Raw genomic sequence first — 56,444 nt, 5'->3', positions numbered from 1 at the left:
GACTCGGGCGGGTGACTGCTGCTGAGCCGAAGGAGGCGGAGGCGGGGGAGGAGAAGGAAGAGGAGACCGCTTCCCAGGACGAGGGAGAGGCCGAGGGCGAGGGCGAGGCCGAAGCCGCTTCCGAGGACGAGCCCGAGGCCGAGGTTGAGGCCGAAGCTGATGACGCTTCCGAGGGCGAGGAGTCCGTTCCGGTCGGGCCCGAGCCGACGATGACCTTGCGTATGGCGAAGGTTGAGGAGCCGGAGGTTCCCGAGGAGGAGTCGGCTCCGGTCGGCTCCGAGCTCACCATGACGCTGCGCATGGAGAAGGCGGCGGAGCCGGAGGCCGAGGGCGAGGAGTCCGTTCCGGTCGGGCCCGAGCCGACGATGACGCTGCGTATGGCGAAGGTGGAGGAGCCGGAGGCCGAGGAGGAGGATTCCGAGGAGGAGTCCGCTCCCGCCGGGCCCGAGCTCACGATGACGCTGCGCATCGGGAAGGCCGAGGAGCCGGAGGGCGACACTCCGGCGAAGCCCGACCCGACCATGAACCTGCGGGCGGAGAAGGACAGTCCCGAGCGGACCGTCATGCTGCGGCTGCCCAAGGACGAGACCGCCGCCCCCAAGCCGGCCCCGACCCCGAAGCCCGCGCCCGCGCCGAAGCCCGCGCCCGCCCCGAAGGTCGCGCCCGTTGCCGCCCCCGCGCCGGTGCCGGTCGCGCCTGCGCCCGTCGCGCCCGTCGCGGTCGCCGAGCCCGTTCCGGCCGGGCCGGAGAGCACCGTCGAGGCGCTGGAGGTGCTGAAGGCACTGAGCGCCCGGCCGGTGAGCCCGTTGCGGCGGGCGATGAAGCGGGTGCTGATCTGGGGCGTCTTCCTGGCCGTGGTGCTGGGTGTGCTGTCGGCCGCGCAGCTGTTGCGTCCGCTGCCCGCGCCGAAGGCGAAGCTCGGGCTGGCGGACTCGTTCACGTTCCAGGGCGAGCAGCTGAACATCCCGTGGCCGACCACGGGGCAGGCCGCCGCCGAGGTGATCGGGGTGGGCGATCTCGGCGCGTCCGGCGAGGAGAAGGCGGTGCCGATCGCGTCCGTCACCAAGGTGATGAACGCGTACCTGATCCTGCAGGCGCACCCGTTGAAGAAGGGCCAGACCGGCCCGATGCTCACGGTCGACAAGCAGGCCGCGGCGGAGTCGACGAACGGCGACGAGTCGCGGGTGACCCTGACGGAGGGGCAGCAGCTCAGCCAGTACGAGGCGCTGGAGATGCTGATGCTGCCGTCCGCGAACAACGTGGCGCGGCTGCTGGCGCGTTGGGACTCCGGCAGCGAGGAGGCGTTCGTCAAGAAGATGAACGACACCGCCAAACAGCTCGGCATGACCAACACCACGTACGCCGACCCGGCCGGGTACAACAACGACACCAAGTCGACCGCCAAGGACCAGCTGAAGCTGGCCGAGGTGGTGATCAAGGACGAGGTCTTCCGGCAGGTCATCGCCGAGCCCGACACCAAGTTCAACAACCAGCGGATCTACAACACCAACAAGCTGCTCGGGAAGAACGGCATGATCGGCGGCAAGACCGGTTCGTCCTCCCCCGCGCAGTCCTGCTTCATGTGGGCGGCGGTCAAGGAGGTCGGCGGCGTCAAGCGGACCCTGGTCGGCGTCACCCTCGGCCAGCCGGTGACCCCCGGGTACGACATCGTGACCGCGGCCCAGCCGGTCAGCCAGAAGATCAACGTGGCCGCGCAGTCCGTGCTGACCGGGCAGGCCCTGGCCAAGCAGGGTGACGTGGTCGGTTACGTCGACGACGGCATCGGCGGCAAGGTCCCGGTGGTCGCCGCCAAGGACCTGACGGTGGCGGGCTGGTCCGGCATCACCGCGCACCTGACGCTCACCCCGATCGGCAAGATCGCCCACACCCTGTCGGCCGGCACCCAGGTCGGCACGCTGTCGGCGGGCGACGGCGCCGACCGGACCGAGATCCCGGTCACCCTCCAGAAGGACCTGGCCCCGCCGTCCATCACCTCCCGGCTGACGCGCCTCGGCTGAGTCGCGCGGCCACCGACGGTTCCTCGGCGATCACCCTGCCCAGCACCAGGGCCAGGGTGATCGCCGTGAACACCACGATCAGCCAGGACAGCAGCGTGAACACCACGCCGAACGGGCCGAACCTGGCGATCGACGCCGACACCGCGTGCGGCAGGTACACCTGCGAGGCGACCCCGAGGACGACCTGCGCGAAGCCGCACAGCACCGCGCCCGGCAGCAGCGGGGCCCAGCGGATGCGGGCGCCGAGCAGCAGGCGCTGGGTCCACCACCAGACGCAGGTGGAGACCACGAAGGTCAGCGGCAGGCCCAGCCACAGGCCCGCACCGAACCCCTTGCGCAACGGCACCTGGATCATCAGGAACACCAGCCAGCCCAGCAGCCACACCACCCAGCGCCACAGCGCCAGCCGGGTGCTGTGGCGCGGCAGCTCCCAGGCCCGTTCGCAGACCCGCTGGAACGCCCGGCTCATCGCTGTCGCGGAGGCCAGCGTGACCAGCACGCCGACGGCCCCGAACGCCTGCGCGGCGCCGTCCGGATGAGTGTTCATCAGCTGCTCGACCTGCTGCTGGGCGGCTCCCTGCAGGCCGAGCTGGGTGCGCAGCGAGCTGGTGAGGCCACGCTTGACGGCGGCCGGCGCGAACACCGCCACCACCAGCAGCGCGGGCAGGCCGGACAGGAACGCCTGGGCCGCCAGTCGGGTCGCGTTGTCCAGCAGGTTGACCCGGAGCAGTTCACCAGCCGTCCGGCCGAGCAGCGGAATCCGCTCGGGGGCACCCTTCGCCGAGGCGGCCACCCGAGCCGCCCGGGCCCTGGCGGACGTCCACCGGCCGGGGTGTCGGTCTGCTGGACGTGGTGGCTCTGTCACACCCAAACCTCCGTCGGGCCGGCCTGGTGGGTCGGAACGCTCAGCGCTTCCCGGTGAGCCGGGCCACCCGGTCGGAGACGCCCCAGGCGGTGACCCGCCAGAGGGCCTCCGCCACGATGCTGCGGCTCATCTTCGACGCGCCGTGCTCGCGCTCCACGAAGGTGATCGGCACCTCGGCGACCTTGAACCCGGCCTTGACGGCCCGCCAGGCCAGGTCGACCTGGAAGCAGTAGCCCTGCGAGGCGACCTGGTCCATCCCGAGACCCAGCAGGGTTTCCTTGCGGAACGCCCGGTAGCCGCCGGTGACGTCGCGGATCGGCACGTTCAGCATCAGCCGGGAGTACGTCGAGCCGCCCTTCGACAGCAGCAGCCGCGACTTCGGCCAGTTCACCACCGCACCGCCCGGCACCCAGCGCGAGCCCAGCACCAGGTCCGCGCTGTGCAGCGCGGTGAGCAGCCGCGGCAGCTCCTCCGGCTGGTGCGAGCCGTCCGCGTCCATCTCGACCAGGACGTCGTACCCGTTCTCGATCCCCCACCGGAACCCGGCCAGGTAGGCCGCACCGAGGCCCTCCTTGCCCTGCCGGTGCAGCACCTGCACCTGCTCGTCGCCCGCCGCCAGCCCGTCCCCGAGCTTGCCCGTCCCGTCCGGGCTGTTGTCGTCGGCGACGAGCACGTGGGCCTCCGGCACGGCGGTCCGGACCCGGGAGACGATCCGTTCGACGTTCTCCGCCTCGTTGTAGGTCGGAATGATCACCAGGATCCGGCCGAGGCCACCGAACGGAGTCTGAGGCTCAGAAGAGGAGGTCACGGGTCGGCGCCTTCCGGGGGAGGTCGAATCTGACACAAGAACGAACAAATCCACCGTAAGCCCACATCGCGCACCCGTCCCCCGCCATCGGCAGCGGCGGCAAACGGCGGGCCATGGGGTGGGGGCGATCCGCTACGCTGTGGGGGACGCATGGCCCGCCTCAGTAGCTCAGGGGATAGAGCACGGCTCTCCTAAAGCCGGTGTCGCAGGTTCGATTCCTGTCTGGGGCACGAGCGTGACCGCAGGCCACAGGCCCTCCACCCCTCGGGGCGGGGGGCCTGCGACGTCCCGGTACACATTCAGTACACATGCCAGGGTGAGACTGTCCGCGACGGCGAGAGGGACTTGGCGGCGGCGTTGGTGATGACGGCGGCGGCCAGGGCGAGGGCAGCGGTGATCCGGTCGTCGTGGTCGGTCGTCAGGGTGTCCGGGCCGCCGACGCCGGAGTCGGCGGCGATGGCTGCCAGTTGGCGGCGCTGTTCGGCAGGGAGGCCGTCTGCGAGGCGGTGGCGTTCGAGGTCGCGGGCGCTGTAGCCCTCGGGTTCGGCGAGCGTCTGGGCGACGGCGGTGATGTAGACGCGGGCGGCGTGCGGGAGTTGGCCGGCGGCGGTGGCGAGGTCGGCGACCGTCAGGGCGAGCCGGGTGTCGAACACCGCGCTGCCATCCCGCGGGGTGACGGCGGCGTGGGTGCGGAGCAGGGCCTCGGTCTGCTCGGCGGCCGGGTCGCCGTCGAGCAGCGTGCACGCGGTGGTCAGAGCGGCGGCGACGGCGTGTTCCCATGGCTCTTCGGCGGCGGTGTCGCGGGCCAGAGCGCGGGCCAGGGCGGTGCGGCCTTCGAGGGCCATGGCGACGGCGGCGACTTGGCGGGCCTCGAAGAGGCGGTCGCCGGGGGCGGTGGACTGCTTGAGGTGGAGGTGGGCGTCGGCCCAGCGCCCGGCGCGCACCAGGGCGCGGGCCCCGTCGAAGACCCAGATGCCGTTCAGCCACTCGTGGACGTCGCCGCGGTCGGCGCTGTTCGCGGTCAGTCCGGCGAGGGGGACGACCAGGCCGCCGACGAGGGTGGCGTCGTCGTTGTCGGCGACCGCCCGTAGCAGCTCGTCCAGGATCGCGAGCGCGGCGATGCCGTTGCCCGCCCGGATGTCGAGGTGGGCGAGGTTGACGAGGGGTTCGAGGGCCCGCCGGGCGTGGTCGGCTGCGAGCGGCCGGTGGGCGAGGTAGAGGCGGGCGTGGTTGAGGCACAGCACGCGGGCCAGGTCTGGCAGTCCGCGGTCGGAGGCGAGCAGCGCGGCGAGGTTGTGGACGCTGGTGGCGGTGGTCGGGTTCTCGGTGTCGGTGGCCTGCTGGGCGAGTTCGGTGAGCCGCTGGACCCGCTTGTCCAGCGGGGCGGCGAGGGCGTGCTTGCGGGGGACGAGAGGCAGGCGGGCAAGGGCGTCGCCGAGCGGGCCGGTGGGCTGGGCGGTCATCGCAGCACCGCCTCCTGCACGTCGACCAGGTCCAGGACAGCACCGGCGGCGGCCGAGGCGAGGGCGGCCTGCTGCTGGTGCGGCAGGCCGAGGCGGTTGGCGGTGAACAGCTGGTGGTGGGCGAGGACGGCGCGCTGCCCCCGCCACAGCTGGCCCTCGTCGGCTAGGGCCCGCAGGGTCAGGCCGTAGACGGCGAACGCGGCGAACCATGGCGCCGCGTGCGCGAGTCGGCCTTCCAGGAGCGAGGAGCCGGGGGCGGTGTCGGCTTGGAGCAGGGTGCGGGCGGCGTCGACCAGGCGCCGGTCCGCGACGGACAGCCGGGGCCGGTTCTCGGCGACCTGCGCCCAGGTGTCGCCGATCTCGTACCGGTCGAGTCCGGCGCCGCGCATCGCGGCGGTACCGAGCAGGAGCCACAGCTCGGCTCGTTGGTCGGGGAGTTCGCCCCGGTGTACGGCACCGAGGTAGGCGAGGGCGTGGCGGCTGTCCTGGTGGAAGAGGCGGTGGGCGGAGGGCAGCGCGGCGTGGCCGCCGAAGGCGTAGGTCTCCGGCTCGTAGATGGCCGGGGTCCAGTCGCTGATCATGCCCGCCTCGCGGCACATGTCCAGGGCCTCGTTGACCGCGGCCGCGGTGGTGGCGGCCTCCAGGGTGCCGGAGGCGCTCTCGCGGTAGCGCAGCCGCCAGCGGTCGCCCTTGCGCAGGAAGTGCCAGGCGTCCAGCAGCCCTTGGTCTTCCAGGGCTATCAGGGCGGGGCCGAGGAGCCGGACGGCGTGCTCCTCGGGGGTGTCGGTGGCCAGGTGCAGGTGGACCTGCGTCCAGGCGCGGTCGCCGGTGGCGAGCAAGGGGTCTCCTTACTTCGGGTCAGACGAGCAGCAGCAGGGCGTCCCAACCGGTGCCGGAGCTGTCGGCCGCCAGGGAGCAGCGGGCGAGGGCGATGCCGGTGGGGCCTTCGAGCAGGCCGTGGCCGGTGGCGTCGGTGCTGGGGTCGGGCAGGTTGCTGGCGGCGGCGAGGATGCGCAGCGCGGTGGCGTGGTCGGTGCGCTCCGCGAAGCGCCGGGCGGCCAGGCGGACCCCGGCGGTGCCGTGGCAGACGGTTCCGTCAGTAAGGCTGTGGGCCTGGTCGGGGTCCTCGATCGCGTCGAGGAAGGCGAGTTCGGCGGCGCGGGCACGGTCGGTGTCGCCGGTGGCGCGGGCGGCGTGGTGCAGCGCGGTGGCGATGCCGGGAGTGCCGTAGCACCAGGACGGGCGCAGCGGCTTGGACTGGCGGGTGCGGCCCTGGTCGGCCTCGGCGGCGGTGAGCGCCTCGGGCCACCAGGCGCGGGCGGCGCCGTTCTGTTGCCAGGCGTCCAGCCAGTCGGTGATGCGCTCGATCGCCTCCAGCTGGCCCGGGACGCGGGTGCCGTCGAGGTAGGCGAGGGAGAGCAGGGCGAGCGGGCCGGGGACGCCGTGCGCGATGCCGAAGTTGCCGTGGCCGCCCGGGTACCGCTCGTCCGGTTCGCCACTGGGCGCGAGGTGCGTCCACCAGCCGGAGCGCCCGTGCACCGGCACGGTCAACCGCACCAGGTAGGACAGGACTTCGCGCAGCAGCTCCTGGCGGCCCTGGACCCGCAGGTGCGCGCCGAGGCCGGTGAGGCCGCCCAGGAGGTCGAACTCGTGGAACTCGGGGCGCTGCCCGGCATCGATGCGGTGGTGGGCGGCGGCCAGGCGCTGCTGGACGATGTCCTCCACCGCGGAGTTCAGGCCCATGCACGGCTGGTGGTAGGCGCGCGGTCCGTGGATCACGGCCAGGTGCAGGACGTGGGCGACGGCGGGAGCGCCGTAGAACACGCCGGCCTCGGCGAAGGAGTTCACGGGTTGGCTCACACACGCGGTGATCCATTCGTGTGCGGTCTCCCAGCTCCCCCGGCCGGTGGTGGCTCGCTCGATGTGGAGCAGCGCGGTGGCGAGGCCGCCCTTGGCCAGAGACTGGCCCCACTGGGCGGAGACATCGGTGGGCGGTTCGAGCAGTTCAGCAGTCATGCCGACTGTCCTTCCTGGGAGAGGGCGGTGCGGATGAGTGCGGCGGCGCGGGTCAGGCGGTGGCAGGTGCGCTCGCTGGTCAGGTCGAAGCCGACGACGCGGGCGTGGTGCAGGTGCAGCAGCGAGCCAAGGACGTCGGCGAGCTCCAGCTCGCCGTCCCGGTCAAGCTCCTCGCGGTAGCGGACCAGCCACCGGGCCCGCGGCTCCCAGGCCGAGGCGAGGGCGCGGCCCTCCTCGGTGAGCGCCAACCGGTCGGGGCGGTCAGCGAGTTCGGCGGCCAGCCGCGGTGCGGTGCGTGGCAGCGCGATCTCGCTGTGCCGGGGCACCCGCTCCAGTAGCCAGGTGTGGCCGGCCTGCTCGCCGAGCAGCGCGGTGGCCAGGTCGAGCATGCTCGCCGCTGTCACGGCGGCTGGGTCGGTCGAGGTGGCGCGCTGGTAGGCGAGTTGGGCCAGCACCGCCCGGGAGTCGGCGGCGAAGAACTCCTCCGCCGCCCTCATCGCGGCCCCGCGCCCGTACCGGCCGCTCTCCGGCAGGTACGTGTCGATCTCCATCCGCGTCAGCAGGCCCTCCTTCCGCATCTGCTGGGCCCACTGGCCGATGCGCTCGGCGGCCAGCGGCCACGCAGCGGCATCGGGAACCGGGATGCGCAGGCGCACGTGCGGTTCGGGGTCGGTGTGCCGCATGAACCACCATCGCGGCGGGACCACCCAGCCAGCAGCCAACTCGGGTACGCGGGCCAGGAGTTCGTCGGCACGGCGCGGGTTGCCGAACAGGCGGGCCGACAGCCACGTGGACGCGCCGGGCAGATGCCCGGTACGGACAGTGGCAGAGCGACCGGGGCGCGGACGGGCGGCGGGCAGCGGGGCGCGGGTGGAGTGCAACTGCACGGTGACCTCGTGCGCCCGGCCGCCGCACCACGAGTTCTCGCCCGGCCCCGGGGCCTCGATCAGGATCGCGGTCGACTCCCGCAGCAGGTGCTCGCGCAGCAGCACCAGGTGCTCCGGCAGCCGCAGGTCCAGCGGCAGCCGCAGGTCCTGCTGCGACAGGTACACCGCCGCCGGGACGTTGTAGCGGGCGATCCACTCGCCCGCCGCCACCCGCCAGTCCTCCCACGGTGCGTCCTTGCCGGGCAGGTCGGCGGCGGGCAGGTGCCAGCGCGCCGCCGACAGCACCACCTCCCCGTAGCGCACCCGCGGCAGGTAGGGCAGCCGCCCGGCGGCGCCCCAGTTGAACGCGGTGAGCCATGGGGTGTGGGCGCTGGTGATCTCGCACAGGAACCGCACCAGCGGGTCGACGTGGGAGCGGAAGTTCACCGCGTTGAGCACCCGTACCTCCACCGGGCGGTGGTCGGCGAGCCGCACCAGCCACATCCGCCGCCCGTCCGCGCACACCCCCAGGTCTTCCAGTCGCAGTGCCCCCGCACCGACCTGCGGGTACTCGCCCAGCGCCAGCACGGGCAGCAGCGCCGGGGCCCGGGAGACGTTCTCCGTGCGGGCGTACAGCGGCGGTGCCGACACCTGCACCACCAGCGCGTCCGCCCGCAGCGGCGGCGCGGCGGCAATAGCCGCCTCCAGCTCGCGCCGACGCTCGGGCTCCAGCAGGTACAGGAACCGGCCTGCGGTCGTGCCCGCCGCGCGCGGTACCGCCTGCACCGTCAGGGTGAACGGTACGGCCCCGTCCGCCGACAGCCGCACCGTCAGCTCGGCGTGCGGCTGCACCGCCTCCTCGGGCACCGGGCCCGGGGCGAGGCGCTCCAGCAGCGGGCCGTCGAGGTCGATCTCCGCCAGGCCCTCGACGGCGGCCTTCTGCGCCAGCGCCAGCAGGTGGCCGTCACGCCGCTTGAACTTCGGCAGCACGTCCGGCAGTAGCGAGTCCCGGTAACGGGCGGGGAAGCCCAGCCCGGTGTCCGGGTTCACCAGCTCGGTGACCGGCACAACCGCGCCCGGCCCGAACCGCTCCAGGAACCTGCCGCGGTAGTCCACCCACGCCGGATGGCCGTCCGGGAACGGCGACAGCCGGGTCAGCACCTCGGCCGCGCCGGCCACCAGCGACGCCACCCGCTGCGGCAGCACCACCGGACCCGCGTCCAGGCGCAGATCCACCATCAGCGACGGCACCTCGCCCGAGCGTCCGGCCTGCTGCCGGGCCAGCAGCGTGCGCAGCGTCCGCTGCTCCGTCGGGTCGGTGGACTCGTTGTGCCGGACCAACTGCTTGCGGACGGTTCGCAGTTCGTTCAAGGCCGCGGTGGCGGCGGGGACCTGGTCGAGGCCGGTGGTGCGTGTGATGGCCAGCAGGTGGCCGAGCGGATCGGTCGCGGTCATCGGCAGCCGCAGGATGCTGATCAGGAAGCCCTGCCGCACCAGTTCGCCAAGCATTTCGCGCACCTTGTCCGCCGGAGCGGCCGGGAACCGGTCGGCGAGCTCGCCGAGCGTCACCGGCACCGCGCTGTCGGCCGCTTCCAACACGTTCAGCACCGGCGGGGTGGCCCGGACGGACACCTCCGCCGGTTCTCCGTCCTGCGGGTTGCGGGTCACTGGCAGTACGACGCGCTCCCCGCGCCGCACCCGTAGCTGGTTGGCTGTCACCGGCAGCAGGTCCCCGACGGCCTCCTCCAACTCCCGCACCATGGTGGTCAGCCAGCGCGCGTCGGGGCGCGCCACTGCCCGAGCCGCACCCCAGCGGGGCGCGACGGCGAACTGGCCGAAGGGCACCGCGGTCACCCCGGCGAACAGCCCGAACGGCGTGGCCCGCTGCTGGCGCAGCGCGTACTGCATGACCGAGGCGGTCAGCCGGCGCAGCCGCCGCCGGGGGACGTGGTCGAAGTCGGAGACCGCCTCGTGCACCCGGGCGGCCAACTGCGGACCGGCGGCGACCTCGACCGACGCCGCGAACGGGGCGTCCGACCAGACGTGCTGGAGCCAGGCCCGCCAGTTCGCGGTGGCGTGGGTGCCGGTGTCGGCCAGGTCGGGCCACCAGGACGGTCCGGACCCGGCCGGACGAGCGGCGGCCCGCAGCAGGGCCGGTCCCACGGCTTCGTACACGGGTGTTCACCTCGATTCCGGGAGATTTCTGGAGGTTTCGGGAATGCCTGGGCCCGGCGTGCGGCGGCTTGACGGCCGCACGCCGGGCCCAGGTCACACGGGGAGAGGGGTGCGGTCAGACGTTGCCGCTGCCCGAGGCGCAGGCGCTGCCGCCGCAGGTGCTGCCGCAGTTGTCGTCGGTGTCGCGCAGCAGCGCGGCCACCGGGTCGGCGCCCTCGACGATGGTCACGTCGAGGTCGAAGTCGCCCGCGGCGACGGCGCCGGTGAGGGAAGTGGTCATGGTGCTTCCTCCGTGGAGTCGGTGGTGCAGGACCTGACCGCGGGTTACGGCCAGGAGATCGTGAGCCGGACGTGGGTCTTGTCGATGACCAGCCCGTCCGGGAGCCGGTCGTCGGGCGCGCCCGCCGGGTGGGCGGTGAAGACCGGGCCGTCGCCGGTGCGGTAGTCGCGGTCCCAGACCTGCACCTGGTCGGTGATCAGGGCGGCCAGGTTCTCGCCGTCGGGGCCGAAGCCGTGCGCGCCGAACTCGAACACCGCCGGGTCCTCGTCCACCTTTTTGAGCGAGAGGTAGGCGAGGCTGCCGCCGTCCACGGTCACCGGGCACGCCATCCGGTTCGCCGGGGCGACCGTCCCGGTGTCCAGCTTCGGGTCGACGGACATCAGCCCGAAGCCGGGCAGCGAGGACGCCAGCCACAGGTACAGCGAGTCGAAGGGCTCCCGGTTGCCGACCGTCACCCCGGAGGGCAGCTCCACCCGCGGCTGCCCCAGAGCCCCGGCCAGGCCGGAGGTGTCCGGCCGGGCCAGCTCGTCGAACCGCAGGCCGACCTCCTCGGTGCCGCGCGGCAGCACCAGGAACTCGTAGTGCGCATCGGCGCCCTGCATCTTGACGAAGCCGCAGACCTCGGCGGACACACTTACCAGCCGCGCGCCCTCCCGGCGGAAGGTGATGGAGCGGGTCAGCCCGCGCATCCGCAGCGGCACGGTGATCGTGCCGCCCTCGGCGAGAGCTCCGGTCCACGCCGGCGGCAGGTCCCACGCCCCCACCGTGACGACGATCCGGTCGAATGGGCCGCCCTCCACCGGCTCGGAGCCATCCGCCAGGACCACCCGCACCCGCTCGTACCCAGCCTCGGCGAGGTACTTCTCCGCGCGCTCGGTGACGAACGGGTCGATGTCGACCGTCACCACCTCGCCCTTCGGGCCGACGAGTTCGGCCAGCAGCGCCGCGTTGTAGCCGCCCGAGCCGATCTCCAGCGCCCGCATCCCCGGCTGCACGTCCGCCTGCTCCAGCATCTGCGCCTGGATCCGCGCGGCCGACACCGAACTGAGCGCGAGCCCGTACTCGTCCCGCTTGGTCACCAGCGCCCGCTCGGGCTCGTACGCCTCCGCGATCGGCACCTCGGGGGCGAACACGTGCCGGGGCACGGCCAACAGCGCTGCCGCCACCCGGTCCGTACGGATCGCACCGCCAGACCGCAGCGCCTTTACCATCGCCGTGCGGAGCTGGTCGGGATCGGGAGAGGACTGGCCGGTCGTTTCCGCCGTGGCGGTCATCGCAACTCCTATTCGTCGGCCGCGGCGAACGCGGCGCTTCTGTGCGGGGACGTCGGGGCGTCCCTGCACCGGGTCAGTCCGCCATCGGCGCGGCCCGGGAGATCATGTGCCGGGTCAGACGGCCATGGTGGGCCGCAGTTGGCTCGGCAGGCGGGGCTCCGTCATGGTGCTGGCTTCGGGCGTCAGCACGGTCACCGCGCACCAGTACGCCGCGGTTGCCTGCTCCGGCTCGACGAGGGGCGTCCTGCCGGGATCGATCGGAGGGCTCTTCCAGCGAGGCCGCGGTTCGGCGCTGAACGATGCCAGCGGGACCGCCGCGTCTTCGTTCGGCCGGCGAAGCCGCGGTTCGCGGAGCAGAACAGGCTTGACCGCCGGTGACCACTTCGACGTCACGCCGCCGCCTCCCGCCGCCCCTGGTGATGTACCTCGGCCCACACGATCTTGTCTCCTCCGGCTCTCTTCACGCCCATGTCCGCCGACAACTTCCGCACCAGCAGCAGGCCCCGGCCGCTCTCCTCGGAAGGCTGGAGGACCGTCGGCGGCAGCAGGTCCGGTCGACCGTCCACGACCTCGACTCGACAGCGGTCCTCGATCTGCCGCAGCCGCACCAGTACGTCTCTGCCGGGTACCGATGCGTGCAGCACTACGTTGGTGACCAGCTCGGACACGATCACCACAAGGTCGTCCACCCCCGAGCTGTCCGGCTCCCAGCCCCACCCTTGGACAACTCGGTCAACATCGCGTCGGGCGAGCCTGACCGAGTCCGGCGTCGCAGGGAACTTCCACACCTGCTCCCGGAGCTCCTGTTCTTCCACGTCCATGCCCGCTCCCTTCGCCACCGCAGGTGTTGAATCCCGGACCGCATCACTGGCCGGGAGAGTCGATGATCGGGCGGTGCCGCCCGCCCGATCTAGACAACCGCGATCGACGACTGGGAGTAAGGTGTTGGCCACCCCCAGCGGTTTAACCGGTTTAACGGCTAGTCAGGGGTCTTGATGGCAAAGCCAGTTCAAGTCAACGAGAACCTGCAGAAGATCATCAAAGAGTCTCGTATGACGTACGACCGTCTGGCCCTGGAGCTGGGCATCGTCGCAGGTCGCAACGGAGATCCGGCACGTCCCGGGAAGTCGCTGATCAGTCACTGGGTGCGCTACAGCGTCGTGCCGTCGGGCGACATGCCGCACTACCTTGCAGCGGTTCTGTCCGACCGGATCGGACGCACGGTCACCCTCGCCGATCTTGGTTTGGCTGAGGCAGCTGTCGATCTCCGTGATTGGAGCTTGGATACGCTGAGCGTCCTGGCCGATCTCCGACGAATCGACGTGGACGACGTGGAAGTGGATCGCAGCACCGCCCTGCAGCTGATGGCCTACTCCCTTGGCGCGCTCGCCCTTCCGGGAGAGAAGTGGTGGAGCGCGATGGCGCGCACCGGAGCAACGCGCGGTGGCGCCGGCAGTCGGCGGGTGGGCGAGGCCGACGTTGAAGCGGTACGGGACATGACCAGTCTGTTCTCCCAGGTCGACCAGCGGCGGGGCGGGGGCCATGCCCGCGCTGCGGTGGTCCAGTACCTGACCAGCGATGTCGCACGCTTCCTGCGCGGGACCTTCGCCTCTGATCGGACTCGCCACCAGATGTTCTCCGCAGCTTCCGAACTCGCCTACGTCGCAGGGTGGATGGCCTTCGACAGCACCGACCACGCGGCGGCCCAGACCTACTTCGGCCTGGCGGTCCGGCTCGCTGCCGAGGCGGACGACCCGGCGATGGCCAGCCACGTCCTGCGAGCGATGGCCCATCAGGCGCTCGACCTCGGACACCCCAAGCAAGCGCTCGACATCGCCACCGCGTCGATCAGCGGCGACCGGTACGCGCTCGCCTGCCCGCGTGAACGCGCCCTGCTCGGAGTGATCCACGCCCGCGGCCTGGCGGCTACCGGCCAGCACACGGCGGCGACCGGTGCCCTGCTCCAGGCCCAGCGTGACCTTGCCGCCGCAGGCCCGGGGGACGACGAGCCGGCCCGGGTCTTCTTCTTCGGCGAGGCCAGCCTCGCGCACGAGACTGCCTCCGCCCTGCGCGACATAGGCGACCTCCCGGGCGCGGTGAAGGAGTTCGAGCACAGCGTGGAGACCCGCAAGGCCAGCTCGTTCGCCCGGACGCACGCCGTCACCCTCGGGTACCTCGGGGCTGTCCACGTCCGGCTGAAGAACATCGAAGAGGGCTGTACGGTCTGGTCGGCGGCCCTCGATGCGATGGGGCCCGTCCGCTCGGGCCGCACCCGGCAGACCGCGATGCACATGCGGGCCACCCTGTCGCCGTTCCGGCACCGCGGCATCCGCAGCATCGACCGTGTCGACAGCAGGGCGGCCGCCTACCTCGAAGCGACCAGCTGAACCGATGGATTGCCACGTACCAACCCGCAGGAGGGGAACCGACCATGGCTGACCGCGAAGTCTTCGAAGTCGAGGCACTGGGCCACGTAGTGGGCGGCCGCACCCAACCCACCGACGACTTCTGGGGCGGCACCCGGTCGATCATCCGGCTCGACGGCACCCGCTTCACCGCCGACGCCACCAAGGGCCTTAAAGACTTCTCCCACCTGGAGGTCGTCTTCCGGTTCCACCTCACCGACCCCACCGACTTCAACCTCGGCGCCCGCCGGCCGCGCGACAACCCCGACTGGCCCGAGGTCGGCATCTTCGGTCACCGCAACATGCGCCGCCTCAACTGGCTCGGCGTCTCGCGCTGCCGCCTCCTCAAAGTCGACGGCCTGGACCTCCACGTCGAAGACCTCGACGCCGTCGACGGCACCCCGATCCTCGACGTGAAGCCCTGGTTCGTCGACTTCGGCCCGCGCGGCGACATCCACCAGGCCCAGTGGACTACCGACATGCTCGGGGACTACTTCGCTCCAGGACAGGAAGACTGACCGACCCGGGCACGGCGGCCGATTTTCACTGGCACTGATGGGATTAGCTTTTGTGTGACTTGATTGGCACAGCAGCAGCGCAGGTCGCAGGCCCTCCGCCCGTTTTGGGTGGGGGGCCTGCGGCGGTTTCCGGGGGTTGTGCGCGGATCGGTCCAACTGGGCCTCGAATACGGCCCGTTTGGGGCTCTTGTCGAGCGGAATGCGACCGTTTCAGGCGGGAGGGTGATCGGTTGCCGATCGCGTCGATCTCCGGTTGCACGCTGTGCTACGTTCCGTGCTCGAACCGAAAAATAGGTGACCCCGGCGGTGCTACCAACACCCCGGGGTACGGCACCAGGAGCAGACACTCCCAATGCGAGTCCATCGTAGCGCGCACGCGCGCAACTTCACCGTGCTGCCCAACGACATGTTGCAGTTCCGGATGCTGTCCTACACGGCCAAGGGCCTCCTCGTGGACCTGCTGTCCCGGCCCGACGGCTGGCGCGAGGACTGCCGGCAGATGGCCGACACCAGCCCGCAGGGGCGCGGCGCGATCCGCAAAGCCCTGAAGGAGCTGACCGCCGCCGGCTTCTACCGGGTCGAGAAGATCCAGCTGCCCAACGGCACGATCATCAGCGAGGCCCACGTCTACGACACCCCGCAGCTCCCGTGGCAGCCGAGTGTCACCCGTCCGGAACCCGGTGAGGCGGATACCGGCGGCGCTGACACCCTTCTAAAGAACCGGGACCAAGAACCCACCCTCCCGGCCGACGAGGCGGCGGCCGAGCCGCCCGGGGAAACCCCGCTGGTGCCGGACGAACAGATCCGCGCGGCGGTCGCCATGCTGTACCGGGTCATCCGGCCCGAACCACGCCTGCGCCTCGGCGAATCCGAAGCTCGCGCCCTCGCCCCGCTGGTTGCGCAGTGGCTGGACCGCGGCGCCACGTACGCCGACCTCGCCCACGCCCTGCTGCCCGGACTCCCCGTCCCGCTGCACTCCCCAATCGGCGTGCTCCGCAATCGACTTGAACGCAAACTCCCCCCGCTCCAGCCCGCAGCCCCCTCAGTCGCCCGCCGCCCCGAGTGCACCAAGTGCAACGACCCCGTCCCCGAACCGGGCATCTGCCGCCCCTGCGCGGGCCTCGCCACCCGCCGCGCCCCGGCCGTCGGCGGTGGCGCGGAAGTCACTCGCGCAGGCGCCGCGCGGGTGCGGGAGGCGGTGCGGGCGGCGAGGGACGCGTTGCAGCTCGGCCCGGGCGGGGCGACTGTCGGGTGAGACGGATGAGCGCGCACCCCACTGGCCCTCTGCCTCGTGCGGGGCGGAGGGCCAGTGGGGTGGGGGTTACTGGGGGGCGAGGCGCTGGGCCAGGGTGGTGATGGTGGTGGCGTTGTGTTGCTGGAGGGAGCCGCCGTAGGTGACGCGGGAGGCGCCGAGGGTGCCGAGGTGGGTGGGGGTGGTGGTGTCGAGGTGGCAGAGGGCGTTGAGGGGGGCGGGGATGGCGGCGGCGAGGGCGGGGAGGGCGGATTCGGGGGCGAGGATGGGGTAGATGACGTCAGCGCCCGCGTCGATGTAGAGGGCGGCGCGGGCGGCGGCGGATTCGACCTCGTGGTCGCCGAACAGGAAGGTGTCGACCCGGGCGTTCAGGACCAGGCGGTCGCCGGCGGCGGAGCGGACCTCGGCGAGCCAACTGGCGTGCTGGGAGGGGTCCTTGAGTTGGCGGGTGGCGGCGGTGGAGTCCTCCAGGTTGCAGCCGATCACCCCGGCCTCCAGCAGGCGTTCGACGATCTCGGCGGGGGCGAGGCCGTAGCCGGCCTCGATGTCGGCGGTGACGGGGACGGCGACCGAGCGGGTGATCCGCTTGAGCGCGGCGAACATCTCGTCGGCGGGGGTGTCCTCGCCGTCCCGGTAGCCGAGTGCGGCGGCGACGGCCGAGCTGGAGGTGGCCAGCGCGGTGAAGCCGGCGTCCGCGAACGCCCGTGCGCTGATGGCGTCCCAGACGTTGGGGAGGACCAGCGGGTCCGCGGGTTCGGTGCGGGTGTGCAGGGCCAGGAACTCCCCGGCGGTCATGGTGGCGGTCATCGGGCGGTCTCCTTCTGCTGGTGGGTACGAAAGGCGGGTCAGTCGAAGCTGAGCGATCCGGTGCGGGTGCGCTTCAGTTCGAAGAAGTCCGGGAAGTTGGCGAGGGCCCGGGCGCCGTCGAAGATGGCGGCGGCCTGCTCGCCGCGGGGGATCGAGTTCAGGACCGGCCCGAAGAAGGCCACCCCGTCGATGTGGATGGTGGGGGTGCCGACGTCCTCGCCGACCGGGTCCATGCCCTCGTGGTGGCTCTTGCGCAGGGCCTCGTCCCACCGGTCGGTTTCGGCGGCGGCGAGCAGTTCAATGGGCAGGCCGAGCTCGGCGAGGGCCTGGCCGGCGACGATCGCGAAGTCCTTGGTGCCCTCGTTGTGGATGCGGGTGCCCAGGGCCGTGTACAGGGGCGCGAGCACCTCCTCGCCGTGCTGTGCCGCGGCGGCGGTGCAGATCCGGGTGAGGGAGAGCGAGTTGTCCACCAACTCGCGGTACCAGTCCGGGAGTTCGCGGTTCTCGTTCAGCACGTACAGGCTCATCACGCGGAACCTGAGGTCCAGGTCGCGGAGCTGCTGGACCTCGAGGATCCAGCGGGAGGTGATCCAGGCGAAGGGGCAGGCCGGGTCGAAGTAGAAGTCGACCTTCGCGGTGGGGGTGGTGCTGGGCTTCAACGCGGTGCCTCCGGTCTCGGCTGCGGCGGAGGCTTGTCCTGCGCCGGCAGGCGGTGGGGTGCTCAACCAGCGAAGCGTATGCCGGGGGGAGTTGACTCATCATCACGTTTTGTGGGTGTCCTCGGTGGTGCGGGCACGGTCGGATGGTGCGGATGGTGCCCGGGCCACCGGGTGGGGAGTGCCGGAGGGGTGTTCGACCGGGTCGTGCGGCGGGTGGCGGTGGCCGGACCACCATCGGGTGCGGCAGGCCGGTGCGCCGGACACCTACGCGCAGGCGCTTCGGGTGCCTAGCGTTCGATGAGACACGTACCAGTCATCCGTCCGGTCGAGGGGGTTCCATGAGCGGTCTCGCCCTGCACGTGCGGGATGCCCTGAGCGGGGGCGACGCGCCGGTTGCCGGCACCGTCGACGCGCCGGCTGCCGGCATCGTCGGCCCGCCGGTTGCCGGCACCGTCGGCCGGGCCCTGCTCGACGAGTTGGGCCCGGTCCTGTTCGCGTCCCTGCGCCGCAGCGACCAGCGGGACAAGGGCGCGCAGTACGTGCGCGGCCTGATCGACGCCCGCGGCCGCAAGACGATCCGCAACATCGCCGCGGTGGTCGGCGGCGCCGGGGCCGAGCAGAGCCTGCACCACTTCGTCGCGGGCTCCACCTGGGACTGGGTGCCCGTCCGGCAGGCGCTCGCCCAGTACCTGGCCCGGGTCGCGCCGCCGCAGGCGTACGTGGTGCGCCCGATGGTGGTCCCCAGGGCCGGGCAGCACCTGGTCGGAGTGGACCGGCGCTTCGTGCCCGCCCTCGGCCAGGTGTGCAACGTCCAGCAGGCGGTGGGGGTTTGGGCCGCCTCCGGGGATCTGACCTGCCCGGTCAACTGGCGGCTGCACCTGCCGCAGGCCTGGCTGGACAACGAGCCCCGGCGCAGCCGGGCGCTGATCCCGGACGGGGTGGACGCCGAGACCCTCGGCGACTGCGCGCTGGAGGCGGTGCTCGGCCTGCCGGGCCGCTGGGGTCTGCCGGTGCGGCCGGTGGTGCTGGACGCCCGGGACGCGGACGGGCTGCGGACCGTCCGCCGGCTGCGGGCCGCCCGGATGCCGGTGCTGGCGAGGATCGACGGGGGCCTCCCGCTCGTCCCGGCCGAGGCCGCGGCGTTCGTTCCGGGGGCCGGGCGGGTGTCCGCGGATCGGCTGGTTACCGCCGTGCGGGAGAACTGGCGTCCGGTGGTGTGGTCGGGCCACAACGGCGGGACGCGGGCCGTCCCGGTCTGGTCGCTGCGGGTCCGGGTGCCCGCCTGGGCCGGGCGGCTGGTGCTCGGGCCGCCCGGCGAGGACCTGCTGCTGCTGGCCTTCGGCGGGCCGGCGCGGGGCCGGCCGGTCGAGCTGTGGCTCACCGACCTGGTGGACCTGCCGCCGGCCGCGCTGTTCCGGCTGACCCGGCTGACGCACCGGGTGGAGCGGGACTTCGAGCGGATCTCCGACCGGGTCGGCATCCGCGACTTCGCGGGCCGCTCGTTCGACGGCTGGCACCGGCACATCACGCTGGCCTCGGCCGCGCACGCGGTCACCGCGCTGGCGGCAGGGGCCGTGGTGGGGCCCTGCCCGCGGCAACGGGCGGGGTGACGCGGTGTCAGGAGCCGTTGTCCGGGGCCTCGTCGGCGGCGCGGTCGAGCAGCAGCCGGCGGATCCGGGAGAGCTTCAGGGCGAGCTGGATCTCGAACGCGCGGTCGGGCTTCTGCCAGTTCGGGCCGAGCAATTCGGAGATCCGCTCCAGCCGCCGGGCCACCGTGTTGGTGTGCACGTGCAGCCGTTGCGCGGCGTAGGTCGGGCTGTTGCCGGTCTCGAAGTAGGCGTACAGCGTGCGGGCGAGCTCGGTGAAGCGCTGCTGGTCGTAGTCGAGGACCGGGCCGATGGTCGAGTCGATGAAGCCCTCGACGTCGTGGTTGTCGGCCAACAGGACGCCGAGGAAGCCGAGTTCGCGGGCCGAGGCGGCCTTGCCGACCGCGCCGAGCGAGGTCATCGCGTCCAGGCAGCGCAGGGCCTCCTGGTAGCCGTGGAACACCGAGGTCGGGTCGGTCACCGGGCCGGCCGCGCTGACCGTCACCGGATTGCCGAGCAGTGGGGCGAGTTCCTCCAGGACGGAGCGGGCGGCCGCCCCCGGGTCGGTGCCGGGCAGCAGCAGTACCGCGCGGCCGTTGTGCACCCGTTTCAGGCCGCTCATCCGGTGCGCGTACAGGTTGGCCCAGGTCGCGGCCTTGCCCTGGGCCTCGCACTCCGGCCGGGCGATCACCAGGACGTGCGGGGTGGACAGGTCGATGCCCAACCGCCGGGCTCGCAGGGCGAGTTGCTGCGGCGGCCGCTGCGGGCTGGCGAGCAGTTCGTCCAGCAGTTCGTCGCGGACGTGGCCGACGGCGGTCGCGGCCCGGCTGCTGTCCAGCAGCAGCGGCACGGCCACCGCCTGGGCGACCAGTCGGCAGATCTGCTCGGCGTACTCGCCGCGGTCGGACGACGGCCGGACCACCAGGGTGCCCAGGTTGGAGGCACCGGCGGTCACCGGTGCGGCCCACAGCCCGTCCGGCAGCCGGACCGGGCGGCGGGCCGCGTGGGTGTCCATCGCGGTGGCGGTCGCCGTGGTCTCGGACAGCTCCGGCAGCTCGCCGGTGAAGCTCAGCACGGTGCCGTCGGTCGCGTACAGCCGCAGTTCCAGGCCGAGTTGGCGGCCGGCCTCGCGGATCAGGGCGTGCACGTCGCCACCGGAGAGGGCCAGTTCCAGCAGCTCCTGGTGCACCTCGGTGATCCTGCGGGTCTGCTGGAGGCCGGCCTCGGTGCGCAGACTCTGCAGCTCCAGGGCGGAGACCGCGGCGGTGGACTGGCCGAGCAGCCGGGCCTTCTCGATCGCGACGCCGCCCAGGTCGCCGAGCGAGGTCATCAGCGCGATCTCGTCGATGGTGAAGTAGCGGACGTTGCGGTCCGCCACGTACAGCACGCCGAACGGGGTGGTGCGGTGGCTCAGCGGCACGCCCATGATGGCGTGCAGGCCCTCGGCGCGGACCACCTCGTCCAGCTCCGGGTGGTGCTCGATCCGCTCGTCGGCGAGGTAGTCGGGCGTCCAGAACGGCCCGGGGTTGGCGAGCACGTTGCTGCCCAGGCCGGAGTCGTCCGGCAGCCGCAGGCCGACGCTGAGCATCGAGGTGTGGCCGTCGGACGTCCGGACGTAGATGTAGCCCTCCTCGTCGTCCGGGAAGCTGATGTACGACATGTCGACGTTGAGCAGCAGCCGGGCCCGACGGGTGATCACCTTCAGCAGGCCGTCCAGGTCGTACGGCATCGCCAGGTCGCGGGCGGTGTCCACCAGGGCGGCCAGGCCGGCCTCGCGCTGCTGGCGGCGTCTCGACTGCGCGTGGATGCTCAGCCCGAGCTGTCTGAGACGGCGGATCGACTCCAGGTCCTGCGCCGACTCGCAGCCGCGGAACGCCTCTTCGACCAGGGTGTCGAGTTGGGCGATCGGCGCCTCGGCGGCGAGCAGTTCGAGAACGCTTAGGGCCACGGATTCCGCCGGCCGATGCGCCATGACAGTCCCTCCCCCGGACCCCCTGAAGCCGACCAGACTACGGTAAGGCCTCGGCCACGGACCGTATGCGGAACCGAACAACCCGTCAAGATTTGGTCAAGTCCTGTGGTCCGGCCACCGGTGCCCGGACCACCGTTCCCCGAGGCGCGGTGTGTTGCCTCCTCACCTTCCGGCGGAGCGCTGGCGTGCGTTTGGGTTGCCCCAACGGAACGCAGGTGGCGACAGCCAGTGAGCCAGGGGGGCTTTGATGCAGGACGTCATGGACTACAGACGGTCGCTGGAGCGCAGCAGTCTTTCCCGCAAGCGCCGGGAGGGCGCGTCGACCTTCACGATGCAGGGCCGCGAATGGGACTTACTGCCAGGGGTGTTCGCGCCGGCCGACTCCCCGTCCACCGCGACCGCCCTCGGCCTGCTCGGGCTGGCAGGGTCCGCGGCCGCCGCCCGCGGCTCGCTGCTGGAGATCGGCTGCGGGACCGGCCTGATCGCGGTGAGCGGCGCGGTGGCCGGCTGCGAGCGGGTGGTCGCCTCCGACATCAACCCGGCCGCGGTGGAGAACGCGCAGCTGAACGCGGGCCGGCACGGCGTCGCGCACAAGGTCCGCACCGTGCACAGCGACCTGTTCGACGGGCTGGACCCGGACGAGCGCTTCGACACCGTGTTCTGGAGCTCCAACTACGTGATGGCGCCCGAGAGTTACCGCTACCAGCACATGCACGAACGGGCCTACGTGGACGCCGGCTACGCCGCGCACCGCCGCTTCCTGGCCGAGGCGTGGCGGCGGACCACCCCGAACGGCTCGGTGCTGCTGCACTTCTCCACCCGCGGCGATCTGATGGCGCTGATGGGGATCGCGTACGAGTGCGGCCGGGCGCTGCGGATCCTGAGGACCGTCCCGGTGCAGGAGGGCGAGCACCTGGTGCAGCACATGCTGCTGGAAGTGGTCGAGCGGCGGCGGCCCGGCGGGCGGGCCGACGCGGTGCCCGCGCAGGCCGGCCGGCGCGGCTGAACGGGGGAGGGCATCCGATGCGAACGCTGCTGGTCGACAATCACGATTCCTTCACCTACAACCTCTTCCACTACCTCGCCGAGGTCAACGGCGAGGAGCCCGAGGTGGTCCTCAACGACGACCCCGGCTGGCGCCCCGGCCACCTGACGGGCTTCGACCAGGTGGTTCTCTCGCCCGGGCCCGGCGACCCTCGCCGCGCCGCCGACTTCGGCATCTGCCGGGAGATCCTGCTCGGCGGCGACCTGCCCACGCTCGGGGTGTGCCTCGGTCACCAGGGCATGGCGGCGCTGCACGGCGGCCGGGTCTCCCGGGTCGAACCGGTCCACGGGCGGGTGTCCGCGGTGGAGCACGACGGCTCGGAGCTGTTCGCCGGACTGCCCTCGCCGTTCGACGTGGTGCGCTACCACTCGCTGGCGGTGGACCGGCTGGCACCCGGACTGGAGGCCACCGCGTGGACCGCGGACGGCGTGCTGATGGGCCTGCGGCACCGCGAACGGCCCTACTGGGGGCTCCAGTTCCACCCCGAGTCGATCGGCGGCCGGTACGGGCACCGGCTGCTGGAGAACTTCCGCGACCTCACCGAACGGCACCACCGGCAGGCCGGCCGGACGCTCCGGCCGGCGCGCCGCACACAGCCCGCCGAAGCCCCGGCCCCGGGAACGGCAGTGCGCCGGTACACGGTGCTCAGCCGGGCCCTGCCCACCGGCTGGGACGACGAGGTCGCCTACGACCGGCTGTTCCGCGCCGGGGTGAACCCGTTCTGGCTGGACAGCAGCCGGCCCGACGCGGAACTCGGACGGTTCTCGATCATGGGCGACTCCGCCGGGCCGCTCGGCCGGACCGTCACCGCCGACGCCTGGCGGCACACCGTCCGCGTCACCGGCCCGGCCGGTGAGCGGACCACCGACGGCGCCCTGCTCGACTGGCTGGACCGCGACCTGCGCGGAACGAGCACCCAACTGCCCGACCTGCCCTGCGACTTCGCGCTCGGCTGGGTCGGCTGGCTCGGGTACGAACTGAAGGCCGAGTGCGGCGGCGACCGCGCCCACCGATCCGAACTCCCGGACGCCGCACTGGTGTTCGCCACCCGCGCGGCGGTGCTCGACCACGCCACCGGCACCACCCACCTGCTCGCACTCGCCGAAGAAGGCCAACAGGCCGACGCCGCAGCCTGGTTGGACACCGCGGCCGGACAGCTGGCCGACGCGGCGGGAGCCCGGCCGCGCCCGGCCGAACGGCCCGCGGCGCTCGGCCGGATCCGGGCCCGGCACGGCCACCGCCGCTACCTCGACCTGATCGGCGAGTGCCACCGCCAGATCGCCGCCGGCGAGACCTACGAGGTCTGCCTGACCAACATGCTGGAGACCGGCGGCACCCTGGACCCCTGGGAGGGCTACCGCCACCTGCGGCGGGTCAGCCCGGCGCCGTTCGCGGCGCTGCTCCGCTTCGACGGGGTGTCCGTGCTCAGCAGCTCACCCGAACGCTTCCTGCGGATCGACCGGGAGCGGCGCGCCGAGTCCCGGCCGATCAAGGGCACCCGGCCGCGCGGCGCCACCCCGGAGGAGGACCGGACGCTCGTCGAGGACCTGCGGACCAGCGAGAAGGACCGGGCCGAGAACCTGATGATCGTCGACCTGGTCCGCAACGACCTCGGCCGCTGCGCCGAGGTGGGCAGCGTCGAGGCGGACGAGGTGTTCCGGGTGGAGACCTACGCCCGGGCGCACCAGCTGGTCTCCACCGTCCGGGCCACCCTGCGCGCCGACCGCAGCGCGGTGGACTGCGTGCGCGCGGCCTTCCCGCCCGGCTCGATGACCGGCGCGCCCAAGCAGCGCACCATGCAGATCATCGACCGGCTGGAGGCCGGCCCGCGCGGGGTGTACTCCGGCGCGATCGGCTACTTCTCGCTGAACGGCGCGGCCGACCTGAGCGTGGTCATCCGCACCGCCGTGGTCACCGGGGGACGGGTCCGGTACGGCGTCGGCGGGGCGGTCATCGCCCTGTCGGACGCCGAGGCGGAGTGGCAGGAGACGGCGGTCAAGGCCGCGCCGCTGGTCGCGCTGACCGGCGCGGAGTTCCCGCTCACCGACCGTCCCGAGGTGCGCCGGCCTTCCCGCCCAGCCGGGCCTCCATCGCGGCATGCAGCCGCATCCAGGAGTCGACCAGTCCGGTGATGTTCTCCGACTCCAGCCGCCGCACCACCGCCCGGTACGGGATGCCGAGCCGGCCCAGCCGGTCGTGCACGGTCAGGGCCGCCTCGTGCTGGCCCATCAGGGTGTCGCCGCGCAGGCGCAGCGCCCGGGCCGCCTCGTCCAGCAGCGGCCGGGTCATCGCGTGCACGGTGCCCCAGGAGACCAGCCCCTCGACGTACCAGGAGCGGGCGGCGGCGGTGTCGGCGAGTTCGGCGGTGGACCAGAGCAGCCGCTGCGGGCGGGCGCCGTGGGCGCGCAGGGCCCGCCAGCGGGCGCTGCCCAGCTGCTCCTCGTACACCTGGTAGAGCAGCCGGGCGGTGGCGACGGCGCCGGTGCCGCGCAGTTCCAGTGCGGGGCCGGTGCCGATCGCGGTGAGCCGGCGGTCGATCTCCCGGTCCACCGGGCCGACCGGCAGCGACGCCACCGAGGCGATCCGGGACACCGTCCGGCCGGCGCGCAGCGCCCGCTCCAGGCCGCCGAACCAGGCGTCCACCACCTCCCGGTAGCGCTGGACCGAGAACACCCCGGTCGCGTGCACGCCGATGCCGAGGGCCACGCAGTCGCGCAGGGCGGTCAGGCCCTCCGGGGTGGCCGGGATCTTCACCAGCAGGTTGGGCCGGTCCACCGCGCGGACCAGTTCGATCGCCTCGGCGGTGGTGGCGGCGGGATTGTGGGCCATCCGCGGGTCCATGTCGGCGGAGACCAGGCCGTCGTAGCCCTGGGTGGCGCGGAACACCGGCAGCAGTTCGTCGGCGGCCATCCGCAGGTCCTGCACGGAGATCGCCCAGACCGCGCCCTCCACCGACACGCCGTGCTCGGCGAGCCGGGCCAACTGCTGGGCGTAGGACGGTTCGTCGGCCAGCCGGGCGGCCAGCAGGGCGGGATTGGAGGTGGCGCCGCGCAGTCCGGCGGGTTCGGTCAGCCGGGCCGGCCGGTCCGGTCCGAACAGGCCCCGGTGGAATCCGTCCAGCCAGGGTGAGACGCCTTCGGCGACCAGGGGGCGCAGGTCTCCGCGGTGCGTCGGGGCGACCGGGGCTTCCTTCACCTGGATCACTGCTCCTCGGTTCTGCGTCGATCCGAAACCGGCGCCGGGGCACGAGGATAGGCAGTCGATTCGTGCCCGGAAAACTCGTGGTCCGCGTCAATGTCAGGTCGAAGGGTCGTATGGGATCGGTCAATTGGGGCCGGGTCGCCGGAACCCCGCCGTCCGGTCGTGCGGGCTCCATGACGGCGGAGCCCGTACGACCGGTCGGTCACCGCCAGCTGACGGGGTTGCGGTAGGAGACCAGCCGCTCCGGGCGCAGCCAGCGCGCCCGGGGGCGGTGGCTGCCGTGGGCGAAGCGCGGGGCGGCCGGGGGACGGGCGGCCAGGGCGGCCAGGACGGCGGTCAGGACGGCGAGTTCCTCCGGCCCGGGGTTGCCGCGGACGATCCGGAAGGCCGGGTGGTCCGCCGCGGGCGTCACCGCTCAGCCTTTCCGCGGCGTCTCGGCGCCGAGCTGGGCGTACATGTCCAGCAGGTCGTCGGAGAGCCAGTACTCGGCGATCCGGCCCTGCGCGTCGAGGCGCACGATGTCCGCGCCGCGCAGCGTTATCCCGGTGCCGGCGGGTGCGGTGGCGGTGGCCGGGCGGCCGCCGGTCCAGACGCCGCGGTACTCCCAGCGGGCCATCAGGTAATCGCCGCAGGAGAACGGGCCGAGGGTGGTGCGGATCCGGGCGTCCTCCCGGAACGAACCGCGGAACAGCGCGATCCAGTTCACGAAGTCCTCCGGGGTGCGGATGCTCGCGGCGGGCGGCATGCCGACCTCGGGCAGGTGGAGCGTCAGCTCCGGCGCGAGGATCCGCCGGCCGATCTCCCGGTCGCCGTTCCACAGGTCCATCCAGCGCGACCAGAGGACGGCGCGGCTCGCCTCCGCCGGCTCGGAACGCGGGTCGAGTGCCAGGTCAGTCATCAGGGCCTCCCGTTCGGCGTCCGCCGGCCGGGCGGTCGGCGGTCGGTGAGGACAGAGCGGATCCGGGCGGCGGCGGATACAGCGGCGGGCCGTACCCGGCGCGGCCGGGCGGGGCTCTGTCAGGACGAGCCCACGCCGTCCGAGCCGAGGAGACCCGATGCGTTTCACCGAGCTGACCGTCCGCGCCGCGCGGACCTGGCTGCCGCCCCGCCGGAGCGCCGCCGACGCGGTGCTGGCCGGCGAGGTGGACGCCGCCGTCGCCGAGGCCTCCGGGGCGGTCGAAGTACCGGTGTCCGCGGACGCGTCCGGCCCCGAACTCGCCGTTCGGGCCGGTCGATCGGCCCTGGCGGCGGCCGGGCTGCCGGCCGGACGGCTGGACCTGCTGGTGCACGGCTGGATCTACCACCAGGGCCACGACTTCTGGTCCCCCGCGCACTACGTCGCCGACCGGCTGGGCGCCGGGCAGGCCGTCCCGTTCGGCGTCCAGCAGATGTGCCACGCCGGGGCGATGGCCCTGCACACCGCCGCCGGACTGCTGGAGGCCGACCCGGCGCTGAACACCGCACTGGTCACCACCGGGGACCGCTTCACCCGGCCCGGCTTCGACCGCTGGCGCAGCGACTACGACGCGGTCTTCGGGGACGCCGGCACCGCCGTCGTGCTCGGCCGCGGCGGCCCCGGACTGCGGCTGGTCGCCAGCCGGGTGGTCGCCGCCCCCGAACTCGAGTTGATGTACCGCGGCGAGGACGCGTTCTCGCCCGCCCCGCTCACCCACCGCGCCCCGATCGACGCCCGCCGCACCAAGAAGGAGTTCCTCGCCGCCGGCGGCATGGAACTGCTCCGCAAGGCCGCCCCGCCGAAGGTCCGCGAAGCCCTGACCGGCGCACTGGAGGACGCCGGACTCGCCGCCCGCGACCCGCGGATCCGCGCCGTGCTGCTCTCCCGGCTCGGCCCCAAGACCATCGACCTGCTCTACCGGCCGGTGATGACCGAACTGCTCGACGCCGAACTCGTCCACCTCGGCGCGCGCACCGGCCACCTCGGCGGCGGCGACGCCCTCGCCAACCTCGCCGACCTGGACCGGCTGGAGCTGCTGGCACCCGGCGAGTCGGCGCTCTGCTTCGCCGGCGGCGGCGGCTTCACCTGGTCCTGCATGGTCGTCGAACGCCCCGCCCGCTGACCGTCCGGAACTTTCCCCGCGTCAGGTGTATCCGCGGCCCCGGCACCCCGCTCTGTCCTGGTGAGCCCGGGGGAGCAGCACCCCCGGCCACCGGACGGGCGACACAGGAGGACAAGCGATGTCCGTGCTGGACGAGGCGACGACGGGAACCGTTCCGCTGACGCCGCAAGAGGCCGAGCGGATCTGGAACGGCTGGCTGCGCATGTGGAACGAGGACCCGTCCCACGCGCGCACGATCATCGCCCCGACGTACCGGCTCCACCTGCCGACCGTCGGCGCGACCATCGACCCCGCGGACATCACCGACCCGGCCGCCATGGAGAACTGGGTCCGCGGCTTCGCCGGAAAGTTCGGCGAGCTGACGTACCGCACCGACGTCGGCCCGGTGGTCGACGGCGACCTGCTGGTCGTCCGCTGGTACGGCACCGCGATCTGCAAGGGCCTGACCGGCTGGCCCCGCGACGTCGCCGGCCGCCCGATCCGCTGGGTCGGCGTGGACATCCTGCGGGTCGCCGACGGCGTGATCACCGAGGCCTGGACGCAGGGCGCCGAGACCACCGAGGGCGCCGGGCCGGCTGTTCGGGAAAGCAGCGCCGCGTGAGCGCCGACACCCGCGAGAGCGGCATCGAACTGTTCCGGCAGTGGACCGGGATGTGGAACGGCGACCTGACGATCGCCGACCGCATCCTCGCCCCCGCCCTGCGCGTCCGGTTCGGCAACGCGCTGCCCACCGTCGACAGCGACGCCTTCGGCACCCCCGAGGACGTCAAGGGCTTCGTCAAGCTGTTCCGCGACTCCCACACCGACCTGCGCTACTTCGTCGAGGGCACCCCCGTGGTCGAACTGGCCTCCCCGGGCGGCCCCGGCACCCACCAGGTGGTCAGCCGCTGGTACAGCGCCTACCGCGGCCCGGGCGGCAAGCCCGTCGCCAACAGCGGCATCGACCAACTGGCCTTCCGCGACGGCCTGATCACCGAAGTCTGGTCGGTCACCGGAAACCGCACGTTCGCCACCGTCGGCGCTGTCGGCGCCCTCAACGGCTGATCCCGAACCCACGCTCCCGAGAGGATCCACGCTCATGGCCCAGTCGGTGGAGGAACTCCCCACGACAAAGGTGGCGGCGCCCGTCGCGCCGCCCGAAGACCGGTCGGTGGCCCGCCGCCGGATGCTCACCTTCCTGGTGCTGTGCGCCGGGTTCGTGATGACCCAGCTCGACATGATGATCGTCAACGTGGCCTTCCCGGCCCTGGAACACGAGTTCCGCGGCTCCACCGTGGCTGGCCTGTCCTGGACGCTGAACGCCTACACCATCGTCTTCGCCGCCCTGCTGGTGCCGGCCGGACGGCTCTCCGACCGCTCCAGCCGCAAGGGCGGCTTCCTGATCGGCCTCGGCCTGTTCACCGTCGCCTCCACGCTGTGCGCGATCGCCCAGAACGTGCCGGAGCTGGTCGCCGCCCGCGTCCTGCAGGCGGCCGGCGCCGCGGCCATGGTGCCCACCGCGCTCGGCCTGCTGCTGGCCGCCTACCCGGCGGAGAAGCGCGGCGGCGCGATCCGCGCCTGGACCGCCGTCGGCGGCATCGCCGCGGCCATCGCCCCCATCCTCGGCGGCTCGCTGGTGAACCTGGACTGGCGCTGGATCTTCCTGGTGAACCTGCCGTTCGGCATCGCCGCGCTGCTCGTCGGCCGCCGCGTGCTGCCCGCCAACCAGGAGCCCGCCACCGGCCCGGTGCCGGACCTGTTCGGCGCGGTCTTCCTGATCCTCGGCATCGCCTCGCTGGCCCTCGGCCTGGTCAAGGCCCCCGAGTGGGGCTGGGGTTCGGTGAACTTCGTCGGCGCGATCGCCGTCGCGGTGGCGTCCTTCGCCGCCTTCTTCGTCCGCTCCGCCCGCCACGCGCACCCGGTGCTGCCGCTCGGCCTGCTGAAGCTCCGCTCGTTCAGCATCGCCAACGTGCTGGCGCTGACCTTCAACATCGCGTTCGCCGCGATGCTGTTCTCCTTCATGCTGTGGGCCGAGACGGTCTGGGGCTACTCCGCCCTGAAGACCGGCCTGGCGCTGGCCCCCGGCACCTTCCTGATGCCGCCGCTGGCCTTCTCGGTCGGCAAGCTGGTCAAGCGCTTCGGCGTCACCGCGGTGATCACCACCGGCTGCGTGCTGCTGACCGGCGCGCTCGCCTGGTGGGCGGCGCTGGCCGCGGCCGACGCCTCGTACTGGTCGATGCTGCTGCCCGGCGCGGTGCTCGCCCCGGTCGGCACCATCCTGGTGATCACCGCGCTGGTCGGCGTGGTCACCCGGGACCTGCCGGCGCCGTCCTACGCGACCGGATCGGCCGTCAACATGATGGTCCGGCAGATCGGCCTGACCGTCGGTGTGTCGGTGTTCATCGCGGCCTTCGGCACCCCGCACGGCGTCGCCGAGACGGTCAAGGCGTTCCAGCACGGCTGGGTCGTCACCGCGGCGCTCGCCGGGGCCGCGGCCCTGGTCGCCCTGCTGCTGGCCGCCCTGCCCAAGGAGACCGCCGCGGCCAAGGGCTGAACCGACCGCTCCCGCCACCTCCGCAGAGCCGCCGCGCCCCGCCCGGGCGCGGCGGCTCCGGCACGTTCCGGACTCCGTACGAACGGGTCGAACGGGTGGGCGACGGGCTGTATCCGGGCGGCCGGGCGCGGATCTGTACGGGTGTAGAGGGCACCACCGCCACCGCACCCGCAAGGAGTCGCACACCATGAGGTTCACCAACAAGATCGGCATCAAGTCGGCCGCCACCTGGCTCCCGGAGACCGTCGAGACGATCGAGGAGCGGATCGCGGCGGGCCTCTGCGACGCCGAACGCGGCGAGGCCATGGGCATCACCGAGGTGCCCGTCAGCGCCGACCTGGCCGGCCCCGAGATGGCCGTGCTGGCCGGCCGCAAGGCCCTCGCGGCGGCCGACTGGGACCCGGCGAAGATCGGCTTCCTGGCCCACGCCAGAGTGTTCCACCAGGGCCACGAGAAGTGGTCCTACGGCCACTTCGTCGCCAACGGGGTGGGCATATCCGACCGGGCCTTCCCGTTCGGCATCGAGCAGCTGTGCAACGGCGGGGCCGCCGCCCTGCACCTGGCCGCCGCCCACCTGATCGCCGACCCGGACCTCGAGTCCGCCATGACCACCACCGGCGAGCGCTTCTTCGCGCCGGTCTGGGACCGCTGGGCGCAGCACCCCTGCATCGGCTACGGCGACGGCGGCACCGCCGTCCTGCTCGGCCGCGAGGCCCGCCCGGACGACGCGCTGCACCTGCTGGCGCTCACCCACTCCACCGCGCACGAGATGGAGAGCATGGAGCGCGGCGACAACCCGTTCAGCCAGTACCCGATGCAGCACTCCAAGACCTGGCCGACCAACGCGCAGCGCGGCGAGTTCAACGACCGCATGGGCGAGAACCACTTCCCGGACGCCGCCCGGCGGCACACCCAGATCTCCCTCGACCGGGGCCTCGCGGAGGCCGGCCTGGAGCACGACGACCCGCGGATCAAGTACATCACCATCTCCCGGGTCGGCCCCGGGCTCCAGGAGATGATGTACGGCCCGGCGCTCAGCACCGTGAAGGCCCAGCAGATCAACCTGGGCACGAAGACCGGCCACATGGGCGCCGGCGACCTGCCCGCCAACCTGGCCGACCTGATCTCCCAGGACCTGCTGGCCCCGGGCGAGTTCGCCATCATGTGCAGCGCCGGCGGCGGGTTCACCTGGACCACCTCGATCGTCCAGCGCCCGGAGCGCTGAGCCGCCTCCGCCCCGGGGCCGGCCCCCACTCCGGCCCCGCCCCCGCCCCTTCCTCCGCCCCTTCCGGACCCCCACCCGGATCCTGGCCCGGACCCCCACCCGGGCCCCGGAACGGCCGTCCCACCGGCCGCCCGCGCGTCGCCCCGCCCGGTCCTCCCCCCTCGGACCGGGCGGGGGCGGCGCACGTCCTGTTCCACTGCCTTCAGCTGAGGAGAAGTCATGAGTCGGACCCCCGCCCCGGAACGCGTCGTGGTCGGGATCAGCGGCGCCACCGGAGTGGTCTACGGCATCCGGATGCTGCAGGCGCTGCGGGTCCTCGGCGTGGAGAGCCACCTGGTGATGTCCCGGGCGGCCAGACTCACCCTCTCCTACGAGACCGAGCTGACCGTCAAGGAGGTGCAGGCCCTCGCGGACGTCCACTACGGCCCCGAGGACGTCGGCGCGGCCGTCTCCAGCGGCTCCTTCCGCACCGCCGGAATGGTGGTCGCGCCCTGCTCGGTGAAGTCGCTCGCGCAGATCGCCACCGGCTCCTGCGACACCCTGCTGGCCCGGGCCGCCGACGTCACGCTCAAGGAGCGCCGCCGGCTGGTGCTGATGGTCCGGGAGACCCCGCTGACCCTCACCCACCTGCGCAACATGGCCACCGTCACCGAGAACGGCGGCATCATCGCGCCTCCCGTGCCCGCCTTCTACACCCGCCCCGACAGCCTGGACGACGTGGTCGACCAGACCGTCGGACGGGTGCTGGACCTGTTCGGCCTGGACACGTCCGGATTCCCGCGCTGGGGCGAGTTCCCCCGGAACGCCCGGCACCGGACCATCGAGACCGCCTGCCCGGCGGAGTGGGAAGCGAGCGTGACCCGGTGACCCGGAAACACCTGAAGAGCCTGCGCGAGTACCTGGACGCGCTCGCCGAACTCGGCGACCTCCGCGAGGTCGCCGAACCCGTCGACACCGAGCTGGAGATCGGTGCCGTCATCCGGCGCGCCGTCGAACGCAACGACCCGGCACCGCTGTTCACCGCCGTCACCGGACACGCCCCCGGCTTCCGGGTGCTCGGCAACCCCGGCGCGCTCAGCTCCCTGCCCGGCGCCCGCTGGGCCCGCGCCGCGCTCTCCCTCGGCCTGCCCGTCGACAGCCACCCGCTCGAGATCGTCGAGGAGTTGGCCGGCGCCCAGCAGCTCACCCCGATCGCCCCGGTGATCGTCGAGGACGCGCCCTGCCAGCAGAACGTGCTGCTCGGCGAGGACGCCACCCTGGACGCCTTCCCGGTGCCGCTGATCCACGACGGCGACGGCGGACGCTACGTCAACACCTGGGGCGCGATCGTGGTGCGCACCCCCGACGGCACCTGGACCAACTGGTCGATCGCCCGGATCATGAAGGTCGACGGCCGCACCATGGCCGGCATGATCAACCCGCCGCAGGACCTCGGCAAGATCTTCAAGCTCTGGCAGGAGCGCGGCGAACCGATGCCGTACGCGCTGGTCCAGGGCTGCGAGCCGGCCGTCCCGTTCGTCTGCGGCATGGGCCTGCCGTCCGGCGTGGACGAGGCCGGCTACCTCGGCGCCTTCTTCGGCGAGGCGCTGGAGACGGTCCGCTGCAAGACCGTCGACCTGGAGGTCCCGGCCAGTGCGGAGATCGTCATCGAGGGCCACGTGTCCCTCGACGAGACCGTGCCGGAGGGGCCGATGGGCGAATTCCTCGGCTACGTCTCCGGGCAGCCCCGGCAGCGCAACGTCTTCCGGATCAGCGCCATCACCCACCGGGACGACCCGGTCCTGCCGGTGGTCTCGGCCGGCAAGCCCGTCGAGGAGGACCACACCGGCGTCGGACTGACCTACTCCGCCGTCGCCCTGACCAACCTGCGGGAGGCCGGGCTGCCCGTCACCGCCGCCTGGATGGTCCCCGAATCCGCCGTCAACCTGCTCGCCATCACCGTCCCGCGGGACTGGCGCGAACGCTCCGCCGGCGCCTTCACCACCACCCGGATGCTGACCCGCGCCCTCGCCCGGGTCGGCCTCAGGGCCAAGGTCGGGTTCTGGCTCAGCCGGGTCCTGGTGCTCGACGACGACATCGACCCGACCGACCTGCGCGACCTGCTCTGGGGCTTCGCCACCCGCTGCCACCCCGGCCGCGGCGAACTGCGCCTGGAGGACGAGCGGGTGACACCGCTGCACATCTTCTACAGCCAGGAGGAGATCCTGTCCGGCAGCGGACCGAAGACCGCCTACGACTGCCTGCTGCCCTGGGAGCCGGAGAAGCGGCCGCGCTCCACCGCGTTCAAGGACAACTTCACCGAGCCGGTGCGCCGCCGTGCGCTGGAGCTCTGGCCCTGAACCGGGCACCGGCGACGCGCAGGGCCCCACGGAGTCTTCCGTGGGGCCCTGCGCTGTGCGGTCAGGTCCAGGCCGGCACCGGGGCCTCCAGCCGGCTGAACACGCCCAACTGGTCGTCGGACAGCCAGTATCCGTCGAACCGGCCGTCCGGCCCGATCCGCAGCACGTCCGTGCCGCTGTACGCCACCCGCGTGCCGGGCGCGGCCCGCGCGCCCAGCGCCGTGCCGCCGTCCCAGACGCCCTCGCAGCGCCAGCGGGCCACCAGGTAGCGGCGGCCGTCCGGGCCGGAGACGGCGAACGGGCCCAGCTCGGTGCTGAACCGGGCGTCCCGGAAGGCCGAGCGGAAGTCCACGATCCACGCCGCCAGCGCCGCGCCGTCGGTCAGCGTGCCCTCCTCGGGCATCCCGACCCGCGGCAGCCGGGCCTCCAGCCGCTCGCCCACCAGGTCGGCGGCGGCGGCGAAGTCGCCGTTCCACAGGTCGACCCAGCGTTCCCACAGTCGCTCCATCGGTCCCTCCCTCGATTCGTCTCTGTCGAACAGAGCGGCCCGGCAAGCCTGTTGGGACAGGTATCCAGGGGCCGGTCCGGAGGCTCTGTACAGGTGTCGGGACCACAGCGAACAAGGAGAGAAGACCCATGACCGAGTCGGCACCCCGGACCGCGATCGTCACCGGTGGCAGCCGCGGCATAGGCCGGGCCGTCGCACTCCAACTGGCCGCGGAGGGCTACCACATCGCGTTCTGCGGGCGCCGGGAGTCCGCCGAGGCCGAGGAGACCGCCGAACTGATCCGCGCGCAGGGCGTGCAGTGCCTGCCGGCCGCCCTCGACGTCGCCGACTACCAGGCCGTCGACACCTTCGTGAAACGCGCCGAGGAGGAACTCGGGCCGGTCCACGCCCTGATCAACTCGGCCGGCATCGTCAAGGACAACGCCCTGGTGATGATGCCGCTGGCCGACTGGCACGCGGTGATCGACACCAACCTGACCGGCACCTTCAACTTCTGCCGCGCGGTGGGCTTCCACATGCTCAAGCGCCGCACCGGCACGGTCGTCAACATCTCCTCGGTGGCCGGCGTCTACGGCCACGCCACCCAGGCCAACTACGCCGCCTCCAAGGCCGGCGTGCACGGCCTGAGCCGCACCTTCGCCAAGGAGATGGCCCGCTACGGGATCCGGGTCAACGTGGTGGCGCCCGGCTTCATCGAGACCGACATGACCGACGCGCTCTCCGACCGGGCCCGCGCGCAGGCGCTGTCCATCGTCCCGATGAAGCGTTTCGGCAGCGCCCAGGAGGTCGCCGAACTCACCGCCTTCCTGGTCTCCGAACGCGCCGGGTACATCACCGGCCAGGTGTTCCAGGTGGACGGCGGCGTCGCGCTGTGAGACCCGACCCCCGCCCCCAGCCGCAGCAGTGGGACGGCGTCGACGTCTGGTGGATGGCCGTCCCGTCCCGGCCGGACGGGGACGCCGGGCGCCGCACCGAGGCCTGGGCGCTCGACCTGCTCGACCGGCAGCAACTGGCCCGCGCCGCCCGGCTCAAACAGGCCGAACGCCGGCACCGGTTCGTCTCCGCGCACGCCGGACTGCGCGTCCTGCTGGCCCGCTACCTGGACCGCGAACCCGACGCGGTGGCCCTGCACCGCGCCGCCTGCGGCCGCTGCGGCGGCGCGCACGGCAAGCCCTACGCGGATGACGGCACCCTGCACTTCTCGATGTCGCACTCGGCGGACGGCGTGCTGTACGCCTTCGCCCGCCGACCGGTCGGCGTGGACCTGGAGACCGCGCCCGTCCGGCCCGGCACCGAGGAACGGCTGGCCGGCTACCTCCACCCGCTCGAACAGCACGACCTCGCCGCCCTGCCCGCCCACGAACGGGCCGCGGCGTTCCTGCGCTGCTGGGTGCGCAAGGAGGCGTACCTGAAGGGCATCGGCGTGGGCATCGCGCACGGCGTCGACGGCGTCCGGGTCGGGCTCGGCGCCCGGCCCGGCCGGCCCGGCGCCCGCTCCGAGGGCGAGGACGGCTGGCACCTGCTCGACCTGAACGTTCCGACCGGCTTCGTGGCGGCGGTGGCGTTCCCGGGAGCGGCCCCCCGGGTCCGCAGCCGGGTACTGCCACTGCTGCGGGCCCGGGCGTGACCACTGTGCACAACGACCAGGGCCGGTTACGGTGCGGAGGAGATCCGCGCCGTGACCGGCCCGTTCTGGCAGAGGAGGCGGTTTTCCCGTGGACGACGAGATCCTGGCGATCCTGGTGCGCGAGGCGCTGGCGGACGAACCCCCGGCCGCCCTGGTCGACCTGGTGGCCTCCTGGCCCCCGCCGGTCGCCCCGGCCGAGGCGGACTGACGGCTCAGCGGCGTTCCGCCCTGCGGGCGGCCTCCAGCTCCTCGGCGAGGCGGCGCAGCGCCCGGCCGCGCAGCGGGCCGACCGAGCCCCGGGCCACGCCCAGCACCCGGCTGATCTCGTCGTACCCCGGCGCCGGGTCGGCGCTCAGCAGGGTCAGCAGGGCCTGGTCGCGGGCCGGGAGCCGGCGCAGCGCGGTCAGCACCTCGGTGCGGCGTTCGTCGAGGAGCAGCGCGTGGTCCGGCGCTTCGGACTGGTCCGCGGCGGCGGCGCCGCGTTCGAATTCGGTGCTGTCGCCGATCGGCAGGTAGCGGCCGGTCCGGGAGACCTGCTTGAGGCTCTCGCGGCGGGCGCAGGTGGTCAGCCAGTCGGGGAACCGGTGGGGTTCGCGCAGGTTCGCCAGGTGCTGGTACACCCTCAGCCAGGTGAGCTGGTAGACCTCCTCGCAGTCCGCCGAGGACAGGCGGTGCGAACGGGCGATCTTCCAGACCAGCGCGGAGTACCGCTCGACCAGCGCCCGCCAGGCCGGCTGCGCGCCGGCCAGGCAGTCGCGCACGAGCTCGGCCGTACCGAGGTCGGCGGTCACGGTGGGCTGTCCGACGGACATGGGTCTCGCCTCCTGTTCCGGTGAGTTGGGGAGAAGAAGTCATCGGCGGCACCCCGGGGCCGCCGTCGCCTGCCGGGGTGCGGCGGCGGCCCCGGGCCGTACGGTCAGCGCCGCAGCACCAGGCAGCCGACCTGGCCGTCGGGGGACAGCGAGGTGACCAGCGCGACGCTGCCCGCCGGGGCCTGCTCGCGCTCCCAGACCGCGAGCACCGCGGCGATCTGCACCGCGCCGCCGGCGCTGAAGCTCTCGCCCAGCACCCGCTTGGCCCGCAGCACCCGCTCCGGCAGGGCGCCGAGGACGCGGGCCACGGCCCGTTCCTCGATCCGCTCCAGGCCGCTCTGGCCGCTCGCGCCCAGCGAGAGCGCGCCGACCTCGGCCGGGGCGACGCCGCTGCGCTCCAGGGCCGCCCCGACCACCCGGGCGAGGGCCGCCGACAGGCCGCCGGAGGCCACGTCCGTCCCGCCGAAGCCGACCTCGCAGGCCAGTGCCTCGGCCAGCGTCCGGCGGCCGGACTCCCGTGCGGCGTCCGCCGGTTCGAGCAGCAGCAGGGCCGCCGCCTCGCCGACCGCGGCCCCCGGGGCGAGGGCCCCGGAGCGGTGCCAGCCCCAGGCGCTCTGCGCGCAGAACTCCTCGACGCCGCCGACCAGCAGCCGGTCCGCGTGGCCCTGGCGCAGCGCGTTGCGGGCGTACTTGACGGCCTGCAGGCCCGACAGGTGCCCGCCGGCCAGGGTGGCGTTCACCCCGTGCAGGCCGTGCCGGATGGCGACCTGCCCGGCGGCGCAGTTCATCACCGTGTTCGGGAACAGGCCCGGGTTCACCAGGTAGGGCTTCTCCAGTTCGAGCGTCTCCCGCGAGTACTCGCTGGAGCTGCGGATCGAACCGGTGCTGGTGCCGAGCACCACGCCGCTGCGGGCGGTGGTGACCGGGCCGGACTCCGGGGTGCCCGCCGCGGCGACGTCCAGGGCCAGCCGGGTGGCGATCAGCGCCAGCTTGGTGGTGCGGTCGAGCTGGCGGTTGCCCTTCTTGCCGAGCAGTTCGGCGACCGGCAGTGCCGGCGCCACCCGGACCGGCCGCGGCGGCAGCGTCTCGGCGGTCACGTCCGCCGGGTCGCCGCCCGCCACCGGGGCGCCCGCCAGGGCCGCGCCGAGCGCGTCCAGGCCGAGCCCGGCGGGGGTGACCACGCCGGCCGCGGTGATCGCCAGCGGTTCGACGGCGACAGCTGTTGCCGTGGTCATGCGACCCTCCCGAAGACGGTGATGGCGTTGTTGCCGCCGAAGGCGAAGCCGTGGTTCTGGACGATCCGCGGCGAGGCCGGCCGGGCGGTGTTCGGGACGGGGTCGACGCCGGGGCCGAGGGCCGGGTCCACCTGCCGCAGGTTCGCGGTCGGCGGCAGGAAGCCCTCGTGCACCGCCATGCAGCAGATCAGCGCGCCGAAGCCGCTGGCCGCGCCCATGGTGTGGCCGATCATCGACTTCAGGGAGCTGATCGGCGGCAGCCGGTCGCCGAACACCTCGCGGACGGCGGCCACCTCGGTGGAGTCGTTGGTGCGGGTGCCGGTGCCGTGGGCGCAGACGTAGTCGACCTCCTCGGGGGAGACGCCCGCGCTGCGCTGCGCGGCCCGGATGCAGGCGGCGATGCTGGTCGGGTCCGGGTGCACCATGTGCTCGGCGTCGCAGTTGACGCTGTAGCCGAGCATCTCGGCGTAGATCCGGGCGCCGCGGGCCACCGCGTGGTCGTAGCGCTCCAGCAGCAGCGCGACGCCGCCCTCGGCGGTGAGGATGCCGGCCCGGTCCGCGTCGAACGGCCGGGACACCTCCTCGGCGAGCGCGCCGAGCCGGTAGAAACCGGCGTGCGCCCAGCGGTTCACCGAGTCGGCGCCGCCCGCGATCATGTAGTCGGCCTCGCCCGAGGAGACCTGGTCGAAGGCGTAGCCGAGCGCGTAGTTGCTGGCCGAGCAGGCCGTCGCCAGGGTCAACGCCTCGCCGGTCAGGCCGAGTTCGGTGTTGACGGCGGCGGCGATCCGCTGGGCCGGGGCGGCGGCGACGGTGCCCGGGGTGAGCGACTTCAGCTCGCCGGACACCCACTCGCCGACCAGCTGCTCGATCACCGCGGACTCGCCGCTGGTGGTGCCGATCACCGAGCCGGCCCGCGCGGCGGCGAGCTGCTCGGCGGTCAATCCGGCGTCCTCGACCGCCATCCGGGCCGCCGAGGCGGCGAACTGGCCGCTGCGGCCCCAGACTTCGGGGTCGATCCGGCGCAGCCACTGCTTCGGGTCGAAGTCGTGCACCTCACCGGCGTGGACGTGCGGGAAGCCGGTGGTGTCGAAGCTGCGGATCTCCGAGGTGGTGCGGCGTCCGGCCCGGACCGACTCGGTGAAGGCGGTGACGCCCAGGCCGGCGCTGCTGACCGCGCCGAGCCCGGTGACCACGACCCGTTGGTGGTCGGGGCGGTTGCGGGTGGGCTGCGTGCGGGTGGGCTGCTTGCGGATGGGCTGCGTGCGGGTGGTCTGCTCAGGCATCGCCGCCGCCGACCTGGTGACGGGCGACGATCACGTAGACGTTCTCCAGGCTGGTCAGCTCGACCAGGTCGTCCTGCGGGATGGCCACGCCGAGGTCGCGCTCGATCCGGGCGAGGATCTCGATGGCGAGCAGCGAGTCGGCGCCGTGGTCGTCCACGAAGTGGCTGGAGAGGGTCAGTTCCTCGGGCTCCAGCTCCAGGACGTCGAGGACGATCTCGCGGATCAGCTCGGCCTGGGCGTCGGTCAGGGTGGTGGTGGGCGTGCTCATGACGGTGTCCTCTTCCGGGTTCGTGGCGGTGGGTTCGGGGTGGGGCGGGGCCGTCAGGCCGTCGGGGTGAGCCGGGCCGGGTCCGGCCGGCGGCTCGCCGGGGCGGGGGGCTTCTCGCCCAGGTGCCGCAGGTTGACCAGCAGGGCGCGGAACATCGCCGGGACGGACAGGAACTTCAGCGGGCCGATCAGCCGGGACGCGAACAGGTGCATGTGCCGGGCGGTCACCGCGTCCCGGGCCGCGCCCGCGAACATCAGCCGCTCGAACGGGTTGAACGCCCGGCCGCTCGCGTAGTCCGAGATCAGGTGCCGGTGACCGCCGAGCTGCTTGCGGTGCCGCTTGCCGTACGCCGCGACGGCCCGGTCCACGTCGCCGCCGGCGGCCAGCACCGGACCGACCGCGTCGGCCAGCCAGGACGCCGACTCCAGCGCCCAGCCGCAGCCGACGCCCCACAGCGGGTCGCTCGCCATCGCCGCGTCACCGATCAGCGCCAGGCCCGGCGAGGCCGGACGGCGGCTGAGCAGCGGGTAGTTGACGGTGCCGATGATCTTCGAGATGCGGGTGGCCCGGTCCACGTCGGGGGCGTCCGGCAGGTTCCGGACGAAGTCCAGATAGGCGCCCTCCAGGTCCTTCTTGAACTCCGGCAGCTTCTTCCGGTCCGGGATCACCGCGACGACCGTCACGCCGTCGTCGTTCGGCATCGCGTACGCCACGTCCGGCTCCAGGAACCAGCACTGGGTGATGCCGCCGGCCAGCTCCAGGTTCTCGAAGTGCGCGAAGTAGCTGAACCGCTGGTTCTCCACGGTCTTCACCGGGATCCCGGCCAGCCGCGCGGTCGCCGAGTCCTTGCCGTCCGCGCCGACCACCAGCCGGGCCCGCAGCTCGAACTCCCGCTTGCCGTCGCTGACCCGGACGCCCGCGGTCCGGCCGCCCTCGTCCAGCACGCCGACCAGGGTGTGGCCCAGCAGCAGGTCCACGCCCGGGGTGTCCGCCGCCGCCCTGCGGATCAGCGGGTCCAGGGTCTGCCGGCGCATGTTGTACGCGTACGGCAGCTCCTTGCCGTCCGGGCCCGGGCTCGGGTGGATCCAGCCCCAACGGGTCCACCAGCGCGCCTCGTTGCGTATCGCACCGGCCGACTTCAGGGTCTCGATCAGGCCCAGCCGCTCCAGCACCGGGAAGGCGTTGGGCTGCAGGTAGTGGGTGCAGAGCACCTTGTACGCCGACATGTCGGAACGCCGTTCCAGCAGCGCCACCCGGGCGCCCTGCCGGGCCAGCAGCACCGCCGCCGCACAGCCGGCGACGCTGGCGCCGCTGATCACCACGTCGTACTTCTGCTCGGTCGCGAGTGTCATGCGCTGATCGCCTCCTCGATGCGGATCCGTTCGGTGGTGGGGTCGGTGAGCCGGTCGCCCTCGAAGCCGATGCCGAGACAGCCCAGGAAGGTCAGCACCTCGGCGGCGACCTCCTCGGCCTGCTCGACCTGGCAGAAGTGGCTCAGCCGATTGCTCTGATGGACCGTCAGATCACTGATCCGGGAGCGGAGTTCACGGACCGCTGCGGGGGGCGCCGACATGTCCTTGGTGCCGCTGATCAACTGCACCGGCACGGTGATCCGGTCCAGCGTGAGGCCGGGGATGCGGGCGAGCATCGCGTAGAACTGCAGGAAGCCGTGCGGTTCGACCCGGTCCCGGATCCTGCGCTGCATCAGCTCCAGCAGCTCCGCGTCCAGCCGCTGCGCCCGCGGGCCCAGCTGCACCGACATGCCCTCGGTCAGCACCCGGCGGAAACGGGTCACCGCCTCGGTGAAGTACTCCGGGTCCACCGCGCGGTCGTGCGGCCGGTAGACCGGCGCGACCAGCACTGCCGGCGCCTTCACCGCCGGGACGTCCCGGGCCAGCAGCTCCAGCAGCGAACTGGCGCCGAACGAGTGCGCCACCAGCGCGGTGGCCGGCTCCTCCAGCAGCTCCAGCGCCCGCTCCAGCCAGACCGCGGAACTGCCGTGCTCGGTCCACGCGTAGCTGGAACCGGCCCGCCAGGGCAGGTCCAGCGCGCTGAGCCGCAGGCCCGGCGGGATCAGTGCGGCGAGCCGCAGCCAGGTGTCCCAGTTCTCCTCGAAACCGTGCGCCAGCACCACGTGCGGGGCGTCGTCGGGGGCGCCGGGGCGCTCCCAGATCCGCAGCGTCTCGCCGCCGATGATGTGGTCGGCCGACAGTGCCCAAGGTCTGTGGCGGGGGGATCCCCGCCGCGTTGCATACACGTCCCATCACTCCTCGGCATCGTGATGATGAAGGTCCGCCGGGAGTCGGGCGGGGGACCCGGCCTCCCGGCGCCTCCACTGTCTGCCGAGGGGCCCGGGGCTGAGGAGGTGCTCCGGCCACCGTTTCCCGGCGGCGCGCGGTAGGGGGCGCACACCGGGGGCAGGCCGGCGCAGGGCAGGGCCCGGGGTGGGCCCTTGTGCGCGGGGCGGGGGCGGGTGTGGTCCGGCCACCGGCCCGCGGTTGCGCGGGTATGCCGACGGCCCGCCGCGTCCGGAACTGCCGCACGGCGGCGGGCAGTTCGCGGCGGGGCGGGCCGGTCGGGCCGGTCGGGTCGGCCGGTTGGTCGGGTCGGGGAGGGGCGGGGTCAGCCGCGGCGGGGCTCCCAGCGCAGCAGGCGGCGGGAGAGCGCGAACGACGCGGCCAGCCAGGCGGCCAGCAGCAGCAGCGACGGGGCGGCGGACGTCCAGCCGTGCAGCAGGTCCAGTTCGCGCAGCGGGCCGCCGGACCAGCTCTCCGCGCCGAACTCGCGGCCGAACCAGGCGGTGCGCAGCCCGCGGACCACCGGCGACAGCGGCAGCGCGCCCGCCGGGCCGTGCAGCCAGTCGGGCAGCGCGGAGATCGGGGTGAACACGCCCGCCCCGAACATGCACAGCACCAGCACGGGGGTGGCCACCAGCGGCGCCGTCTCGGTGGTCGGGGTCAGCCCGGAGAGCGCCACCGCCAGCACCGAGAACAGCAGGTAGCCGCCGAGCAGGGTGAGCAGCAGCAGCGCCGGATCGGCCGGCAGTGGCGCACCGAACCAGCCCACCGCGACGCCCCCCAGCACCAGCGCCTGGATCAGCACCACCACCGCGCCCGCGCCCAACTGCCCGGCGAGGACGGCACTCGGCGGGCACTCGGTGCCGCGCAGCCGCTTGAGCACCAGCTCCTCGCGGCGCGCCACCACGCTGCTCAGCAGGTTGACGAACGAGGTGACCAGCGCCAGCCCGAGCAGCCCGACCGCCACGTACCCGGCGGCGTTCACCCCGCCGATCCACTTGCCGCGCAGCGGCGCCGCGATCAGCAGGTTGAGCAGCACCGGCAGCAGGAACCCGATGAAGGTGGAGCGCCGGTTGCGCCAGAACACCTTCCAGGACAGGCCGAACTGACCCTTGGCGTACGCGAACCAGCTCATCGGGACGCTCCCTCGGCGACGGCGTGGTGGTGGGCGGCGTGGTGCTGGCCGGCGTGGTGGCGGGCGGCGTGGTGGTGGTGGTCGGCGCGGTGGTGGTCGGCGCGGTGGTGGTCGGCCAAGGCGAGGAAGACGTCCTCCAGCGAGCTGGAGCGCACCTCCAGGCCGTCGAGCTCGATGCCCTGGGCGGCCGACCAGGCGTGCAGCGCGGCCAGCGCGGGCGCCGAGCGGGGCACCCGGTACACCGCCCGTCCGTCCGTCAACGACGGTGCGGAGCCGAGCAGTTCGGGGAGCGCGGCGAGCGGGCGGCCGGGCGGCAGCGGCAGGGTGATCAGGTCGCCGCGGCCGGACAGCACCTCGTCGACGGTGCCCGCGGCGGCGATCACGCCGCCGTCCATGATGGCCACCCGGTCGGCCAACTGCTGGGCCTCCTCCAGGTAGTGGGTGGTCAGCACCACCGTGGTGCCGGCCGCCCGCAGTTCCTCTACCAGCTGCCAGGTGGTGCGGCGGGCCTCCGGGTCCATGCCGGTGGTCGGCTCGTCCAGGAACAGCAGCTCGGGGTCGTTCAGCACCGCCAGCGCCAGGTCCAGCCGGCGGCGCTCGCCGCCGGACAGCTGGCCGACCCGGGTGCCGGCCTTCGGCTCCAGCGCCACCCGGGCCAGTACCTCGGCGGTGGGCCGGGCCCGGCTGGTGAAGGTGCGCCAGCAGTCGACGGTCTCCTTGACCGTCAACTCCTTAAAGAACCCGCCCTCCTGGAGCATCGTGCCGGTCCGCCGGCGCACCCGGGCGCCCGCCGTGAACGGGTCCAGGCCGAACACCCGGACGGTCCCGGAGGTCGGCGGGTGGTAGCCCTCCAGCACCTCCAGGGTGGTGGTCTTGCCCGCGCCGTTGGTGCCGAGCAGGGCGAACAGCTCGCCGCGGGCGATGGTGAAGGAAATGCCGCGCACCGCCTGGTATTCGCCGTAGCTGCGCCGCAGATCCACTACCTCCACGGCCGGTGAATTCTCGGAAAGAGGTGTCATGACTGCAGCGTGACGGGTGCCTTCGAGTATCTGCAAGTAGCGCATCGCCGCAGGTCGGAGTATGTGCAAAATGTCATCCAGGGCGGTGACATTTACGCTCCAGGGAATCTGACATCTCCTACTGCACAGGCTTTCGCGGCCCGGCCATAGTTGAGACATCGCCGAGAGCGGAACCGGAGAAAAGCGAAACCGGGAAAGCGAAAGGCGGCAAAAGAAAACCGAGGCGGCCGACCCGAGAAGCGGGCCGGCGCCGCGAAACAGAGGGAGATTCCCATGGCGCAGAACGAGATCGAGAAGGACGAGCAGTTCGACATCGAGGTCGAGGAGCTGGACACGGTCAGCGGCGGCGCCGCCTCCTCGCTGATGTGCATGGCCTGCCCGGTGTCCTGCTTCAGCTCGGTGGTGCTCGAGTCCGAGTAATTCGGGATCTGTGCGGGGGTGGTCCGCCCCGGCGGCCCACCCCGGCACCCACCCGGCCCAACCCCGTTGCCCCACCGTCGGATTGAAGGAGAGCCGGGCATGGACAGCCTCCGGCACGAGCTGATGCGGTTCATCCAGGAGCCCGCCGCTCAGCAGGACCCACCCGCGCTCTACCGCAGGCTGCTGGCCGAGGCGCCCGTCCTGGACCTCGGCCCGGCGTACGTGGTCTCCGGGCACCAGGAGATCCTCGCCGTCCTGATGAACCCCGGCACCAACGTCGACCCGACCAGCGTCGGACTGCCCCGGGCGGGCAACACCGCGCTGATCAAGGTGATCGACCGGATGCTGCCGATGCGCGACGGCGCCGACCACACCCGGCTCAAGCGCCTCGCCACCGCCGCGTTCAGCCACCGCCGGCTGGAGCAGATCCGCGAACGGATCGAGACCACCGCCGCCCGGCTGCTCGCCCCGCTGATCGACGCCGGCTCCTTCGACCTGGTCGCCGACCTCGCCGTGCCGCTGCCGGTGGCGGTCTCCTGCGCCATCCTGGACATCCCCGACACCGAGCACGACCGGATCACCGGCTGGGCCGCGCTGATCACCCGCTCCTTCCTCGACCCGTTCGGGGCCGGGCCGGGGGCCGCCGAGCTGGACGCCGAGTTCGCCGAATTCCGCGCCTACGTCGAGGAGTTGTGCGCCGAGCGGGCCGCCAGGCCCGGGGACGACCTGATCTCCCGGCTGACCGTCGCCCGCGACCAGGGCCGGCTCGACTCCGAGGAACTGCTCGCATTCGTGGTGATGCTGCTGGCCAACGGCCTGGAGACGCTCACCGCCGGACTGGCCGTCGCCGCCTGGGAGTTGATCCGCACCCCCGGCCTGGCGGAGCGCGTCCGGACCGAACCCGCCTTCGCCGCCGCCGTGTTCGACGAGGCGCAGCGCCTCGGCAGCCCCGTCCGGGCCAGCGCCCGGGCGCTGACCCGCGAGATCGCCCTCGGCGGCAGCGTGATCCCGGCCGGCCGGGTCGCCGTGCTGCTGTACGCCGCCGCCAACCGCGACCCGCGGCGCTTCACCGACCCCGACCGCTTCGACCCCGACCGCGCCGAGCGCCGGCACCTCGCGTTCGGCCACGGACCGCACCACTGCCTCGGCGCCCCGCTCTCCCTGATCGCCGGCGCGGCCGTCCTGCGCGGACTCGCCGAGGCCGACCTGACACGGGAGTTGAGCACCCCGCTGACCGACGCCACCGCCCGCCGCCACGAACAGTTCGCCTTCGGCGGCATCCGCGAACTGCCGGTCGAATGCCCGCTGCGCGAGCCCGCGCTGGGGGTGGCGGCATGAGCACCGTGACGGAACCCCAGGACACCGCAGTCACCGAGCGCTCGCAGGCCGCCGTCGCCGCCGCGCGGGCCGCCGCCGTGCTGGAACCCGGACTCGACCAGCCGGTGCGGCTGGTCGGCGCGCGGCTCCGGCTGGCCGGCATCGCGCTGGCGCTGGCCGTCGGCGCGGGCGCGGGCTGGGCGGTGTGGGGCAGCCTGCCGAACGCCATGACGGTGCACGCCGTTCTTGCGCACGGCACCGCGCCGGTGCGGGTCTCCGCGCCGCACGGCGGCAGCGTGGCCGCGTTCCTGGTCCGCCCGGGCCAGCCGGTGACGGCCGGACAGGCGCTGGCGCGGCTGGCCGGCCCGGACGGCACCACCGAACTGACGGCCCCCGCCGCCGGCACGGTCAGCGCCCTGCTCGCCGCGCCCGGCGCCCAACTCGCCACCGGCGCACCGGTGCTGGCCCTGGATCCGGCCGACGCGCCGGCCACCGTCCGGCTGGTGTTCGACAACCCGAAGGGCGCCGCGAAGCTCACCCCCGGCCGGCCCGTCCTGGTGCCGGTGCCCGGCGGGGGAGCGGTGCGGGCGGTCGTCGACCGGATCGACCCGCTGCCCGTCCGCGCCGACACCCTCGACGGCACCCTGCCCGTCGCCGTCCCCGGACTGCCCACCGGCTCCGCCCCCGTCTGGGTGGCGTACGCCCGCCTGCCCCAGGACATCCCGCTGGCCGGCCCGCTGGCCGTGGACGCCCGGGTCGACCTCGGCAGCCGCCACCCGTACCAGGCCGTGTTCGGGAAGGAGGCCACCCGGTGAAGCCCACCGCGGTCAGGACCGTGGAGCCGCCCGCGGCGGCGGAACGCGAGACCACCAGCGGCCCCGCGCCCGCACCGAAGCCCGGTCGGACGTCAACCGCCAAGCGGCGCAAGCACATTCGCACGCCCGTGGTCCCGCAGATGGAGGAACAGGACTGCGGCCCCGCATGCCTGGCAGTGGTGCTGGGCGCGTTCGGGCGACGGGTGACGCTGCACGAGGCGTCGCGCGCCTGCGGGGTCAGCCGGGACGGGGTGAGCGCGGCATCGGTGGCGCGCGCCGCCGGACGGTACGGGCTGACGACCCGGGGGCGCCGGGTGGTGCGCGGGGACGACCGGCTGGCGGGGCTGGGTGCGGTGCCGGTGCCGTCGATGGTGCTGATGACCGGCCCGCACTACGCGGTGTTCGAGGGCATCAAGCGCGGCCGGGTGCACGTCAACGACCCGTCGCTGGGCTCCTACTCGGCCACCCCGGCGGAGTTCTGGGCCACCTTCGCGGGCATCGCCGTCGGCTTCGAACCCGGCCCGGACTTCGAACCCGGCGGGCGCCGCTTCCCGCTGCTGCGCGCCCTCGCCGCCCGCATGCGGCCGTACGCCTGGCCGCTGCTGGTCGCGGTGCTGGTCGGCATGGTGACGACGGTGCCGGGCGTGGGCGGCGCGTTCCTGCTGCGCACCTACCTGGCCGCCGTGGTCAACGGCGGCGCGGACGGCTGGGCGGTGCCGCTGACCGCGGCCGGCCTGTCCGTCGCGGGGCTGGTGCTGGCCGGGAACTGGCTGCGCTCGGCGATGGTCAACCGGGTGCTGGAGGCGATGGCCGCCAGCTCGTCCGCCGCCTTCCTGTGGCGGATGCTGCGGCTGCCCGGCGCGTTCTTCCACCGGCGGCAGCTCGGCGGACTGGTCACCCGGGTGCAGCTCAACGACGGCCTGGCGAACCTGCTGTCCTACCGGCTCGCCGGCGCCGCGTCCTCGCTGGCCTCCGCCGCCGTGCACCTGACGGCACTGATCTGGCTGGCCCCGAGACTCGCCGCGATCCCGGTCGCCGTCGCGGTGCTGGACACCCTCGCGCTGCGCTCCGCCGACCGGCGGCGCGGCGGCCTGATCCACCAGCTGCACGGCGAGAACCACAAGCGCGACGGGGTGGCGTTCGCCGGGGTGTCGGCGATCGAGACGGTCAAGGCGGAGGGTGCCGAGGACGCGCTGTTCCGCTCCTGGGCGGGCTGGCAGGCCCGCGCCGCGCACACCGGCCAGCGGGTCTCCGACGCCGTCCTGGTGCCGCTCTCACTGCCCGGCGCGCTCAACTCGGCCGCCGCCGCCGTCACACTCGTCGCCGGCACGGTGCTGCTGCTGGCCGGCTCGCTCTCCTTCGGCACCCTGCTGGCGTTCCTGCTGCTGCTCAACGGCTTCCTCCTGCCGGTCTCCCAACTGGTCGGCACCGGAGCCGAGTTCACCATCGCCAGGGCGCAGAACGCACTGCTGGAGGACATCTCGACCAGCGAGGTCGACCCGTACCTCGCGCCGGTGCTCGACAGCCCCGCCGAACCCGTCCGGCTGCGCGGCGAACTCGAGCTGTGCGACCTGGAGTTCGGCTACGACCCGAACCGGCCGCCCGCACTCTCCGGCATCTCGCTGCGGATCACCCCCGGCGAGTGGGTCGCCGTGGTCGGCGCCTCCGGAAGTGGCAAGTCCACGCTGGCCCGGCTGGCGGCGGGCGTACTGCGCCCCTGGAAGGGCGCGGTGCTGCTCGACGGGCGCCCCCGCGACGACTGGCACCGGGGCGTCGTCACCGGCCAGATCGCCTACGTGGAACAGCAGTTGAGGCTCTTCGAAGGCACCGTCCGGGAGAACCTGACGCTCTGGGACCCGGCCGCCGACGAGGACGCCCTGCACCGGGCCCTCGCCGACGCCGAGGCCGCCGACCTGGTCCGCCGTCGCGGCGGACTGGACGCCCCGATCGACGAGGACGCCCGCAACTGGTCCGGCGGCGAACGCCAACGCCTGGAACTGGCCCGCGCGTTGGCCCTCGACCCGGCCCTGCTGGTGCTCGACGAGGCGACCAGCGCGCTCGACGCGCACACCGAGGCAGCCGTCAACGAGCACCTGCGCCGGCGCGGCGTCAGCTGCCTGCTGCTGGCCCACCGGATCAGCACCATCCAGGCCGCCGACCGCGTCGTGGTGCTCGCCGGGGGCCGCATCGTCCAGCAGGGGCCGCCCGCAGAACTCGCCGAACAGGACGGCCCGTACCGGGAGTTGCTGCGCGAGGCCGAAGCGAACGACACCGCCGACACCGCCGACACCGCCGAGATCGCCGAGCCCACCGACACCACCGACACCGCCGAGATCGCCGAGATCGCCGAGACCACCGACATCACCGAGAACCGCCCCGCCCGAACGGAGGAGCAGGCATGAGCACCGCCACCGCCGCCCCCCGGGGCGGGACACAGACCGCCGCGGCGGACACCGAGCGCGACCCGGCGACCCGGGCCGACGCCACCGCGGCCGCCAACCGGACCGCACTCGCGGACGCGTTGGCCGCACTGGGAACCGCCGCCACCACCCGTCCGCACACCGTCCCGCGCCGCGGCGAGAGTTCGCCGTTCGCGCCGCGCCACCGCGCGGACCAGGCGCGGGACGTGCTGCGGGCGCTGGGGGTGGACGTTCCCGAGGAGATCCCCGCCGCCGTGCGGGACGCCGCCGATCCGGTCACCGCGCTGCTGCGCCGGGCCGGGGTGCGCTGGCGTCCCGTCACGCTGGACGGCGGGGACGAACGCGGCACGGCCGGTCCGATGGTGGCGTTCGCCGCCGAGGACGGCCGGCCGATCGCCCTGATTCCCCGGGCCGGACGGCACCGCCGTCTCGACCCGGCCTCCGAACGCCCCGGGAAGCGTCCGGAGTTGAGCCGCCAGGCGCTGCTGCTGTACCCGCCGCTGCCACCGGGGCGCCCGACCCCGGCAGTCCTGCTGCGCTTCGTGCTCGCCGTGCCCGGTGCCCGCCGGGACGTGGCGGCGTTGGGCGTGGCGGGGCTGGTGTCGGCGCTGCTCGGCCTGCTCGTCCCGCTGTCCACCGGAGTGCTGCTGCCCGGCCTGCTGCTGGCCGATCGGCACCCGGTGCGCTGGCTGGCCGTGCTGCTGGGCTCCGCGGTGGTGGCGTCCTGGCTGCTCACGCTGGTCCGCAACACCGCGGCCGTCCGGCTCACCAGCCGGGTGCAGAACGCGCTCGAACCCGCCGTCTGGGACCGGCTGCTGGCCCAGGACGCGCGGTTCTTCCGCGACTTCACCACGGGTGATCTGGTGCACCGGGCGAACGCGGTGGCGCAGGCCCGGCAGGTGCTCTCGGAGGGGCTGGTGGGCGCCGTGCTGGGCGCGGTGTTCGCCGTCACCGGCCTGACGGTGCTGCTGCTGGTGGACTGGCGGCTCGGCGGGCTGCTGCTGCTCGCCGTACTGGCGGTGACGGCCGGGCTGCTGCTGCTCGGCCGTCACCGCCAGGAGCACGAGGCGCAGGTGTTCGCGGCCCACGGGCAGCTCCAAGGGGTGCTGTACGGGCTGCTGTTGGGCATCGACAAGATCCAGACCGCGGGCCGGGAGATCCAGGCGTTCGCCCGCTGGGCGGCCCCGTTCGCCGGGCAGAAGCGCGCCGACGCCGCCGCGATGCGCTCCGACGCGGTGGCCGGCGCGCTGACCACCGCCCTGCAACCGCTGCTGCTGGCCGTGCTGCTGGCGGGAGCGACGTTCGGCCCGGGCGCCACGGCCGGGCACCTGATGGCGTCGGGTGTGGCGATCGGCCAGGTCGCGCTGGCGCTCGGCCAGGTCACCCACGCGGCGACCAGCGCGTACGGCATCGCCCCGGTGCTGGAGCGGCTGCGGCCGATCCTCGCCGAGCCGGCCGGCGCGGCCGCCGACCGGTCCGGCCGGCTCGCCGACCCGGGCCGCCTGAAGGGGCAACTCGCCCTGGACGACGTCACGTTCCGCTACCCGGGCCATGCCGCGCCGGCCCTCGACGGGGTGTCGCTGCGGGCCGAGCCGGGCGAGTTCGTCGCCGTGGTCGGCCCGTCCGGGGCGGGCAAGTCCACCCTGATCCGGCTGCTGCTCGGCTTCGAGCAGCCCGAGTCCGGGGCGGTCCGCTACGACGGCCGCGAACTCGCCACGCTGGACGCCCGGTTGGTGCGCCAGCAGCTCGGCTCGGTGCTCCAGCACGGCCGGATGCTGCGCGGCTCGCTGCTGGACAACCTGGCCGGCGCCGACCCCGACATCGACCGGGACCGGATCTGGCAGGCCGCCGAACTGGCGGGCATCGCCGAGGAGTTGCGGGCCCTGCCGATGGGCCTGGGCACCCGCGTCGGCGAGGACGCGCAGGGCTTCTCCGGCGGCCAGGTGCAGCGCCTGCTGCTGGCCCGCGCCCTGGTCCGCGACCCCGCCGTGCTGCTGCTCGACGAGGCCACCTCGGCCCTCGACAACACCACCCAGCGGCGGGTCGCCGACGCCGTCGCCGGACTCGACCGCACCCGCCTGGTGATCGCCCACCGACTGAGCACCATCCGCACCGCCGACCGGATCTACGTGCTGGACGGGGGCCGGGTGTCCGCCGAGGGCACCTACCGCGAACTGCTCGGCACCGACCCGCTGTTCACCCGCCTCGCCCGTTTCCAGGAGATGTGAGATGTCGCTCGAACTGCAGACCTGGCTCCGCACCGCCGGAAGTCCGGGCCCCGACACCCCCGTTGCCGCCCTGCTGCCCGAACTCCCCGGCGCCGACGCCCGGTTGAGGGAGGTGATCGCCGCCGCCGCGAGTTTCGACGAACGCGCCGCCGCCCGCGACGACGGGCAGGCGCTGTTCACCCCCGACCCGGCCGAGGACCGCCGCAGCCGCGCCGCCGCCGTCGAGACCTGGCTGAGCCGCGCGGCCGGCGACCGGCGCTCCGCCGGCGTGCTGCTGGAACACCTCGCCGAGACCGGCCGCCCGCTCGGCGAGGGCCTGCGCCGGGTCCGCCTCGCCGACCCGGAGAAGCTGCCCTCCTGGGCGCACGCGCTGGGCGCCTTCCTCCGCGCCCAGCCTGCCCAACCCGCCACCGCCCCGGGCGCGTTGACCGCCGGTTTCGCCGCCGCCGCCGACGCCCTGCTGCCCACCGGCCCCGGCGGCATCCTCGGCGTCCCGGTCACCGGCGCGGCCCGCGCCGACCTGGCGAAGACCCTGACCCGGCGGCTCACCGAAGCCTGCCACCTGACGTTCTGCCACGAGTTGCAGCTCGCCACCGGCCGCCCGCGCGCCACCGACTGGGACACCGAGGGCGGCCTCGACGCCTCCGCCACCGGCTGGCTGGCCCGCCTGGAACGGCTGCCCGCCCTCGCCCACCTGGTGGGCACGGTCTGCCGGCAGTGGCAGGAGATGTACACCGAGCTGTTCGCCCGGCTCGCCGCCGACCGCGAGGAACTCGTCGAGAGGATGTGGCACGGCACCGACCCGGGCGCCGTGACCGCCGTCCGCGGCGACGCCGGCGACCGGCACGCCCAGGGCCGCTCGGTGGCGCTGCTGCACTTCGAGCACGGCGCCGGCGTGGTCTACAAGCCCAAGGACATGCGGCACGCCACCGCCTTCCTCGGCCTGGTCGAGCGCCTCAACTCCGAACTGTCGCTGGACCTTCCGCTGCGCACCGTGGTGCTCCGCTCGGACCGCGGCGACGACGGCCACGGAGCCTCGCTGAGCACCGACTGCTCCGGCGACTACGGCTGGGAGCAGCTGGTCCCGGCCAGCCCGTGCGCCGACCGGGAGGGCTTCGCCCGGTTCTACCGCCGGCTCGGCATGACGATCCGCCTGGTCCAGCTGATGGAGGGCCGCGACCTGTGGGCGGACAACCTGCTCGCCGACGGCGAGCACCCGGTCCTGGTCGACCTGGAGTGCCTGCTGTACCCGCGGGTGCAGGACCCGCCGGCGCTGTCGGCCGCCCAGCACAGCCTGCTGGACGAGTTGGAGACCACCGTGGTGCGCACCTCGATGGCCTTCCTGTCCTGGACGCCCCCCGGCCACACCGACGCCGTCGACATCGGCTGCCTGTCCCGGGTCGGCAGCCAGGAGAGCGCCCCCGGCGTGCCCGTCCTGCCGCTGCCCCCGTACCGCCCGGTGCACGACGGGCGGCCCGCCGACCCGTGGCAGTACACCGACGAGGTGGTCGACGGCTACCGCGAGATGCACGCCGTCCTGCACCGCCTGCGCGACGAACTCGCCGACCCCGAGGGGCCGTTGAGCGGATTCCGGGGGGTCTGGGTGCGCTACATCTGGCGGCACACCTGGGACGGGTACAAGATCCTCCGGGCCTCCACCAGCCCGCTCGCGCTGGACGACGGCGCGACCCGGGAGACCGTGATCGCCGGCGCGCTGCGCGGGGCCGTCGCCGCCCGGGCCGGGAAGGCCGCCCGCGGCGACCTGCTGGAGGTGGTGCTCGCCGAACTCGACTCCTTCCGTTCCTTCGACATCCCGTTCTTCCGCTCGCTGACCACCTCCTCCTCGGTGTTCACCGCCGACGGCCGGGAGATCCCCGGACACTTCCGGTCCACCGGCTGGAAGCGCCTCCAGCAGCGGATCGCCGAACTCGACGGCTTCGACCTGGACGCACACGTCGCCATCCTGTCCGGCTGCGTGGACGCCGCCCGGGCCGGCACCGAACAGACCCCCGTCAAGCCCGCCCGCCCGACGCCGCACGCCGATCCGGCAAGATCGGCCGGACAGGCCCTCGCCGCCGAACCGCCCACCCCGGGCGAACTGCTGGCGCAGGCCACCGCGCTCGGCGACCGGATCCTCGCCGACCGGCGGTCCACCGGCTGGCTCGGCCAGAGCTGGTACCCGGGAACCGGCCTGCGGCAGATCGAGGCACTCGGCCCCGACCTGGTGTCCGGCACCCTCGGCATCGCCCTGCTGTTCGCCGAACTCTGGTCCGCCACCGGCGAACCGCGCTTCCACCGGGCCGCGCACGGCCTGCTGTCCGAGGCCGCCGCGGTGATCGACATCGAGGAGCCGCGGGCCTTCGTCTTCGCCTCCGACCCCCGGCTGGCGTCCGGCGCGCCCGTCCCCGGCGGCTTCGCCGGACCCGGCGCGATCATCCACGGCCTGGCCCGCGGCGGACTGCTGCTCGGCGAAGGCGAGTTCCTGGCCGCCGCGCAGGCCCTGGTCCCCGGCGCGCTCGGCGTCGCCGAGTCCGTCTCCGACCGGCCCGGCCGCCCGCGGACGGCCGCGCCCGCCGACGCCTCGCTCGGTACCGCCGGCCTGCTGCTCAACCTGCTCCGGCTGCGCCGCGCCGCAGGCAGCGGCCACCCCGACACCGACCGGGCGATCCGCGCGCTGGCCACCCGGGCGACCGGCCAACTCGACGACGAGGCAGCGGCGTTCGACTTCCGGGAGCTGGTCCCCGGCGGCACCGACTCGATCGCCGCCGCACTCGCCCGCACCGTCGCCGAGGCCCCCGCGCTGCTCGCCGACCCCGAGACCGTCCGGGCCCGGCTGCGCGAGCACCGCTTCGCCACCGGCACCCGGGCCGGCCGCCTGGCCTGCCTGGACGCCGCCGTCTCGCTCGGCGCGGACGCCGTGGACGGCGCCGACCTGGCCGCGCTCGCCCCGCCCGTCACCGGCCCCGAACTGGCCGCGCGCTCCGGCCGGGCCCTGCTGTCCGCCGCCACCGAGGCGCTCACCGCCGCCGAGGCCGGCCTGATCCACACCCTGCCGGAAGGCGCCGAGGCGCTGCTGCCCGGCCCGTTCTACGACGGCCGGGAAGCCGCCGCCCTGATGGCCCGCGAACTGATCACCCGGCACCGCGTGCACGGCACCTGGTTCCCCGACCGGGCCATCGACGACACCGTCAACCTCGGCGCGCTGGACGGCACCGTCGCCGTCGGCCTGCTGCTCCTTCGCGTGCACGACACCTCCGCCGCCCCGCTCGCCACCCTGCGCTGACCGCGCCACCGCTTCGAGGAGTACCCGTCATGTCCGAACTCATCGGATTCAAGCGCCAGTTCACCCCGTACGTGGTCGACGGCGAGGCCGTCTACCTGGTCTCCGAGCGCGGCGTCTCGGTGGTCGACGGCAGGCTCGCCCAGGCCCTCGCCCCGCTGCTGGACGGCACCCGCACCGCCGAACAGGTCGGCGCCGCCCTCGACGGCGTCGTCCCCGCCGACAAGGTCGACGCGGGCGTCGGCAAACTGCTGGCCGGCGGCTGGCTCACCGCCGCCGACCCGGACACCGACCGCCCCGGCGCGGCCTTCTTCGAAATGGCCGGGCAGGACGGCGACACCGCGATGGCCGCGCTGCGCAGCGCCCGGGTCCGCATCGAGGTGCACGGCGACGTGGACACCGCGCCGTACCTGGCCGCACTGACCGCCGCCGGCGTGACGGTCGACCAGGACGCCGAGTTCACCGTCGCCCTCACCGAGGACTACCTGCACCCCGGCCTCGCCGAGCGCAACCGGCAGGCGCTCGCCGACGGCCGCCCCTGGCTGCTGGCCCGCCCGGTCGGCTCGATCGTCTGGGTCGGCCCGGTGTTCACCCCGGACGTGCCGGGCAGCGAGGGTACGGACGGTTCGGGCTGCTGGGAGTGCCTGGCGCACCGGCTGTCCGCCAACCGGCAGTCGCTCAGCTACCTCCAGCACCGCCTCGGCCAGGACGAGCCGATCTCCACCGCCGGCGCCCACCTGCCCGCCACCCTGGCCCTCGGCACCCAGCTCGCCGCCCTGGAGACCACCAAGTGGCTGGCCGGCGCCCGCCCCGCGCAGGCCGCCGTCACCACCGTGGACACCGTGCTGCTGGAGAGCGAGAAGCACACCCTGGTCCGCCGCCCGCAGTGCACCGCCTGCGGCGACGACGCGACCGTGACCCGACGCCAGCTGGAGCCCGTCCGCTTCGAGCCCCGCCCGAAGGCGTTCACCGCGGACGGCGGGCACCGCTCCGCCTCGCCCGAGGACATGCTGGACAAGTACCGCCCCCAGCTCAGCCCGATCACCGGCGTGGTCACCACCCTGGTCCCCGCCGCCCACACCCCCACCGGCCTGCGGGTGTACATGTCCGGGCAGAACCTGTCCCGGCAGGCCGGAAGTCTCCGGCAGCTGCGCAGCGGCCTGCGTTCGAACAGCTGCGGCAAGGGCCGCACCGACGCGCAGGCCCGGGCGTCCGCGCTCGGCGAGGCCATGGAGCGCTTCTCCGGCGTCTTCCAGGGCGACGAGGCCCGCCGCCTCGCCACCTTCGCCGAACTCGGCGACGCCGCGATCCACCCCGAACGGACCCTGCTGTACTCGGCGAAGCAGTACGCCGAACGCGAGCAGTGGAACGCCAAGCAGTCGGCGTTCCACATCGTCCCCGAGCCGTTCCGCACCGACGACCCGATCGAATGGTCCCCGGCCTGGTCGCTGACCGAGCAGCGCCACCGCTGGCTGCCCACCCAGGCGATGTACTACGGCTACCGGCACAGCGGCCGGTTCTACGCCGCCGGCGACTCCAACGGCTGCGCCGCCGGCACCTCCTTCGAGGACGCCGCGCTGCAGGGCTTCCTGGAACTCGTCGAACGCGATGCGGTGGCCCTGTGGTGGTACAACCGCGTGCAGCGCCCCGGCATCGACCTGGACGCCTTCGGCGACCCGTACATCGACCAGCTGCGCGAGGTCTACCGCGGACTGCGCCGGGAGATCTGGGCCCTCGACCTGACCGCCGACTTCGGCATCCCCGTGGTCGGCGCGTTCTCCCGCCGGCTCGACGCGAAGCCGGGCTCGGGCCACAACGAGGACGTGCTGATCGCGTTCGGCGCGCACCTCGACCCGCACATCGCGCTCACCCGCGCGCTCACCGAAATGAACCAGTTCCTCGGCCCCGTCGCCGGCGACGAGCACGGCCGGGTCAGCTACGCGGGCGCCGACCGCGACCAGAAGGCCTGGTGGACCACCGCCACCGTCGCCAACCAGCCCTACCTGCTGCCCGACCCGAACGCCCCGCGCTCCACCCCCGCCAGCTGGCTCCCGCTGGCCGGCGCCGACCTCGCCGACGACCTGGCGCTCGTCCAGCGCATCGTCGAGGACCACGGCATGGAGTTCCTGGTCGCCGACCAGACCCGCCCCGACGTCGGCCTGCCCGTCGCCCGGGTGATCGTCCCCGGCATGCGGCACTTCTGGGCCCGCTTCGCGCCGGGCCGGCTCTACGACGTCCCCGTCCGGCTCGGCTGGCTGGACACCCCGACCCCGGAGAGCGCGCTCAACCCGATCCCGATCTTCATCTGACCGAAGCGCGGGGCAGCCGGGCCCGGCTGCCCCGCCCATCCGGGGAGGTACCCATGACCGTCATCGAACACCTGCCACCCGCCCCC

Annotated in this window: 49 protein-coding genes and 1 tRNA gene (2 of these 50 cut by a window edge); 25 read left to right on the top strand and 25 right to left on the bottom strand. The window is 73.6% G+C overall.

All coding sequences use genetic code 11. The features are described 5' to 3' along the window. A protein-coding gene (locus ACGFWJ_RS22890) for a serine hydrolase (protein ID WP_392952437.1) crosses the window boundary here: on the top strand, window positions 1-2,018 show its 3' portion. It extends 199 nt beyond the left edge of the window; 2,018 of the gene's 2,217 nt are visible here — the last part of the coding sequence; the start codon falls outside the window, past its left edge; it ends in the stop codon at window positions 2,016-2,018. Here the strand turns inward: ACGFWJ_RS22890 and ACGFWJ_RS22885 are convergent. Together ACGFWJ_RS22885 and ACGFWJ_RS22880 are read right to left on the bottom strand one after the other, a co-directional pair. Beyond that, on the bottom strand, window positions 1,990-2,811 hold the full coding sequence (locus ACGFWJ_RS22885; protein ID WP_392952434.1) for a YhjD/YihY/BrkB family envelope integrity protein: 822 nt from the start codon (window positions 2,809-2,811) through the stop codon (window positions 1,990-1,992). The genes ACGFWJ_RS22890 and ACGFWJ_RS22885 overlap by 29 nt on opposite strands. A gap of 112 nt (window positions 2,812-2,923) precedes the next feature. Then, window positions 2,924-3,691, bottom strand: a complete 768-nt coding sequence (locus tag ACGFWJ_RS22880; RefSeq protein ID WP_392952431.1) for a polyprenol monophosphomannose synthase — start codon at window positions 3,689-3,691, stop codon at window positions 2,924-2,926. 157 nt (window positions 3,692-3,848) lie between these two features. Between ACGFWJ_RS22880 and ACGFWJ_RS22875 the strand changes: the two genes are divergently transcribed. Then, window positions 3,849-3,921: transfer RNA gene (locus ACGFWJ_RS22875), tRNA-Arg, on the top strand. Between the two features lie 69 nt (window positions 3,922-3,990). Here ACGFWJ_RS22875 and ACGFWJ_RS22870 read toward each other — a convergent pair. The 8 genes from ACGFWJ_RS22870 to ACGFWJ_RS22835 form a co-directional block, all read right to left on the bottom strand. Beyond that, window positions 3,991-5,154, bottom strand: a complete 1,164-nt coding sequence (locus tag ACGFWJ_RS22870) for a hypothetical protein (RefSeq protein WP_392952429.1) — start codon at window positions 5,152-5,154, stop codon at window positions 3,991-3,993. Then, window positions 5,151-5,993 (bottom strand): thiopeptide-type bacteriocin biosynthesis protein, encoded by an 843-nt coding sequence (locus ACGFWJ_RS22865; RefSeq protein ID WP_392952426.1) that lies wholly within the window; start codon window positions 5,991-5,993, stop codon window positions 5,151-5,153. Before ACGFWJ_RS22865 ends, ACGFWJ_RS22870 begins: the two co-directional genes overlap by 4 nt. Before the next feature lie 19 nt (window positions 5,994-6,012). Further along, on the bottom strand, window positions 6,013-7,170 hold the full coding sequence (locus ACGFWJ_RS22860) for a lanthionine synthetase C family protein (protein ID WP_392952423.1): 1,158 nt from the start codon (window positions 7,168-7,170) through the stop codon (window positions 6,013-6,015). Further along, window positions 7,167-10,211 (bottom strand): lantibiotic dehydratase, encoded by a 3,045-nt coding sequence (locus ACGFWJ_RS22855; protein ID WP_392952421.1) that lies wholly within the window; start codon window positions 10,209-10,211, stop codon window positions 7,167-7,169. Before ACGFWJ_RS22855 ends, ACGFWJ_RS22860 begins: the two co-directional genes overlap by 4 nt. Before the next feature lie 115 nt (window positions 10,212-10,326). Next, window positions 10,327-10,491, bottom strand: a complete 165-nt coding sequence (locus ACGFWJ_RS22850; protein WP_387638363.1) for an FxLD family lanthipeptide — start codon at window positions 10,489-10,491, stop codon at window positions 10,327-10,329. Window positions 10,492-10,535: 44 nt separating this feature from the next. After that, window positions 10,536-11,765 (bottom strand): methyltransferase, FxLD system, encoded by a 1,230-nt coding sequence (gene fxlM, locus ACGFWJ_RS22845; RefSeq protein WP_392952418.1) that lies wholly within the window; start codon window positions 11,763-11,765, stop codon window positions 10,536-10,538. 114 nt (window positions 11,766-11,879) lie between these two features. Beyond that, window positions 11,880-12,158: a hypothetical protein gene (locus tag ACGFWJ_RS22840; protein ID WP_392952416.1), complete on the bottom strand. Its 279-nt coding sequence runs from the start codon at window positions 12,156-12,158 to the stop codon at window positions 11,880-11,882. Beyond that, entirely contained in the window at window positions 12,155-12,586 is a 432-nt protein-coding gene (locus ACGFWJ_RS22835; RefSeq protein WP_392952414.1) for an ATP-binding protein, read from the bottom strand. The genes ACGFWJ_RS22840 and ACGFWJ_RS22835 overlap by 4 nt, the downstream gene beginning before the upstream one ends. A gap of 231 nt (window positions 12,587-12,817) precedes the next feature. Here ACGFWJ_RS22835 and ACGFWJ_RS22830 point away from each other — a divergent pair, with 231 nt between their 5' ends. From ACGFWJ_RS22830 to ACGFWJ_RS22820, 3 genes are all read left to right on the top strand, one after another. After that, window positions 12,818-14,152, top strand: coding sequence for a Tat pathway signal protein (locus tag ACGFWJ_RS22830; RefSeq protein WP_392952411.1), 1,335 nt, complete (start codon window positions 12,818-12,820; stop codon window positions 14,150-14,152). A 44-nt stretch (window positions 14,153-14,196) separates the two neighbouring features. After that, window positions 14,197-14,688 carry a TrmO family methyltransferase gene (locus tag ACGFWJ_RS22825; protein WP_392952408.1) on the top strand — a complete coding sequence of 164 codons (492 nt, stop codon included), beginning with the start codon at window positions 14,197-14,199 and terminating at the stop codon, window positions 14,686-14,688. Window positions 14,689-15,040: 352 nt separating this feature from the next. After that, the gene (locus tag ACGFWJ_RS22820; RefSeq protein WP_392952406.1) at window positions 15,041-15,943 is read left to right on the top strand and encodes a hypothetical protein; all 903 of its coding nucleotides are present in this window, start codon (window positions 15,041-15,043) and stop codon (window positions 15,941-15,943) included. A 66-nt stretch (window positions 15,944-16,009) separates the two neighbouring features. On the opposite strand, the gene ACGFWJ_RS22815 is transcribed toward ACGFWJ_RS22820, so the two are convergent. Both ACGFWJ_RS22815 and ACGFWJ_RS22810 read right to left on the bottom strand, forming a co-directional pair. Continuing rightward, a complete protein-coding gene (locus tag ACGFWJ_RS22815) occupies window positions 16,010-16,747 on the bottom strand; it encodes an isocitrate lyase/phosphoenolpyruvate mutase family protein (RefSeq protein WP_392952403.1) in 738 nt (245 codons plus the stop codon). Window positions 16,748-16,785: 38 nt separating this feature from the next. Then, window positions 16,786-17,406: a DsbA family protein gene (locus ACGFWJ_RS22810; RefSeq protein WP_392952453.1), complete on the bottom strand. Its 621-nt coding sequence runs from the start codon at window positions 17,404-17,406 to the stop codon at window positions 16,786-16,788. Window positions 17,407-17,744: 338 nt separating this feature from the next. On the opposite strand from ACGFWJ_RS22810, the gene ACGFWJ_RS22805 reads away from it, so the two are divergent. Then, complete coding sequence (locus ACGFWJ_RS22805) at window positions 17,745-19,016, top strand: IS701 family transposase (RefSeq protein WP_392952400.1); 1,272 nt, start codon at window positions 17,745-17,747, stop codon at window positions 19,014-19,016. 7 nt (window positions 19,017-19,023) lie between these two features. Here ACGFWJ_RS22805 and ACGFWJ_RS22800 read toward each other — a convergent pair whose 3' ends face one another. Then, window positions 19,024-20,940, bottom strand: coding sequence for a helix-turn-helix domain-containing protein (locus ACGFWJ_RS22800; RefSeq protein ID WP_387865149.1), 1,917 nt, complete (start codon window positions 20,938-20,940; stop codon window positions 19,024-19,026). Window positions 20,941-21,223: 283 nt separating this feature from the next. On the opposite strand from ACGFWJ_RS22800, the gene ACGFWJ_RS22795 reads away from it, so the two are divergent. Further along, on the top strand, window positions 21,224-21,970 hold the full coding sequence (locus tag ACGFWJ_RS22795) for a methyltransferase domain-containing protein (protein ID WP_392952396.1): 747 nt from the start codon (window positions 21,224-21,226) through the stop codon (window positions 21,968-21,970). A 17-nt stretch (window positions 21,971-21,987) separates the two neighbouring features. Further along, window positions 21,988-24,141 carry an aminodeoxychorismate synthase component I gene (gene pabB / locus ACGFWJ_RS22790; protein WP_392952393.1) on the top strand — a complete coding sequence of 718 codons (2,154 nt, stop codon included), beginning with the start codon at window positions 21,988-21,990 and terminating at the stop codon, window positions 24,139-24,141. Here the strand turns inward: pabB and ACGFWJ_RS22785 are convergent. The 3 genes from ACGFWJ_RS22785 to ACGFWJ_RS22775 form a co-directional block, all read right to left on the bottom strand. Next, window positions 24,050-25,204, bottom strand: coding sequence for a transaldolase family protein (locus tag ACGFWJ_RS22785; protein WP_392952390.1), 1,155 nt, complete (start codon window positions 25,202-25,204; stop codon window positions 24,050-24,052). The two genes, pabB and ACGFWJ_RS22785, sit on opposite strands and share 92 nt — an antisense overlap. A 208-nt stretch (window positions 25,205-25,412) precedes the next feature. After that, a complete protein-coding gene (locus tag ACGFWJ_RS22780; protein ID WP_387638326.1) occupies window positions 25,413-25,622 on the bottom strand; it encodes an acyl-CoA carboxylase epsilon subunit in 210 nt (69 codons plus the stop codon). A gap of 3 nt (window positions 25,623-25,625) precedes the next feature. After that, window positions 25,626-26,108, bottom strand: a complete 483-nt coding sequence (locus ACGFWJ_RS22775) for an ester cyclase (RefSeq protein ID WP_392952387.1) — start codon at window positions 26,106-26,108, stop codon at window positions 25,626-25,628. Between the two features lie 157 nt (window positions 26,109-26,265). Here ACGFWJ_RS22775 and ACGFWJ_RS22770 point away from each other — a divergent pair, with 157 nt between their 5' ends. The 7 genes from ACGFWJ_RS22770 (at window position 26,266) to ACGFWJ_RS22740 (ending at window position 33,385) form a co-directional block, all read left to right on the top strand. Further along, the gene (locus ACGFWJ_RS22770) at window positions 26,266-27,288 is read left to right on the top strand and encodes a ketoacyl-ACP synthase III family protein (RefSeq protein ID WP_392952384.1); all 1,023 of its coding nucleotides are present in this window, start codon (window positions 26,266-26,268) and stop codon (window positions 27,286-27,288) included. A gap of 118 nt (window positions 27,289-27,406) precedes the next feature. Next, window positions 27,407-27,889 (top strand): nuclear transport factor 2 family protein, encoded by a 483-nt coding sequence (locus ACGFWJ_RS22765; protein ID WP_392952381.1) that lies wholly within the window; start codon window positions 27,407-27,409, stop codon window positions 27,887-27,889. Next, window positions 27,886-28,332, top strand: coding sequence for a hypothetical protein (locus tag ACGFWJ_RS22760; RefSeq protein ID WP_392952378.1), 447 nt, complete (start codon window positions 27,886-27,888; stop codon window positions 28,330-28,332). The genes ACGFWJ_RS22765 and ACGFWJ_RS22760 overlap by 4 nt, the downstream gene beginning before the upstream one ends. 34 nt (window positions 28,333-28,366) lie before the next feature. Continuing rightward, window positions 28,367-29,821, top strand: a complete 1,455-nt coding sequence (locus ACGFWJ_RS22755) for an MFS transporter (protein ID WP_392952375.1) — start codon at window positions 28,367-28,369, stop codon at window positions 29,819-29,821. Window positions 29,822-30,008: 187 nt separating this feature from the next. Next, window positions 30,009-31,046, top strand: coding sequence for a ketoacyl-ACP synthase III family protein (locus ACGFWJ_RS22750; RefSeq protein WP_387638313.1), 1,038 nt, complete (start codon window positions 30,009-30,011; stop codon window positions 31,044-31,046). Between the two features lie 219 nt (window positions 31,047-31,265). Then, a complete protein-coding gene (locus tag ACGFWJ_RS22745; protein ID WP_392952372.1) occupies window positions 31,266-31,913 on the top strand; it encodes a UbiX family flavin prenyltransferase in 648 nt (215 codons plus the stop codon). After that, entirely contained in the window at window positions 31,910-33,385 is a 1,476-nt protein-coding gene (locus ACGFWJ_RS22740; protein WP_392952369.1) for a UbiD family decarboxylase, read from the top strand. Before ACGFWJ_RS22745 ends, ACGFWJ_RS22740 begins: the two co-directional genes overlap by 4 nt. A gap of 61 nt (window positions 33,386-33,446) precedes the next feature. On the opposite strand, the gene ACGFWJ_RS22735 is transcribed toward ACGFWJ_RS22740, so the two are convergent. Beyond that, entirely contained in the window at window positions 33,447-33,893 is a 447-nt protein-coding gene (locus ACGFWJ_RS22735; protein WP_392952367.1) for a nuclear transport factor 2 family protein, read from the bottom strand. A 128-nt stretch (window positions 33,894-34,021) separates the two neighbouring features. Between ACGFWJ_RS22735 and fabG the strand changes: the two genes are divergently transcribed. Beyond that, a complete protein-coding gene (gene fabG, locus ACGFWJ_RS22730) occupies window positions 34,022-34,768 on the top strand; it encodes a 3-oxoacyl-[acyl-carrier-protein] reductase (RefSeq protein ID WP_392952364.1) in 747 nt (248 codons plus the stop codon). Beyond that, window positions 34,765-35,520, top strand: a complete 756-nt coding sequence (locus ACGFWJ_RS22725; RefSeq protein ID WP_392952361.1) for a 4'-phosphopantetheinyl transferase family protein — start codon at window positions 34,765-34,767, stop codon at window positions 35,518-35,520. The genes fabG and ACGFWJ_RS22725 overlap by 4 nt, the downstream gene beginning before the upstream one ends. A 212-nt stretch (window positions 35,521-35,732) precedes the next feature. On the opposite strand, the gene ACGFWJ_RS22720 is transcribed toward ACGFWJ_RS22725, so the two are convergent. The 8 genes from ACGFWJ_RS22720 to ACGFWJ_RS22685 form a co-directional block, all read right to left on the bottom strand. Then, window positions 35,733-36,332, bottom strand: coding sequence for an RNA polymerase sigma factor (locus ACGFWJ_RS22720; RefSeq protein ID WP_392952359.1), 600 nt, complete (start codon window positions 36,330-36,332; stop codon window positions 35,733-35,735). A 104-nt stretch (window positions 36,333-36,436) separates the two neighbouring features. Then, a complete protein-coding gene (locus ACGFWJ_RS22715; RefSeq protein WP_392952357.1) occupies window positions 36,437-37,567 on the bottom strand; it encodes a beta-ketoacyl synthase N-terminal-like domain-containing protein in 1,131 nt (376 codons plus the stop codon). Next, window positions 37,564-38,850, bottom strand: coding sequence for a beta-ketoacyl-[acyl-carrier-protein] synthase family protein (locus ACGFWJ_RS22710; RefSeq protein WP_392952354.1), 1,287 nt, complete (start codon window positions 38,848-38,850; stop codon window positions 37,564-37,566). Before ACGFWJ_RS22710 ends, ACGFWJ_RS22715 begins: the two co-directional genes overlap by 4 nt. After that, on the bottom strand, window positions 38,843-39,118 hold the full coding sequence (locus tag ACGFWJ_RS22705) for an acyl carrier protein (RefSeq protein ID WP_387638291.1): 276 nt from the start codon (window positions 39,116-39,118) through the stop codon (window positions 38,843-38,845). Before ACGFWJ_RS22705 ends, ACGFWJ_RS22710 begins: the two co-directional genes overlap by 8 nt. A gap of 53 nt (window positions 39,119-39,171) precedes the next feature. Then, window positions 39,172-40,470, bottom strand: a complete 1,299-nt coding sequence (locus tag ACGFWJ_RS22700; protein WP_392952351.1) for an FAD-dependent oxidoreductase — start codon at window positions 40,468-40,470, stop codon at window positions 39,172-39,174. Then, window positions 40,467-41,375 carry an alpha/beta fold hydrolase gene (locus tag ACGFWJ_RS22695; RefSeq protein WP_392952349.1) on the bottom strand — a complete coding sequence of 303 codons (909 nt, stop codon included), beginning with the start codon at window positions 41,373-41,375 and terminating at the stop codon, window positions 40,467-40,469. Before ACGFWJ_RS22695 ends, ACGFWJ_RS22700 begins: the two co-directional genes overlap by 4 nt. Window positions 41,376-41,740: 365 nt before the next feature. Further along, window positions 41,741-42,550 carry an ABC transporter permease gene (locus ACGFWJ_RS22690; RefSeq protein WP_387638284.1) on the bottom strand — a complete coding sequence of 270 codons (810 nt, stop codon included), beginning with the start codon at window positions 42,548-42,550 and terminating at the stop codon, window positions 41,741-41,743. Beyond that, window positions 42,547-43,569: an ABC transporter ATP-binding protein gene (locus ACGFWJ_RS22685; protein ID WP_392952345.1), complete on the bottom strand. Its 1,023-nt coding sequence runs from the start codon at window positions 43,567-43,569 to the stop codon at window positions 42,547-42,549. The genes ACGFWJ_RS22690 and ACGFWJ_RS22685 overlap by 4 nt, the downstream gene beginning before the upstream one ends. Before the next feature lie 273 nt (window positions 43,570-43,842). Here ACGFWJ_RS22685 and ACGFWJ_RS22680 point away from each other — a divergent pair, with 273 nt between their 5' ends. From ACGFWJ_RS22680 to ACGFWJ_RS22645, 8 genes are all read left to right on the top strand, one after another. Further along, the gene (locus tag ACGFWJ_RS22680; RefSeq protein ID WP_387638279.1) at window positions 43,843-43,989 is read left to right on the top strand and encodes a hypothetical protein; all 147 of its coding nucleotides are present in this window, start codon (window positions 43,843-43,845) and stop codon (window positions 43,987-43,989) included. 99 nt (window positions 43,990-44,088) lie between these two features. After that, window positions 44,089-45,327: a cytochrome P450 gene (locus tag ACGFWJ_RS22675; protein ID WP_392952342.1), complete on the top strand. Its 1,239-nt coding sequence runs from the start codon at window positions 44,089-44,091 to the stop codon at window positions 45,325-45,327. Continuing rightward, on the top strand, window positions 45,324-46,121 hold the full coding sequence (locus tag ACGFWJ_RS22670) for a biotin/lipoyl-containing protein (protein WP_392952340.1): 798 nt from the start codon (window positions 45,324-45,326) through the stop codon (window positions 46,119-46,121). Before ACGFWJ_RS22675 ends, ACGFWJ_RS22670 begins: the two co-directional genes overlap by 4 nt. Then, window positions 46,118-48,523 carry an ATP-binding cassette domain-containing protein gene (locus ACGFWJ_RS22665; protein ID WP_392952339.1) on the top strand — a complete coding sequence of 802 codons (2,406 nt, stop codon included), beginning with the start codon at window positions 46,118-46,120 and terminating at the stop codon, window positions 48,521-48,523. The genes ACGFWJ_RS22670 and ACGFWJ_RS22665 overlap by 4 nt, the downstream gene beginning before the upstream one ends. Next, window positions 48,520-50,769, top strand: coding sequence for an ATP-binding cassette domain-containing protein (locus ACGFWJ_RS22660; protein WP_392952337.1), 2,250 nt, complete (start codon window positions 48,520-48,522; stop codon window positions 50,767-50,769). The genes ACGFWJ_RS22665 and ACGFWJ_RS22660 overlap by 4 nt, the downstream gene beginning before the upstream one ends. A 1-nt stretch (window position 50,770) precedes the next feature. Beyond that, window positions 50,771-54,052, top strand: coding sequence for a type 2 lanthipeptide synthetase LanM (lanM, locus tag ACGFWJ_RS22655; protein WP_392952334.1), 3,282 nt, complete (start codon window positions 50,771-50,773; stop codon window positions 54,050-54,052). Between the two features lie 29 nt (window positions 54,053-54,081). Further along, window positions 54,082-56,358, top strand: a complete 2,277-nt coding sequence (locus ACGFWJ_RS22650; protein WP_392952332.1) for a TOMM precursor leader peptide-binding protein — start codon at window positions 54,082-54,084, stop codon at window positions 56,356-56,358. Window positions 56,359-56,411: 53 nt separating this feature from the next. After that, window positions 56,412-56,444: the 5' end (the start) of a SagB family peptide dehydrogenase gene (locus ACGFWJ_RS22645; RefSeq protein ID WP_392952330.1), read on the top strand. The gene runs 1,485 nt beyond the window's last position; the window shows 33 of its 1,518 coding nt (coding positions 1-33); its start codon is at window positions 56,412-56,414; its stop codon lies beyond the right edge, outside the window.

Origin of the sequence: Kitasatospora sp. NPDC048407, assembly GCF_043200475.1 — a bacterium.
Lineage (GTDB): Bacteria > Actinomycetota > Actinomycetes > Streptomycetales > Streptomycetaceae > Kitasatospora.
The sequence above is the reverse complement of the archived record's forward strand: the minus strand, read 5'-3'. Positions and strand labels throughout refer to the sequence as shown.

Excerpts from the sequence above, each read along its gene's own strand:
- ACGFWJ_RS22870 (WP_392952429.1), bottom strand. The coding sequence starts at position 5,154 with ATGACCGCCCAGCCCACCGGCCCGCTCGGCGACGCCCTTGCCCGCCTG.
- ACGFWJ_RS22860 (WP_392952423.1), bottom strand. The coding sequence starts at position 7,170 with ATGACTGCTGAACTGCTCGAACCGCCCACCGATGTCTCCGCCCAGTGG.
- ACGFWJ_RS22850 (WP_387638363.1), bottom strand. The coding sequence starts at position 10,491 with ATGACCACTTCCCTCACCGGCGCCGTCGCCGCGGGCGACTTCGACCTC.
- fxlM (WP_392952418.1), bottom strand. The coding sequence starts at position 11,765 with ATGACCGCCACGGCGGAAACGACCGGCCAGTCCTCTCCCGATCCCGAC.
- ACGFWJ_RS22835 (WP_392952414.1), bottom strand. The coding sequence starts at position 12,586 with ATGGACGTGGAAGAACAGGAGCTCCGGGAGCAGGTGTGGAAGTTCCCT.
- ACGFWJ_RS22830 (WP_392952411.1), top strand. The coding sequence starts at position 12,818 with ATGACGTACGACCGTCTGGCCCTGGAGCTGGGCATCGTCGCAGGTCGC.
- ACGFWJ_RS22825 (WP_392952408.1), top strand. The coding sequence starts at position 14,197 with ATGGCTGACCGCGAAGTCTTCGAAGTCGAGGCACTGGGCCACGTAGTG.
- ACGFWJ_RS22820 (WP_392952406.1), top strand. The coding sequence starts at position 15,041 with ATGCGAGTCCATCGTAGCGCGCACGCGCGCAACTTCACCGTGCTGCCC.
- ACGFWJ_RS22815 (WP_392952403.1), bottom strand. The coding sequence starts at position 16,747 with ATGACCGCCACCATGACCGCCGGGGAGTTCCTGGCCCTGCACACCCGC.
- ACGFWJ_RS22805 (WP_392952400.1), top strand. The coding sequence starts at position 17,745 with ATGAGCGGTCTCGCCCTGCACGTGCGGGATGCCCTGAGCGGGGGCGAC.
- ACGFWJ_RS22795 (WP_392952396.1), top strand. The coding sequence starts at position 21,224 with ATGGACTACAGACGGTCGCTGGAGCGCAGCAGTCTTTCCCGCAAGCGC.
- pabB (WP_392952393.1), top strand. The coding sequence starts at position 21,988 with ATGCGAACGCTGCTGGTCGACAATCACGATTCCTTCACCTACAACCTC.
- ACGFWJ_RS22775 (WP_392952387.1), bottom strand. The coding sequence starts at position 26,108 with ATGACTGACCTGGCACTCGACCCGCGTTCCGAGCCGGCGGAGGCGAGC.
- ACGFWJ_RS22770 (WP_392952384.1), top strand. The coding sequence starts at position 26,266 with ATGCGTTTCACCGAGCTGACCGTCCGCGCCGCGCGGACCTGGCTGCCG.
- ACGFWJ_RS22765 (WP_392952381.1), top strand. The coding sequence starts at position 27,407 with ATGTCCGTGCTGGACGAGGCGACGACGGGAACCGTTCCGCTGACGCCG.
- ACGFWJ_RS22755 (WP_392952375.1), top strand. The coding sequence starts at position 28,367 with ATGGCCCAGTCGGTGGAGGAACTCCCCACGACAAAGGTGGCGGCGCCC.
- ACGFWJ_RS22750 (WP_387638313.1), top strand. The coding sequence starts at position 30,009 with ATGAGGTTCACCAACAAGATCGGCATCAAGTCGGCCGCCACCTGGCTC.
- ACGFWJ_RS22745 (WP_392952372.1), top strand. The coding sequence starts at position 31,266 with ATGAGTCGGACCCCCGCCCCGGAACGCGTCGTGGTCGGGATCAGCGGC.
- ACGFWJ_RS22735 (WP_392952367.1), bottom strand. The coding sequence starts at position 33,893 with ATGGAGCGACTGTGGGAACGCTGGGTCGACCTGTGGAACGGCGACTTC.
- fabG (WP_392952364.1), top strand. The coding sequence starts at position 34,022 with ATGACCGAGTCGGCACCCCGGACCGCGATCGTCACCGGTGGCAGCCGC.
- ACGFWJ_RS22720 (WP_392952359.1), bottom strand. The coding sequence starts at position 36,332 with ATGTCCGTCGGACAGCCCACCGTGACCGCCGACCTCGGTACGGCCGAG.
- ACGFWJ_RS22715 (WP_392952357.1), bottom strand. The coding sequence starts at position 37,567 with ATGACCACGGCAACAGCTGTCGCCGTCGAACCGCTGGCGATCACCGCG.
- ACGFWJ_RS22710 (WP_392952354.1), bottom strand. The coding sequence starts at position 38,850 with ATGCCTGAGCAGACCACCCGCACGCAGCCCATCCGCAAGCAGCCCACC.
- ACGFWJ_RS22705 (WP_387638291.1), bottom strand. The coding sequence starts at position 39,118 with ATGAGCACGCCCACCACCACCCTGACCGACGCCCAGGCCGAGCTGATC.
- ACGFWJ_RS22700 (WP_392952351.1), bottom strand. The coding sequence starts at position 40,470 with ATGACACTCGCGACCGAGCAGAAGTACGACGTGGTGATCAGCGGCGCC.
- ACGFWJ_RS22690 (WP_387638284.1), bottom strand. The coding sequence starts at position 42,550 with ATGAGCTGGTTCGCGTACGCCAAGGGTCAGTTCGGCCTGTCCTGGAAG.
- ACGFWJ_RS22685 (WP_392952345.1), bottom strand. The coding sequence starts at position 43,569 with ATGACACCTCTTTCCGAGAATTCACCGGCCGTGGAGGTAGTGGATCTG.
- ACGFWJ_RS22680 (WP_387638279.1), top strand. The coding sequence starts at position 43,843 with ATGGCGCAGAACGAGATCGAGAAGGACGAGCAGTTCGACATCGAGGTC.
- ACGFWJ_RS22675 (WP_392952342.1), top strand. The coding sequence starts at position 44,089 with ATGGACAGCCTCCGGCACGAGCTGATGCGGTTCATCCAGGAGCCCGCC.
- ACGFWJ_RS22670 (WP_392952340.1), top strand. The coding sequence starts at position 45,324 with ATGAGCACCGTGACGGAACCCCAGGACACCGCAGTCACCGAGCGCTCG.
- ACGFWJ_RS22660 (WP_392952337.1), top strand. The coding sequence starts at position 48,520 with ATGAGCACCGCCACCGCCGCCCCCCGGGGCGGGACACAGACCGCCGCG.
- lanM (WP_392952334.1), top strand. The coding sequence starts at position 50,771 with ATGTCGCTCGAACTGCAGACCTGGCTCCGCACCGCCGGAAGTCCGGGC.
- ACGFWJ_RS22650 (WP_392952332.1), top strand. The coding sequence starts at position 54,082 with ATGTCCGAACTCATCGGATTCAAGCGCCAGTTCACCCCGTACGTGGTC.